The sequence below is a fragment of the Spongiibacter thalassae genome (assembly GCF_012272835.1).
Taxonomy (GTDB): Bacteria; Pseudomonadota; Gammaproteobacteria; order Pseudomonadales; family Spongiibacteraceae; genus Spongiibacter; species Spongiibacter thalassae.
In genome coordinates this window covers 228,611-286,281 of the sequence record NZ_JAAWWK010000002.1, presented here as the reverse complement: position 1 = coordinate 286,281, position 57,671 = coordinate 228,611, and the positions used below count along the sequence as shown (strand labels likewise).

Below are 57,671 nucleotides of genomic sequence, written 5' to 3'. Positions count from 1 at the left end.
TTTGGCAGGAGCGTTGGAGGGTGTCACCGTCGCCGAGAAACTATGGACGGTCTACCTGTTCAACGGTGCTGCCCAGGGCTTTTTTATCGCCTTTGTTATTCTGCTGGACTCAATGCTGTCCGACACCGCCGATGAACATGAACTCGCCACAGGTAGACGCGAGGAAGGGTTGTTTTTCGCCGCCCGATCCTTCGCCACCAAGGCCAGTTATGGTCTGGGCAGTTTTTTCGCGGGCATTGCCCTGGATCTCATCAGTTTTCCACGGGGCGCCGCACCGAATGAGATCGCCACAGAGTCAATAGTACGCCTGGCTGTTGTCGCTGGCCCACTCCTGACCTGCCTGTTCGTTTTTGTGCTGATTATTATTCGCCGCTACCCACTCGACGCAGCCCGTCACCGGGAAATTGCGGTAGCGTTGGAGCGCTAAGTAAGCGCTGGCCTCATGGGAGCCAGCGTGTTCCAATAAGTTATATCTCTCTAACCTTTAATAATAAGGAGAATACCCTCATGAGCATGCGTTTCGCCTATTGCGACCGTACTGTCGAAGCCTTGACCTCACCCGGGCACAGCAATCTGATCGATATCTTCGATGAGGCGGTGTCACAGTTTGCCGGCCGCGTCGCGTTCAGTGCACTTGGCCAGGATATGACCTACGCGGAATTGGAACAACAGAGCCGCAGCTTTGCCGCCTGGCTGCGCAATGAAGGGGGCTTGCAAGCCGGTGATCGCGTGGCGATACAACTACCGAACCTTATGCAGTACCCCGTAGCAGCCTGGGGCATACTCCGCGCCGGTCTGATCCTGGTGAATACCAACCCGCTGTACACCGAGCGGGAGCTTGAACATCAACTGAACGACTCCGGCGCCCGCGCCATCGTAATGCTCAGTGAGTTTCTCCCCAAAGCCGAAAAGGTGTTGCCTGATACCCCGGTCGAAACCCTCATTATCACCAATATTTTCGATATGATGGAGGCCCAACCGGCCCCCGATACGGCCCTGACAAACACGCTGCGGGTAGTTACTTTTCCAGAGACTCTCCACGCCGGCGGCGACACGCCCCTGTCAAGCGATGGCGCTGACATGACGGATATTGCCGTGTTGCAATACACCGGAGGCACTACAGGTGTCGCCAAAGGTGCGATGTTGACCCACGGTAATTTCTACACCTATGTGCGTCAGGCAGAAGCCATGCGAGCTGACGACGCGGGCTTCGATCCTGAGGCTATTGAAGTGCTGATTGCCCCGCTGCCGATCTACCATATATTCGGCTTTACCCTTTATCTGATCGGCAATTTCTCCAATGGTGGCCAGTCGATCTTGATCCCCGACCCACGCAACCTCGACGGCATGATGGATACCATGAAATCCTGCCGCTTTTCCGGGTTCGCCGCAGTCAACACCATGCTGGTCGGCATGCTGCAAAACCCGAAGTTCGATGAGATCGACTGGAGCCATAACCGGGGCACCATTGTTGGCGGCGCCGCCCTGGTCCCCGAGGTCGCCCGGGAGTGGTCCGCCCGCACTGGAACACCGCTGTTCGAGGGTTACGGTCTGTCGGAAACCACCGCAGTTGTCAGTATCAATACCCAGCGCAACTGCCGCCTCGGCACAGTGGGCAAGGCCCAGATCGGCGAGGAAGTGAAAATCGTCGACCCCGATGGCAACGAACTACCCGACGGCGAAGCCGGTGAGCTGGTCGTGCGCGGCGGTCAGGTCATGCGCGGCTACTGGAATCGCCCTGAAGCGACAGATGAAGCCATTGATGACGAAGGCTTTTTCCGCACCGGCGATATCGCCCTGCGCGAACCGGACGGTTTTTTCCGCATTGTTGACCGGCTCAAGGATATGATTATCGTCTCCGGATTCAACGTTTACCCCAATGAAGTAGAAAATGTCGTCTACGAGCACCCCGATATTGTCGAGGCGGCGGTGATTGGCAAACCGGATACAAAAAGCGGCGAGGCCGTCGCGCTCTACGCGGTGAGCACCAACCCCGACCTGACAGCAGCGGCCCTTCAGGACTTCTGTCGCCAGCATCTCACTGGATACAAAGTTCCTAAAAGCGTGACCTTTGTCGATGAGTTACCCAAGTCCGCAGTGGGAAAAATTCTGCGACGGGCGCTGCGCGACCAGCCCCCCGCAAGCTGAGTTGCCATAGCAGTGCACTAACTCTCGGTGAAACCGTCGCGAACACGCTACACTGTGGCCATCATTTTGATTCGGGATATTCCATGAAGGCCCTTCGCGTCAGCCTAGCCTGCTATTTGTTCGCCGTTATTGCGGCCACCCCGGCCTATAGCGCCCAGGACCGTTTTTCCAACGCTCATAGACAAATGCAACGCTATTTCGAGCATGAACCGGCGTTTGCCACCCACAAGGCGATGTGGCTACGCCATAACCGGCTGTTGCTCAGCGCTGATATTGAACGGGTGAAACCGAAGAAACTTGCCAAAACCGCGTGCGGCCTGTTGCTGCGCAACGGCTTCACTGGAATGGATCTGGCTGTGGCGGTCAGCGATCACCGCGAACTGCTGCGCGGCAACCGCTTCGACGCGGTTAAAGAGCTTTACTGTGAGCGCTAGCATACCGCCCACTGGCCGCTCAGAACGGCCAGATCAGCGGCACAATGAGCAAGGTCACTATTCCCACCAACAGGGTTAATGGCAGGCCCATTTTCAGGAAGTCAGAAAAGCGGTAATTGCCCGGGCCATACACCATTAAATTGGTTTGGTAACCGATCGGTGTAGCGAAACTCGCCGAGGCCGCCATCATCAACACCACAGCAAAGGGCAGTAGGCTAACACCGAGTTGCTGGCTCGCCGCCAGACAAATCGGGAATACGATCACGGCAGCGGCAAGATTGGAAATAACCGCCGAAAACAATGCCGTTACGACGAACACCGCGCCAAGGGTGGCCAATGGCGACCCCTCCGCCAACCCCACAATACCACGGGCAATGACTTCCGCTGCGCCGGTTTTCTCCAGCGCACTACCCAGTGCAATCGACGCGGCGATCACCAGCAATACCTGCCAGTCCACGCTGCGGCGGGCTTCACTGGCACGAATGCAGCGCAGGGCGATCATCAAACCCGCAGCAACACAGGCGGCTTTGAGCATTGACAGCCACCCCACAGCTACCACCAACACCATGCCGAGCATAATCAATGAAGCGCGGCCGCGATGCTCATGGCGAACCGGACGAGAGTTTTCAATTTCGCTCACCAACAGAAAATCCCGGGAATAGCGCTGATTGGCGACGAAGTTCTCGTGAGCCTCCAATAGCAGCGTATCGCCGGCCTCCAGTTCGATATCACCGAGACGACCCTTGATCTGGGAGCCATTGCGAGATACCGCGATCACCGCCGCGCCGTATGTGTTACGAAAACGCATATCGCGTATGCGACGACCCAACTGGGGAAAACTGTGAGAGACGACTACCTCCACCAGGCAACGACTTAAATTGCCTCCATCCAGCTTGAACACCTGTTTTTCAGCCAGTTTCAGGCCGTGGATATTTTTCAGATCGACCACTGAGCGCACATCCCCGGCAAACACCAGTTGGTCGCTGCCACGCAGGGTTTCAGAGGGCGACACCGCCGTGATAATCCGACCCTCGCGAATAATCTCGATCAAAAACATGCCCGGCAATTGGCGCAAGCCTGCGCCCTCGATCGACTGACCGACAATCGGGCTGCCCGGCTCGACATACATTTCAACGATGTATTGCCGGGTATCGCCAAAGCGGGCGTCTTTCCCCCCATTGTGAGGTAAGAGGTATTTGGCAAAGAGCATCACAAACGCAATCACCAACAGGGTGCACGGCACCCCCACCCAGGCGAGGTCAAACATGCCCAGGGTGTCTTCGGGGGCGTACTGTATCAGCATGCCGTTGACCACCAGGTTGGTACTGGTACCCACCAATGTACAGGTGCCGCCCACAATGGCTGCATAACTCAGGGGGATCATTAACTGCGACGGCGACAGCTTGTTGCGCTTGGCCCAATCCCTGACCGCGGGGATCAGCATCGCCACCACCGGCGTGTTGTTGAGAATGCTGCTGAAGGCCGCCACCGGCGCCATCAATCTAAACTGGGCACTGACTGCCGACCGCGGACGCCCCAATACATTCTGCGAAATCCAGCTAACTACTCCGGTTTCCGACAGGGCCTGGGCGACAATAAACAGCACGCCAACCGTTGCCATACCCTCGTTGGACATGCCCGCCAGCGCCTCGGCCGGTGTCAGCACGCCCGCTAACATCAGCAAAATCACCCCGCCGAACAACACCATATCGGCGGGACGATTGGTAAACACCAGCGCGGATAGACAGGTCGTGATCACCGCTATGGTTAACCACGCTTCCGGGGTAAACATGTCTATTTCGCAAGCCCCCGGTAAAAGCTGTCAAATTTTGCGCAAAAATGTTCCAGGCTGTCGCCGGGCAAATCATTGATACCCGCCGCTGCCGCGCGACCGCCACCTGTAGGGAACTGACGGCAAAATTCATCGGCCCCCTGCTTGTTGTTTAAAGGTGCCCGCACACTCACCAGATACTCACCATTGGCCTTCTCGGTGAGCACAGCGTGGGCTCGGTCAGGATTGCCGTTGGCCAAGTCGTTGCTGTACACTCCACTCACCCGCCGCGCCCAGCGTTCATTGGGCAGCACATAAACAGCACAGTTGTCATTGCTGTGCACCGGGGGCAGTGCCGCCGCTGCACGCATGTCGTTGTGATAGCCCGCTTCCAATTGCTCAAAGGTTTCTGTAGCCCCTTCCATAAACGCCGAGGGTGTGGAATAGGGACGCATGGCTTCAAACAGTTTTATCGGCTCAAAGTGCAGGTCTTCAAGGGTAGCGCCATAGCCGTTGTAGTTAAGGTAGATACCCAGGTTTTCCAGCCGGTTTAATTCATCGGTTTTCAGATCGAGGGATTTCGCAACGGTGATGGCACTCTGCCGCAGGTTGTCGCCAAAAGCGCCCACGACTGCCCATTCAGCAAACACCCCGCGCAAATGGCCATTCACCAACAGGCTGGTACATACATCAGCAGAAGTGTTGATATGGGTAGTCAGGGCCGGATGGTCGGGAATTTCACCGGCAAAGTGGTGATCCACATAAAACACCTCAGCCCCCGCCGCCAGCGCCGCCGCCAGGCCGTCGCGATTTTTATCCAGCGAGACGTCGAGCACGGTAACCTTATCGCCTTTGGCGGCCTTTACCCTGTTCAGCAGGGCAATATCCCGCTTTACGCCACTGACCAGCACACTGTCCTGAGGCTCAGCATTGCGTAATTGAAGCAGAGCACACAGGCCATCTGCGTCGCCGTTAAATACATCGATTACTGCCATAGTGTTCTTCCTTGTTTAATCAGTGAGCGCTGGTATTCCGTTAATTCAAGACGACGGCAATAGCTCAGCGTTGATATTTTTCAGACTGGCCGCGGGGTTTTCGGCCCGGGTAATGGGGCGGCCTATCACCAGATAGTTACTCCCGAGGGAAACCGCCTCGGCAGGCGTTGCGATACGCTGTTGATCGTCTGTGTTGCTATCCGCAGGCCGTATACCCGGTGTTACCAGTAAGAACGCCTTACCCCGGGCGCTACGCAACAGGGGCGCTTCCTGGGCAGAACACACTACCCCGTCCATTCCACAGTCCTCTGCCAATGCGGCGAGCATCTCAACCTGCTCCTGGGCAGATCGCGCAATACCCACACCGGCGAGGTCATTATTGTTCATGGAGGTTAATACCGTCACTGCAATCAGCAGCGGTGCCTTGTCTCCATAGGGTGCCAAGGCCGCCCGCGCAGCCTGCATCATCGCCGCGCCGCCGCTGGCATGTACATTGACCATCCACACCCCAAGCTCCGCCGCCGCCCGCACAGCAGCGGCGACGGTGTTGGGAATGTCGTGGAATTTCAGATCAAGAAAGACCTCAAACCCCCGCTGGTGTAACCGCTCAACCACCTGGGGGCCAAACAGGGTGAACAATTCCTTGCCGACCTTCAGGCGACATTCCGCCGGGTCCAACTGGCCAACCAGCGCGTCGAGTTCATCAAGGGTATTTACGTCTAGCGCAACAATTACAGGAGAATTTACAGTCATGGGGGATAATCAATCGCCTTGGGTACCACGTATGGGTGCAATAGTACCCCACTGCTCGCAGCTGGGACACAGCCAGTGCAGCTTACGACCGGAAAATCCACAACGACGACAGCGGTATTGGGGGGTTTCTTTCAGTATCAGTTTCAGCGCTGGAGCCAGCACCTCGCTGGACTCGGAGCCTTCACTGGCAAGCAGGGCTGTAAGTATGCCCAGATTGGGGCGCTGCCTGGCCGCCTCAAGCAAGTAGCGCCGCGCTTCCGCATCGCCAGAAGATTCCCTCAGAAGCCGGGCAACCTCAATATGCAGCGCGGCGCTGCCGGTCACATTCGCCAACTGCTGTAGCGCCACCTGGTAGGCATCAGCGTCAGACATACGCAGAAAGGCTTCGCGAAATATCGGCAACACTTCTGCAGCATAGGCCGACTGAGACTCTGCAAGGCGATGCAATAAATTCAGACTGTACTGGGGCTGCTCCCGAAGCGACAATCGCGCCATCATCAGGCAGGCACGGACGTTGTCCTTGTCCATTTGCCGGGCATGCTGCAATTCCTTGCGCGCTTCACTTTCCCGGCCATTGGACAGGGCCTGCTCCGCCAGCTCGCAGTGGTAATGACTCAACGCCGTCGCGACCGCCTGCTGAGCCTCATCGAACTTGGCTTTTAGCAGCCAACCCGGTTTGGGCAGACGCCGTCGGGCCACCGCCACGGCGCGAAGCCAGTCCCGCTCGGCCTGATAAATATGCTGCAGCTGTTCCAGCGCCTCCTTAGCCCAACTTTCAGATTCCTCTGCCAGGTCACGCAGCAGTCGCTCAGCCCGATCTAACAGGCCTGCTGAGATATAGTCCTTGGCGAGTTCCAGATGTACCTGATGCAATTTGTCCTGCGGCAGCGTAGGCCGCGACAGCAGGTTCTGATGAATCCTTGTTGCCGCCTCCAACTCACCCTTGCTCCGCATCAGGTTTGCAAGCGACAAGTGGGTAGGCAGGGAGTCTTCACTGACCGGAATAGCGTCGATAAATTGATCCACAGCGGTACCGGGCTGTTCGCTGAGCAGAAAACGCAGACCACGGTAGTAGGAGGCCTCTTCCTGATCGACCTGATCCGGCTTTTCCGAGCGAGAGTAGCGCCCCAACAGCCAACCGATAATGACCGCCAAAAGTAAAAACAGATATGGCAGCAAGCCGCTGTCCATCAATTTAAACACTTACCCCCGTTTTTCCGTGGCGGCTTTCCGGGCGGACTGCTCCAGACTGCGCCGCAGCGCGATGCGGGAGGCTTGCAGGCGCAAAATCACCAGTGTCGAAGACAGCAGTCCGAGGCAACCGCCAAGAAAAAATGACAATAGAATCCAGGTGGATATGCGCTGTTCCGGCAGATCCGTAACGAGAATACTCAGCGGCACCGTGGCCGTATTTTCCATGCTGAACAACAATCCTATTACGATTACCGCAATTACCAGCAACAGAGCCAGCAGAGACTTAAGCAGACGCATTTATTAGTATTTCCATCAAAAAAAAACGGTATAGCCAAAGACCATACCGTTTCTTAATAATTAAGGCCAGCATATTAGGCTAGCCGGAGTTCAGGCTTAAATTCACCCGCTCTCTCAGCTCTTTGCCCGGCTTGAAATGGGGCACGTACTTCCCTGGGAGCTCTACTGTTTCACCGGTTTTGGGATTGCGCCCCATACGCGGCTCACGGTAGTGAAGAGAAAAACTGCCAAACCCACGGATTTCAATGCGGCTGCCGGTCGCCAGGACCTGAGACATATGCTCGATCATGGTCTTCACCGCCAGCTCTATATCCTTATGAGATAACTGTGGCTGCCGCTCTGCGATCAGCTCGATTAACTCCGATTTGGTCATTGCTTAATCCCGTCATTCCCGACATCAAGCCTAGCTTAGCACTTTTTTGCTTATAAGCCAGTAGCTTACGGGTATTCTCTGAGAGAATACCCGTAGCAAGGAGTATTAGTCCTTGTTTTCCATCTGAGCTTTGATCAGGTCACCGATTGTCGCAGGAGCTGCGGCTTCGACTTCCTTCTCGCGCAGTGCTTTCACCGCTTCTTTCTCGTCTTCCATGTCTTTCGCTTTGATAGACAGGGTCAGAGCGCGGTTCTTGCGGTCTACACTGATCACTTTAACTTCAACGGAATCGCCTTCTTTCAGCACATTGCGCGCATCTTCAACGCGGTCACGGCTGATTTCAGAAGCCTTCAACACACCTTCAACTTCGTCAGCCAGGGTGATGATCGCTGCTTTCGCATCTACTTCTTTAACCACACCGGTTACGATGCTACCGCGATCGTTAACGGCCACGTAGTCAGAGAAGGGATCTTCTTCCAGCTGTTTGATGCCCAGAGAAATACGCTCGCGCTCGGGATCGATGGACAGGATAACTGTCTCGATTTCGTCGCCTTTCTTGAACTTGCGCACGGCCTCTTCGCCGGTTTCGTTCCAGGAGATGTCAGACAGGTGAACCAGACCGTCGATGTTGCCTTCCAGACCGATGAAGATACCGAAGTCAGTAATAGACTTGATCGCACCGCTGATACGGTCGCCCTTCGAGTACTGTGAACCGAAGGCATCCCATGGGTTTTGCTGACACTGCTTGATACCCAGAGAGATACGACGACGCTCTTCGTCGATGTCCAGAATCATCACTTCCACTTCGTCGCCAACATTAACGACTTTGGATGGGTGGATGTTTTTGTTGGTCCAATCCATTTCGGAAACGTGAACCAGACCTTCAACACCCTCTTCGATTTCAGCAAAGCAGCCGTAGTCGGTCAGGTTGGTGACTTTCGCTTTCACGCGGCTGTTTTCCGGGTAACGGGTTTTGATAGCAACCCAGGGATCTTCGCCCAGCTGCTTCAGACCCAGTGACACACGGTTGCGCTCGCGGTCGAACTTCAGAATGCGCACGTCGATCTCGTCGCCAACATTCACGATCTCGCCGGGGTGCTTGATACGCTTCCACGCCATATCGGTGATGTGCAGCAGACCGTCGATACCACCCAGGTCAACAAACGCGCCGTAGTCGGTCAGGTTCTTAACGATACCTTTAACGACCATACCTTCCTGCAGCGACTCGAGCAGCGCTTCGCGCTCTTCGCTGTTAACGCTCTCAAGTACCGCGCGACGGGAAACGACAACGTTGTTGCGCTTCTGGTCCAGCTTGATAACTTTGAATTCGAGTTCTTTGCCTTCCAGGTGAGCAGTGTCACGAACCGGACGAACGTCAACCAGCGAGCCGGGCAGGAACGCGCGGATGCTGTTGATATCGACGGTGAAACCACCCTTGACCTTGCCATTGATAATACCGGTCACTGTTTCTTCTGCTTCGTGAGCAGCTTCCAGTGCGGTCCAGGCCTCGGCACGCTTTGCTTTCTCGCGTGACAGACGGGTTTCGCCGAAGCCGTCTTCAACGGATTCGAGGGCAACCTGTACTTCGTCACCAATTTGCAGAGAGAATTCGCCGCCTTCAGCGACAAACTGATCGCGGGGGATAACCCCTTCCGACTTCAGACCGGCGTGGACAGTTACCCAGTCGCTGTCGATGTCGATAACTACACCGGTCACAATGGAACCCGGCTTCATATCGATCGTTTTTAAACTTTCTTCAAACAGTTCAGCAAAGCTTTCGCTCATTAGTCATTACCTGAAATTAAATGTGGCAAAGCCACCATATCGCCGCATCACCAGCTAACGCGGGTCAGTTTTTTAAAGTCAATCTACAGGCTAGCTGGTATAACACCTGCAGAAAAACCCTTAGAAAATCAATTAGCTGCCAGGTTATTACCGGGCAGAAACAGCAATGCGGGCGCTGACTTCATCCAGCACCCGGGCAAACACCTGGTCGATATCCAAACCACTGCTATCGACAACAATCGCATCGTCGGCAGGCTTCAGTGGCGCGTGCTCGCGCTCTGAATCACGCCTGTCACGCAGCTGGATCTCTTCCAAAAGGGTCGCGAGGTTAACATCATTGCCCTTTTCTTTCAACTGCTTGTAGCGGCGCTGGGCCCGCTCCTCAGCGCTGGCGGTCAGATAGACCTTCACCGGCGCCTCTGGGAAAACCACCGTCCCCATGTCACGGCCATCGGCAATCAACCCCGGTGCACAGGCAAAATCCCGCTGACGCTGCAGCAACGCCTGGCGCACCGCCGGCAGTACCGCAACCCGCGACGCCAGATTGCCGGTGGTTTCAGTTCGCAACTCCCCGCTGACATCATCACCCTCAAGGATCACTCGACTGGGCTGACCCTGTTCACCGGGTAAAAACTCAACATCCAGCGCACTGGCCAGCGCGGCGACTGCCGCCTCATCCTCCAGCGACACTCCGTGTCGATCCGCCGCCATTCCCGTCAGCCGGTAGAGGGCACCGCTGTCCAGCAGATGCCATCCCAGTTTCAGCGCGAGCATTTGACACAGTGTGCCCTTGCCCGAACCACTGGGGCCGTCAATGGTCACCACCGGTGCGTTCACGACACCACCTCAATATTCATTCCGACCTGCTGTGCCAGCTCGACAAAATTAGGGAACGACGTAGCCACGTTATCACAGTCTTCTATATGTATTGTGTCAGTGGCGCGCAGCGAGGCCACCGCAAAGGACATGGCAATGCGGTGGTCGTGATGGCTATTGATGCGCCCACCGCCAATGGGACCACCGTCGATAATAATACCGTCCGGGGTCGCTTCGGCCTTAACGCCGAGACTCACCAGACCGTCGGCCATAACCTGGATCCGGTCGCTCTCCTTTACCCGCAGTTCTTCTGCACCGCGCAGCACCGTGCGGCCGTCAGCACAGGCCGCCGCCACAAATAGCACCGGGAATTCGTCGATGGCCAGGGGCACCTGATCTTCAGGAATATCTATCCCCTTGAGTTGGGCGTGGCGCACGCGGATGTCTGCCACCGGCTCACCACCAACCTCACGGTCGTTGAACACGGTCAGGTCCCCCCCCATCGCACGCAGAATATTGACGACACCGACACGGGTCGGGTTCATGCCCACGTGTTCAAGCACCAGATCAGCACCGGGGGTAATACTCGCCGCGACCATAAAGAAGGCAGCGGAAGAAATATCCGCGGGAACGTCGATGTGCACACCAGTCAAACGTCCGCCACCCTGCAAGCGTGCGGTGGCGCCCTCGACCGCTACCGGATAGGAGAATCCGCGCAGCATTCGCTCACTGTGGTCCCGGGTCGGAGCAGGCTCGGTGGTACTGGTTTCACCCTCGGCGTACAACCCGGCGAGCAATACACAGGATTTCACCTGGGCACTGGCCATCGGCAGTTGATAATGAATGCCCTTGAGCTTCTGCCCACCGCGAATACGCATCGGCGGACGACCACCCTCGGCGGTTTCCACCACAGCACCCATTTCACGCAGCGGCTTGGCAACCCGTTCCATCGGGCGTTTGCTCAGGGATACATCACCCGTCAGGGTGACATCAAAGGCCTGACCGGCCAACAGTCCCGCCAGCAAACGCATGGATGTACCGGAGTTCCCCATGTACAGGTCACCAGCGGGCGCCTGCAAACCGTCACGACCGACCCCGTGAATGACCACGCGGCCTTTTTCCGGGCCGTCGATCTGCACACCCATCGCCTGAAAGGCCTTCAGGGTCGACAAGGCGTCTTCCCCCTCCAGAAAACCGTCCACCGTCGTGACGCCGTCGGCTATTGCACCAAACATGATCGACCGGTGGGAAATAGACTTATCCCCCGGCACACGAATGGCGCCAGATACCTGGCCACCCGCTTTAGCTAGAAATTCCACAATTCAATACTCGTAATTAGTCCGGTTTTCGCGTGGCGAGATACTGGCCCAGAAAGTGCTCATCACGGGCCGATTTAGCGCGTTCAAAGACCTGTTTGATCGCCGCGCCGTCGCCGTCAGCGATGCATTTTCGCACATATTCAAGGTGGGTAGAAAAATCGTCCAGACCCGACAGAATCGCATCCTGATTGGCCAGCACAATATCGTGCCACATGGTGGGGTCGCTGGAGGCAATGCGGGTAAAGTCCCGAAATCCTCCCGCTGCAAAACGAAATATATCCTTTGCCGAGCCATTGGCCGCCAGAGCGTCGACCAGGGTATAGGCCAGCACATGGGGCAAATGACTGGTCGCCGCCAGCACCGCATCGTGTTCGGCAACAGGCATATCAACCACTTCCGCCCCGGCACACTGCCACATGTCCCGAACCAACTGCACTGCTGCAGGGTCGTTCTGGGGTAAGGGCGTAAGAATCACTCGATGGTCTTTAAACAACTCGGCCCGGGCCGCTTCAACACCGCTCTGCTCAGAGCCGGCAATCGGATGGCCCAGAACCATACGCGGCGGCACCTGACCAAACACCCGCTCCGCCGCCTGCTGAATATTGCCTTTCACACTGGCGACATCAGTCACTACCATATGATCATCAAGCAGGGGTTGCAGGTCGGCAAGAATTTGTTCGGCAATCAACGTCGGCGTGGCCACCAGCACCACATCAGCCCCTTTTACCGCCTCGGCAAGGTCCAGACTCCAGTGGTCGATAACCCCCAGTTCAAGACCTTTTTCCAGAGAAGCGCTGCGGCGACCAGTAGCCCACACCTGATCAACCGCCGAGGCGGCTTTCAAGGCTTTGGCCAGTGAGCCTCCCATCAGGCCGAGGCCAATAATTGTCAGCTTGCCAATTTTCACGCCGTGCCCACACCCTCTGCCAATACGTGTTTCAATGCCGTCAGGCAACGGGCATTGTCCTCGGCAAGACCAATCGAAATACGCAGATGGTCCGGCATACCGTAAACGCCAATCGGTCGCACAATCACGCCTTTATGAAGCAAAGCCTGATAATAAGGCAGCGCCGCGCCGGGCATTTGCACGGTGATAAAATTGCCAGCCGAGGGAATAAAGGCCAGGCCCAATTCCGCCAACCCCTTTGTGAACTGCGCCATACCCGCCTCGTTCACTTCTCGACTGCGGGCCAGGTAGGCCATGTCGGTATAGGCCGCTACCGCAGCGGCCATCGCCGGCACGCTGACGTTAAATGGTGCTCTCACTCGATTCAGCAGGTCAGCGATTTGCGGGTGACTCACCGCATAACCCACCCGCAAGCCCGCCAAACCAAAGGCTTTGGAGAAAGTACGCGTCACTACCAGATTGGGGTAGTCCGACAGCAGTGCAACACCATCGGGGTAGGCGTCGTCGCCGACGTATTCGGCATAGGCTTCGTCCAGCACCACCACCACCCGCTCGGGCACAGCAGCCATAAATTGTCGCAACGCCTCTTCACCCAGGCAGGTGCCAGTGGGATTATTCGGATTCGCGATAAACACCAGGCGGGTAGACTCATCCACCGCCGCGGCCATAGCTGGAAGGTCGTGCCCCCAGTCTTTCGCCGGAACCACCTTGGCGGTGGCCCCCACAGCCTGAGTGGCAATCGGATAGACGATAAAGCCATACTGGGAAAACACCGCACTGCTGTGTTCATCCAGAAAAACCCGCGCCAGCAGGTCGAGAATATCGTTGGAGCCGTTCCCCAGGGTAATCTGCGCCGGCGACACCGCCAGCCCGGCAGACAGACAGGCCTTGAGTTCAAAGCCCCCCGCGTCGGGATACAGGTGCAGATCTTCCGCCGCATTGCGGTAGGCTCGCAGGGCAGATGCCGGCGGCCCAAGGGGGTTTTCATTGCTGGCCAGTTTGACCACATTGCGCAAGCCCAGCTCGCGCTCCAACTCTTCAATCGGCTTACCCGGCTGATAGGGCTGCAAACCCTGTATGCCCCTGTTCGCCAGGGCGATAAAATCGCAACTCATGTTTTCACTCACAGAGCAGCCTTGGGGTAGGAACCAAGGATCTTGCACATCACGGTTTGCTGGGAAATATTATCAAGAATAGCCGCAATTTCCGGGTCGTCCTGGTGACCTTCGAATTCAATAAAGAAGACATAGGTCCAGGTTTCCGTGCGCGACGGCCGAGTATCAATACGTGTCAGCATGATATTGGACTGCTGGAAAGGCTCCAGCAGCTTGAACAGTGCCCCCGGGCGGTTATGGGCAGATACCACGATGGAAGTTTTGTCTTTGCCACTGGCGGACACATTTTCGCGACCAATGACCAAAAACCGGGTGGTGTTATCCGGCTGGTCTTCAATACCGCTGGCCAGTGCCATCAAACCGTATTTCTGTGCCGCCAGGTCGCTGGCAATCGCCGCGGTACCCGCTTCCTTCGCGGCAATACGCGCCGCTTCGCCGTTGCTGCTGACTGCCACGCGCTCAATGTTGGGGAAATTGGCATCCAACCATAAACGGCTTTGTGCCAGCGCCTGCTGGTGGGCACAGATACGCGTGATGTCCGCTTCGCCACCCTGGGCGACCAGCAAGTTCAGCCGCACCCTCAGCTCCACTTCACCGCAGATTTTCAACGACGAGTTCACAAAGGCATCGAGGGTGTGGGATACCATTCCCTCGGTAGAATTTTCCACCGGCACCACGCCATAGTGGCATTGTCCTGACTCAACCTGGGAGAACACCGCGTCGATGGTAGTCATGGGTACACTGATAACCGCGTGACCAAAGTGCTTGATCGCCGCTGCCTGGGTATAGGTTCCCTCTGGCCCCAGATACGCCACTTCCATAGGCTTTTCCAGCGCCAGACAGGCCGACATGATTTCGCGGAAAATATAGGCGACGGTGTCGTCCGCCAAGGGGCCGGTATTAGCGGCTTTCACTCGCTCCAACACCTGGGCCTCGCGCTCAGGGCGGTAAAACAACAGCTGCTGGGCACTGCTGCTGTCAGTACCGGATTCGAACTGCTGCGCCGCCTCAAACTCCCGCTGCTTTACTATCGCAACCTGCTGCGCACAGCGGGCACGTTCATTCAGCAACTGGTGGATTTGACTGTCTATCCGGTCGATATCCCGGCGCAGACTCCCCAGGTCGATGTCTTTATCCGAAGCCATTGTCTCAGCCGTTTTCCCGAGCGAAATCTTTCATATAGTCGATCAGTGCATCCACCGCTTCTTCCGGCACAGCGTTATAGACACTGGCACGCATACCGCCCACAGAGCGGTGCCCCTTGAGGTTCAGCAAGCCGGCGTCATCAGCGCCTTGCAGGAAGGCCTTGTCGAGCTTGGCATCGGCCAGAACAAAGGGAATATTCATCAGTGAACGGCTGGCCACCTCAACCGGGTTGCTGTAGAAGCCACTGCCGTCGATATAGGCATACAGTTTTTCCGCCTTGCGACGATTTATCACTTCCATCGACTGTAGGCCACCCTGGGCCTTGAGCCACTTGAACACCAGACCCGACAGATACCAGGCCATGGTGGGCGGCGTGTTGTACATGGAGTCGTTTTCAGCCGCCGTCTGGTAGTTGAGCATGGTCGGCGTGATCGCTCGGGCCTTGCCCAGCAGATCCTTGCGTACCACCACAATGGTCAGTCCCGCAGGGCCGATATTCTTCTGTGCCCCGGCATAAATCAAACCGAATTTATCGACATCAATGGGTCGCGACAAAATCGTTGATGACATATCCGCCACCAGCGGCGCCCTGGACTCGGGTGTCCAGAAATACTCTACCCCACCGATAGTCTCGTTGGGGGTGTAATGAAGGTAGGCCGCATTGTCACTGAGCTGCCAGCTGTCGAAGGCTGGAATAGTGGTGAAGTTGGTGTCCTCTGAACTGGCCGCGACATTGACCTTGGCGTAGCGCGAAGCTTCCTTAATGGCTTTTTTCGACCACTGCCCGGTATTGACGTAATCCACCACCGAGTTTTCCTCGGCCAGGTTCAGCGGAATCGCCGCGAACTGGCTGCTGGCGCCGCCCTGTAAAAACAGCACTGCATAGTCGTCGGAAATACCCAGCAACTCGCGGAAATCCGCCTCTGCCTCGGTTGCAATAGAGACCATCTCGTCCGAGCGGTGGCTCATTTCCATCACCGACAGACCGCGACCACGCCAGTCCATCAATTCTTCTTTTGCCTGACGCAGCACCGCTTCAGGCATTGCCGCTGGACCCGCACAAAAATTATAACAACGTGCCATAGTGCACCACTGCTCCACTGAAAATGTAAAAGAAATCTATTGCCGCCGATTACTCGGCGGCGGGGTTCTCATCGCTGGCGTCGGCCTGTTCACCACCCTCAACCGGGGGAACACTTACCTCGCTGGCATCAGCCTCGACATCAGGATCGTCGCCCTCGTCACTGTCGATCTTGATGTCCTGCTCGGCAACACGCTGCACGCCAACCAGATGCTCGTCTTCACGCAGACGAATCACCCTCACGCCCTGGGTATTACGACTGAGTAGAGACACCTCGTCGGTGCGGGTGCGCACCAATGTACCCTGGTCGGAAATCAGCATCAGGTCGTCACCGTCGAACACCTGTACCGCACCCACCAGCTCACCGTTGCGCTCGCTCATGGTCATGGCGATAACACCGCGGTTACCCCGCCCCTTACAGGGGAAGTCCTCAACATTGGTACGCTTGCCGTAGCCGTTTTCCGACACCGTGAGTACGCGACCACCCTCTTTGGGGATAATCATCGCGATCACCTGCTGCCCTTCGTCCATACGCACACCGCGCACGCCCCGAGCAGTACGGCCCATCGCCCGCACATCGCCCTCGGCGAAGCGAGCCGCCTTGCCACCGCTGGTTAACAACATTACGTCATTGTTGCCATCGGTAATCGAAGTACCGATCAACACATCCCCTTCATCGAGGTCCAGTGCAATCAAACCCACACTGCGGGGCCGTGAAAAAGCCTCCAGCGGGGTCTTTTTCACCGTACCCTGTTTGGTAGCCATAAAAATGAAATAGCCTTCGGTGTAATCGTGCACCGGCAGAATCGAGGTGATACGTTCTTCCTCTCCCAGGGGCAGCAGGTTCACCATCGGGCGACCCCGTGAATTGCGCCCGGCAACCGGAATTTGATACACCTTCAGCCAATACACCTTGCCGATATTGCTGAAACACAAAATCGTGTCGTGGGTATTGGCCACCAGCAGGTGTTCAACAAAGTCTTCTTCCTTGACTGCGGTGGCAGACTTGCCCATGCCGCCACGGCGCTGGGCGGCATAGGTATCCAGGGGTTGCGACTTGGCGTAGCCACCGTGGGAAATCGTCACCACCCGCTCTTCTTCGGGAATCAGGTCTTCGTGGTTCAGATCGAGCTGGGACGCCACAATTTCGGTGCGACGCTCATCACCATACTCTGCTACGACCTGCTTCAATTCCTCACGGATCACATTAAGCAGCACTTCCGGGTCAGCCAGAATGCCCAGGTACTCGGCAATCTCGGCGAGTTTTTCCTGGTACTCACCAAGCAGCTTCTCGTGTTCCAGGCCAGTCAGCTTCTGCAGACGCAGTTCCAGTATTGCCTGTACCTGCGCCGCTGACAGCCAGTATTGTCCATCGCGCACACCAAACTGTGGCTCCAGGCCGTCGGGGCGGCAGGCGTCTTCACCGGCACGCTCGAGCATGGCGCTGACATCACCCAGCTTCCACCCCCGCGAGATCAGGTTTTCGCGGGCTTCCTGGGTGGTGGCAGAGGCCTTGATGGTGGCGATGACCTCGTCGATATTGGAGATGGCAACCGCCAAGCCTTCCAACACGTGACCGCGCTCCCGCGCCTTGCGCAGCAAGTAAACGGTACGGCGAGTTACCACCTCACGGCGGTGACGAATAAAGTATTCCAGCAGCTCTTTCAGATTGAGAATGCGCGGCTGATTGTCAACCAGCGCTACCACATTGATGCCAAAGACGTTCTGCAGCTGGGTTTGGGCGTAAAGGTTGTTCAACACCACTTCGCCGCTTTCACCGCGTTTCATTTCTATAACGACACGCAAGCCGTCCTTGTCAGACTCATCGCGCAGTTCGGAAATACCCTCGATTTTCTTTTCTTTCACCAGCTCGGCGATCTTTTCGATCAGCCGTGCCTTGTTCACCTGATAGGGCAGCTCGGAAATAATAATGGTGTCTTTGTTGGTCTTCTCGTTGCTGATGACCTCGGCGCGGGCGCGCACATAAATTCGACCGCGACCGGTCTTGTAGGCCTCGACGATACCAGCGCGACCATTGATGATCGCCGCCGTAGGAAAGTCCGGGCCCGGGATATACTCCATCAGCTCTTCGACGGTCAGCTCGCTGTTATCCAGCAGTGCCAAACAGCCGTTGACTACCTCAGTGAGGTTGTGGGGCGGAATATTGGTCGCCATACCAACGGCGATACCCGAAGAGCCATTTATCAGCAGGCTGGGCACCTTGGTGGGCAGTACAGCAGGAATTTGCTCGGTGCCATCGTAGTTAGGCACCCAGTCGACGGTCTCTTTATCCAGGTCCGCGAGCATCTCGTGGGAGATCTTGCGCATACGGATTTCGGTGTAACGCATCGCTGCCGCGTTATCGCCGTCAATGGAGCCGAAGTTACCCTGTCCGTCTACCAACATGTAACGCAGCGAGAACGGCTGGGCCATACGAACGATGGTGTCGTATACCGCCGAGTCTCCGTGGGGGTGGTATTTACCAATCACGTCGCCGACAACACGGGCAGATTTCTTGTAGGACTTGTTCCAGTCGTTGCCCAATTCGCTCATCGCGAAAAGCACCCGGCGATGCACTGGCTTGAGGCCATCGCGCACATCGGGCAAGGCGCGCCCAACGATAACGCTCATCGCGTAGTCGAGGTAGGACTGTTTCAGCTCGTCCTCAATATTTACCGGCAGAATCTCGTTAATCTTGTCAGCCATGTAGCGGATGTATCCTTATTGTCAGCAGCCCCAATTGATTCCAGTGTCCGATTTCATGTACCCATTGTCTGGCACAAACCCGACACGCAGCACGGACCGCAGCCTCACTGCTTTCCCAGCCCGTTTGAGTCACCCGAAAACGCGCGACCCAAGCCGGAAACAAAACGTCGATATTAGCATATTACACATCGCCATAGACAGCTCAAAGACGCCGAAAATCAAGGCACTACCCCGCACAGAGACGGAATTGCGCCCCCGGTAAATCCCAAGGGACAACAAGAACAGGTATACTTCGCAATTTTCAACAGGAAGCTGCCAATCATGGGCCCTGCCAACCCGACGAAATGTGACCTTTTGATCTTCGCCCGCTGGATTTTGCCAGTCAGCGATGGCTTTCCGGTGCTGGAAAATCACGCGCTGGCGGTCAGCGATGGTGTTATCAGCGGCATCATGCCCGCCGAGGAAGCGCGGCACATCACCGCCGACGAAAGCCTGTGGCTCGACGAGCAGGTACTGATGCCCGGGCTTATCAATGCCCACGGTCACGGCGCCATGAGCCTGTTTCGCGGCCTCGCCGACGACTACCCCCTGCACGAGTGGCTGAACGAGCATATCTGGCCGGCGGAAGGTCAGTGGGTGAACGAAGAATTTGTGCGTGACGGCAGCGCTCTGGCCATCGCCGAAATGCTGCGCGGAGGCACCACCTGCTTCAGCGATATGTATTTTTTTCCCGAGATCTGCGCCGATGTTGTGCGCCGCGCCGGCATCCGCGCCCAACTCGCCTTCCCCATTTTCGATTTCCCCTGCGCCTGGGGCAGCGGTCCCGACGACTATTTCCGCAAGGGCTTGGCACTGCGCGACACCTACAAGCACAACGACCTGATCAGCATTGGTTTTGGCCCCCACGCCCCCTATACCGTGGGCGATACCGCACTCAGTAAAACCGCGGTATTTGCCGAAGAACTCGACTGCACCATTCAGATCCACCTGCATGAGACCGCTCAGGAAATCGCCGATGCCGTCAAACAGACCGGCCTGCGCCCCATTGAACGCCTCGCCAAGCTCGGCCTGCTCGGCCCCCGTACTCAATGCGTCCACCTGGCCAATATGAGCGACAATGACATTGCGGTACTCGCCGAGCACGGCAGCCACGCTGTGCATTGCCCCGAGTCCAACCTGAAGCTGGCCAGCGGCTTTTCACCGGTAGAAAAAATGCGCCAGGCTGGAATAAACGTTGCGCTGGGCACCGATGGCGCCGCCAGCAACAACGACCTGGATATGTTCGGCGAATTGCGCACCGCGGCTCTGCTGGGCAAGGCGGTTAGCGGCGACGCCACCGCCATTCCCGATTACTACGCACTGGAAATGGCGACGATCAACGGCGCCCGCGCCCTGGGTATCGACCACCTCACCGGCAGCCTGGAGGTCGGCAAGCAGGCTGACCTGATCAGCATCGACCTGTCTGACCTGGCGCAACAGCCCGTTTACCGACCAACGTCCCAGCTCGTGTACAGCAATATCAGCCACCGGGTGTGTCACAGCTGGATCAAGGGGCGGCGAATGCTGGATAATGGCCAACTGACTACCCTGGACAGCCAGGAAATCGCCGACAAAGCCCGACACTGGCGCTCTAAAATCAGCGGAGAAAAGTAATGCAATCCACTCGTAACCACGCCAATGTCGATCCGGCAGAAATCGCCAAATTCGAAGAACTCGCCCACCGCTGGTGGGATCGCAACAGCGAATTCAAACCCCTGCACGACATCAACCCCCTGCGGGTGAACTACATCGACGAGCGCTCGCCGGTCGCAGAATGCAGGGTCGTAGACGTGGGCTGCGGCGGCGGCATTCTGTCAGAGGCCATGGCCATGCGCGGTGCCCGGGTCACCGGCATCGACATGGGTGAAGCCCCCCTGAACGTCGCCCGCCTGCACCAACTGGAGTCCGGCGCCAAGGTCGATTATTTTCAGACGACAGCAGAAGAACTGGCCGAGGATAAGGCCGGGTATTACGACATTGTCACCTGTCTGGAAATGCTCGAGCACGTGCCGAACCCGGCGTCGGTCATTCGCGCCTGTGCCAAACTGTGCAAGCCAGGTGGCGACATTTACTTTTCTACCATCAACCGCAACCCCAAGGCCTTTGCCCTGAGTATTGTCGGTGCAGAATACATTCTCGGTTTGCTGCCCAAGGGCACCCACGAATACAGCAAGTTTATTCGCCCCTCGGAACTGGCCGACTGGATTCGCGAATCCAATTTGCAACTCCAGCACATTACCGGACTGACCTATAACCCTCTGTTCAAGACCTACCGACTGAACGAGCGCGATGTCGACGTCAACTACATGGTTCATGTGAAGAAGCCCGTCGAATGCTGAAGGCCGTATTGTTTGACCTCGACGGCACTCTGCTCGACACTGCCACCGACTTCACTCGAGTACTGAACGGCCTGCTCAACGAGCACCAGCGCCCCTTGCAGCACTACGAAGCCGTGCGGCGTCGCGTGTCCGACGGTGCTCGCGCAGTGGTCAACCTCGGCTTTGGCATCGACCCGGATCACCCCGATTTCGCCGCGCTGCTGGCCGCGTTTCTCGACCGCTATGAAACCCAGATCGCGGTAGAAACCACGTTATTCCCCGGTATGGATGCACAGCTGCGCAAGCTGGAAGCCCAGGGACTGAAGTGGGGCATTGTCACCAACAAGCCCTCGCGTTTCACCGAACCACTGCTGCGCGCACTGGACCTCGACGGGCGTTGCGGCAGCGCGATTTGCCCCGATCACGTCACCCATCGCAAACCCGACCCCGAGCCCATTTACCTTGCCTGCAAGGAACTTGGCGTGAACCCGAAGGAAGCGGTTTACGTCGGCGACCACCGCCGTGACATCGACGCCGGACGCAACGCGGGCATGGCCACCATTGCCTGTGCCTTTGGTTATATTTCCGAGGGTGAGTCAGTTGAAGACTGGCTGCCCGACTATATTATTCACCATGCTGACGAGCTGGAAACCGTTCTGGCTCAGCATCGAAAAAAACTTGAGGAAGCACCGTGCCCCTGACTCTGCCCGCTGAATTTGACGCCACCGCCAACTGCCTGCAAGACAAGATCATCCTCGTGACCGGGGCCGGCGATGGCATCGGTCGTGCCGCGGCGCTCAGCTTTGCCAGCCACGGCGCAACTGTCGTACTCCTTGGCCGAACGATCGAAAAACTGGAGGCGGTCTACGATGAAATCGAGGCGGCGGGTCATCCCCAGGCGGCGATCTACCCCCTGCACCTGCGCGGTGCCAGTCAGCACGACTACGAGGAGCTGGCGGCAACTATCGAGCGGGAGTTTGGTCGCCTCGACGGCCTGCTGCACAATGCCAGCGTACTGGGCCAGCGCCGCAGCCTGGCACAAACCACCCAGGACAGCTGGGAAGAGGTGCTCCACGTCAACCTGACCGCGCAATTTATGCTGACCCAGGCACTATTGCCGATGCTGGCCACCGCCGAGCACGGCTCGCTGCTGTTCACCTCGTCTAGCGTTGGCCGTCAGGGCCGAGCGTTCTGGGGAGCTTATTCGGTCTCTAAATTCGGCACCGAAGCGATGATGCAGATTTTGGCTGATGAAGAATTTGAACTGAACGGTACACGGGTAAACAGCATCAACCCTGGCGCGACAAATACCACCATGCGACGCACCGCCTACCCGGGCGAGAACCCGGCCAACAATCCGGACCCAGAGGCGATTATGCCGCTATATCTGTACTTGATGAGCGATGCCAGCCGCACAGTAAACGGCCAGCAGTTCGACGCGCAACCCAAATAATCGCGGGATCAGCCGCGCAACACGCTCTGCATCTGTTCGATCTGCTGCAAATAGGCCTCGTCGTCATCACCGGGTGTAGTGGCCATACCCAGTCGTTTAAACGCGCTCACCGTCTGCCAATCCACCGCCCCGAGCGGGTGCTCGGTTCCGTGGTAGGCCTGCAGGTTGGCCACGGTGACCAGGTCCGCATAATCCGCCTCTGCAACCTCACGCCCGAATTGCAAGTGAGCCTCGGGCACCGCCACAAGCTCCGGCGGAAACCCCCAGGATGCCAGCACCTTGGTTCCCACCATCGGACTGAGGCAAATCAATATTTTATCCAGCAGCGCGGGATTATCACGCAAAAAGCCGCGATTCGCCGCATAGGACAGTATCGGCAGCGTGCCGATCTGGTGTGAAATTCCCGCCAGTGTGGCCTGATCTGGCTTGAGATGCTTATGCTGTGCCGCGAGGGTGTGGCAAATTGCAGCCACATCGGCGCAGTGTACCCAGATGGACCGCATCCGCTTGTTCAGGGATTCTGTTGTCGATAAAAATATCTGCTGCATCGCCAGGCTGGTCACCAGCGACGCGGTATAACTCATCCCTATTCGACCAATGGCCGACTTCACATCGACGGTGGGCTCTCGCCCCCTCACCGTTGCGCTGTTGGCAACTCGAATCAAACGCGCCGCAATCGACGTATCATTTTCAATAATGGCCGCCAACACAGAAATATCCACATCGGGGTCTGACGCAGCCGCGCGTATTTCCAGCGCGACCTCCGGCAAGGTTGGCAGGGACAATGTGTCTTCTTCTATGGCGGTAAACAGGTCATCCCTGACCCGCTCCAATATCAGGCTAGTCTCACTCACATTTCTATCCAGACAAAAAGATTAATCGAGCTTAGCAGAATTTGCGCCGCCGCCCATCAGCGTTCTCACTTAATCGCCGCGGCAAGTGCATCCTCTGCGCTACAAACATAACCCTGCTGAGTCATCGCCTCGGCCAGGGCAGTCAGTAACAGAGTGATATTTTCGCTTCGAGCGCTATAGCCCATCAGGCCGATCCGCCAGACTTTTCCGGCAAAGTCGCCGAGGCCGGCACCAATTTCAAGATTGTGCTCGGCAAGCAGGTATTGGCGCACTTTGGCGTCATCAACCCCGTCGGGAATGTAGACACTGTTCAACTGCGGCAGGCGACTGCCGGCGTCGACCACAAAGTGTACACCCAGTGCCTCCAGCCCCGCTGCCAGCGAGGCATGCATCGCCGCATGACGTTGCCAGGCGTTTTCGAGTCCTTCTTCCTGCAGCATCACCAGAGATTCGTGCAGGCCGTACAAGGCATTCACCGGTGCGGTGTGGTGGTAGGCACGCTTGCCGCCTTCACCCCAGTAGCCCAGGATCAGATTCATATCCAGGAACCAGCTCTGCACCGGGTGCTTGCGCGCCTTGATTGCTGCAACCGCTGCATCGCTGAAGCTGACCGGGGACAGACCCGGCGTACAGGACAGGCATTTTTGGCTTCCCGAATAAATAGCATCAATGCCCCAGTCATCGACACGCAGCTCGACACCGCCGAGGGAGGTCACCGCATCAACAATCGTCAAACACTCATATTTCTTCGCCAGTGCACACAGCGCCTGCGCATCGCTGAGGGCGCCGGTGGAGGTCTCGGCGTGGACAAAGGCCAGAATCTTCGCATCGCGGTGTTGTTCGAGCACCGTTTCAACCTGAGCGAGGTCAACCGGCTGGCCCCAGGCACAATCGACGGTGACCGCGGTAGCCCCGATACGAGTGACGTTCTCGCACATGCGCTTGCCAAATACGCCGTTAACACACACGACAACCTTGTCGCCCGGCTCAACCAGATTCACAAAGCAGGCTTCCATACCCGCTGAACCCGGCGCGGAAATTGGCAGGGTCAACTCGTTTTCGGTATTGAAGGCGTATTTCAGCAGCTGCTTGAGTTCGTCCATCATGCCCACAAACAAAGGGTCCAAGTGACCCAGTGTAGGCCTCGCCAACGCCGCCAATATACGCGGATGAACATCGGAGGGGCCGGGACCCATCAGGGTACGAACGGGAGGCATGAAGGAAGAAATCGTCATTAGGTATCGTCCTGTAGTGATTTGCGGTGGCGCGTCGCGCCATTCAGGGGCGACATTGTAAGGCAACACGGCTGCCGCTTCACGACTTAGATCTGCTCGGTGACAACTCTGGCCCCGCAACCCTGCGTTTGCTCCCCCCACCACCACGGCTCATCTGTATACTGATCTCACTGAACACCCGGTCTTCTCCGAGATCGGCGACGGCGTATTCGACAAAGACCATCATCGCGCGCACATCGGCCATTGCCCGGTGGCTTTGTTCACGGTGGTAGCCGATCATCATGCACAGCGCATCGAGACCGTGCCGGGGCCAGTCGGGATACAGCGCTCTGGCGAGTTTCAAGGTACACAGGCGCTTGGGCCGATAGTGCAAACCGCAGCGCGTAAAGGCGGCACGTAAGAACCCGGCGTCGAAACGGGCATTGTGGGCGACCAGTACTGCGCCCTCCAACCGTCGCAGCAGATCCTCTGCAAGGCGCTCAAAATCCGGCGCACCGGCCAATAAGGCCGCATCAATGCCGGTAAGCTGCTGTATAAAGCGTGGCACTTCGCAGTGGGGCTGCACCAGCGACTCCCAGGCGAGTTCGTTGCCGCCGCGCACGGTCACCACCGCGATTTCGGTGATCCGATCATCCGCGGCGCGTGCCCCGGTGGTTTCAAGGTCAACGTAAGCCAGATTCAATTCACTTAACATGGCGCTCCCGGAAAGACGGCCCAACTGGCGCGAACACACCGCACTGTGTATGGTTGAGGTCATCACTTTGACCCCAATTTGCCCCACGCCCCTGCGAGGCAGCCAGATACCGTGAACAACTTCCGCTAAAATGCCGTGAGACTCAAGCGCTTTTTATCATCGGCCCACCGGTGCCTCAAGGTACCCCTATTGGCGTGTCTGTGCGCCCTGAGCGCCTGCGCCGACCGCTCTGACACCGCCGAACAGTGGGACAACTACACCGCGGCATTATCCCGTGTGCTGGACCGCTCAGCCTCCGCAAAGGATAACAAAGAGTTTCCACACCTCCCCCCTCAGCGAGACCTTACCGCCGGTGTCGAGATACCCACCAGCCAGATCAATCTGCTGGAGTTTTTACGCCTCCGCGAGTGCCGCCTCGCCCAGGTTCTGGCCGAGCGCAACAGCATACTGGGGAAGCACGCCGACGCGAGTGCACGATTGCTGTTCAACTTGCACTTTCTGTCCAATGTAGAGAGCTGTATCGCGCAACTCCACCCGGAAACCGACCGAGCCCTGATTACCGCACTGCGCGCCGCTCAGGCGCAGAAACAGCGCTTTTTGCCCCATGCTCTGTACCTGGCCTTGCTCGCGGGGCCCGAGTTTCGCAGTCTGTGGCAACGCCCACGGGGGGAAATTGACTACCCCACCCGGCACGACGATGTGGCGGTAACGGCGCTGAATCGCTGGGGGTCACTTCAAGAGCAGTGGCTGGCCCACGCCGACACACCATCACCACCTGCCCACTGGCAGGTCGATGACGAGGAAATATATGCATTGCTGGCTACGATCCAGCTGGGGATGGGCGGCGCTCTGCTGGCGTTCACCGCGAACAGCATGGCTGGCCTTGACGCGAGCATCGATCTGCTACAACAGCGCCTCGAAGGCAGGCCGCTATGCCTGACGGGGCGCCCAACCGCCGCCGCGAGGCAGTTTCAAGGCTTGCTGCAACAGCGGTTTGTCGGAGAGATACAGCGCGACGCCAGCCTGGCCAACCGCCACCAATATGCGCTGACAACCGTCACCGAGAAGATAGAACAACAGATTTTCGACGCGATGACGACGCGAGGGCAGGTGCCCCCCAGGGCCTATTTGCAGTGGCGGGCCACACGCCGCAGCGCGCTGGCCCAACACCTCAACCTCCAGCGAAAGCATGTCGCGGCCGCCAGTGCACTATTGGAGCAATGTGGACTCGGGCCGTTTAACAGGAATTGAATCTCCGCTGATCCGATCATGGATAGCAGACCCCGGATCAGAGTCGCAACTGAAAGTCCTTGCCGTTTTGGGGCCGGCCGACAAATTGACTCAAACTGCGAAACAGCGGGCTCCCTGGCGGCGGACTGATTTGAATATTGCCGCTGGCGCGCCCGGTTACCGCCAGTTGCACCACACCGCGTACCTGGGCCGGATTATCACCATCGACGGTAACCACCAGCTGTTGTTTATTACAACCCAGATCGATACCCACCGGAGCGATACTGTCGATACCATCAATATCGCCACTGATACTCTCAAGTACCGCATCCCCGGTAACGGTTTCACAACCATCCCGCTCAAGCACTGCGCGACTGATAGCGCCACTAAAACGGCCGTCAAAGCCCATCGTCGGCAGGCCGACAGCATCGAGCAAAGGCGCGAAGCTGCCACTGGCCTGCAGATCGAAGATACGCAACTTCGAGGTGCCCACAAATCCGATATCGGCTTTGGCTTGCAGGGGCTGTTCAACACTCAGGGACAACGCTCGCCCAGCGAGCAGGCCCAGGGGGCGTAGCTGCCAGTCTATACCGGACACCGCAACGCCATTGTAGGCCGCCTGCTCCAGCCGACCCCGCCAGAGGCTACCGGATACCGTACCCAGCTCCAGGCCGGCAACGCGACCATCAACTGCCGTAGTCAGTAACCACGCGGGCGCTTTAACCAGCAGACAAACGATAAAAAACAGCAACAATGCCGCAATCGCGACAAACTTCTTCACACTTCGCCTCCCAGCGATAAACGCAACGAGACATTACCAGGCACGTCCAGCAGATTCATCGACAGCGACTGCAGGGCAATACCGGAGGCGAGTAATGCATCAATAAACTGTACCGCGTTGTTGTAGTCGCAACGCGCCACCCAGACACTGTAGCGGCCGCCACTTTGCGGTTCGATACGACTGATATTGATCGAGTACTGACGTGCGGCGCTGGTAATTTGCTGCTGGGGGGAACCGGTAAACGCCAGCCGCTGCCCGCTGCCCTGAGCCGCGCGTATCTGCGCCGCCGCATTCTGCATCCAGATGTAGGACTGCTGACGCTGCTCAAGCCGTTCCGCCGCCGCGCGGCGCCCATCCAGCAGGGGCTGCCAGATCAACAGATAAACCAGCAGTGGAATTCCGACCAAGATCCCGGCGGCAAGGATTTGCTGTTCACGCTCGGAGCGGCCATTAAACATCGCGCTTAAGGATTTCATCACTGTGCTTTCTCCCGAAGCTCTAACTGGCCGGAAATGCCGTTGTCGAGTTGGCCAAAAGCGCCGCGGTTCACATCGAAACCCGCACCGGCCAGCCGCGCAACCCACAGGTCGATGGCGTCATAACTCGGTGCCGCCACCGAGAGTTTCATTTCCCGCTGATCGAATTGCAATTGCAGAATTTTTATCCCCTCTGCCCCTTTACTGGCTCCGACGAGACGGTCAAGCCAGGGCATAAAGCGACTGTCATCGCCACCGCCTTGCAAGGCATTCAACTGGCTGCGCATCTGGCTACGCGCATTGACCACCCTGGCTCCCGGAAACGTCTCCCGGTAAATATCCGCCATGGCATTGTCGTAGGCCTCAGCCTGGTTGCGATCGCGAATAATGCCGATGCCAAGATCCAACCAGTGAATTAACAACACCGCCAACATCAATATCAACGGCCACTTCAGCCGACGGCTCTCGCCGCTGCGCTCCGCCTTGATAACATAGTCACCGCTAAGCAGATTCACCGACCATGGCGCAAACGACTCTGCCAGAATGTTCAGGCGATGCTGAAAATACCGGGGAGCATTGGCGGCGAATTCGGGTAGTGCCGCGTCCTGGGCACAATACCAATGCACGGCTTCGCTATTTACCGCGGCCAACTGCCACCATACCGAGAAACCCGCCTGCCCCATGGCCACCGCTGCGCCGGGCAGGTGGGCCGCAGCCCGCTCGCCGTCAAGTACCGCAACGTTTTCCGGCAATACGGCGTAGTCCGGCAACAGCCCAGCGACCTTAAGACCACTTCCCCGTAATTCGTTGTACCAGCGATCCATGTGGCTGCGATCAACAATCAGCACATCATTATCAGCGCCGGCACTGAGCACGCCGTGGGCGATATGTACACTGTCCAGGTCGCTGCACAGGCGCTCTTCCATTTGGTAGGGCAATGCCGCCTGACCGACGCGCCCGCCCTTGGGCAGACTCACCTGATGCCAACTGACCAATTCTCCAGGCACCAGCGCATAGCACGACAGCGCCCCCCACTGCTCAGCTAATTCAGACAAATGGTCGGCACTTTCCAGTTCACCCTGTTCCACTGCGCACTGGCGGACGGTATTCCACAGCAGCCAGGACACACTTCCACCGGGCTCGGCACTCAGCTCGACAAATAATCGATCGCTCAAAAAATTTCTCCATATTCCCGCCCGTAAGCGACAATTTTGCCATTTTGCAGCACAAATCGGCTATAGATGCGCAGCTGGCGCTGCTCGTAAAACACATCGGCCAGGCCGAGAAAATAGCGTGAATTCACCCCAAGCAAGGGTAACAGCTTAGCCGGAATCGCTTGTTCCCCGGGCAGAGACAGTGCGGTAACAAAGTCCGCCACCTCCCCCCAGCCTCGCTCCGGACGGGTTTCAATAATCGCCCGCACCGTTTCCACATCCAGCACATTGCCGATTGCGGCCGCGAGCAGCGGCGCATCCTCCACCGTCAGGGTGTTGATATTGATCGCGGTATTCACCTCGGGCAAGGCACACAGCAAGGGCAGCAAACGCTCCCGCTCCTCCGCCTCAAATTCGGCAAACAGCGACATTTCGCTGAGGGACTCAATGGGCCGGTTGGGCGGCACGTAGGGATAGTCAGCACTGTTGTAACTCAGGTCCTCTGCGCCGTACACCCCCTCCGGAGTAAAGTCCTCGTCGATCCAGTCGCGCAATCTGCCGACAATAAACGCCACCCGCTGTACATCCAGCTCAAGATTTTCGAACAGATGCTCCAGCAACAGCTCCGAGCCGGTCTTTTCCGGCAGCTCCCCATCGGGATTGTCCGCCAAATACAAATTGTTCACATTGAAACAGGCTTGCTGATCCTCGATCAGCCCGGCAATCGAGCCGCCATCCACCGGAAACACAATATCTTTACGGGCCCAGTTCTGATGCAGGGCAATCACCGACTCACCGGCAACGTCCTCGAGGGCCATTGCAGCAATACGCTCACCGCCGAGTGCGTACCAAAAGGCCTGGTCCATCATCCGTTGGTTGAACAGGCGCTGGCTATTAAAGCGCACCCCTTCCACCAGATTCACCGACAGCACCAGCATGATCGATACCATCAGCAGCACGGTCAGCAATGCCGCACCGCGCTGACGGCCAGGGGGCCTCGCCTGCCCCACCCTCACTGGGCCAACTCCGGCAACAGAACATTCATCTTAATATCGGGCCACGGCCCGACATCCATGACCACCCGCAATCCCGCTGGCTGTACCGCGTTCAACTGGGTACTGGGCGGCCAGAAATTGGTCCAGCGGGCGCCGTCGTAAAACTCCACCACAAAGCGATCGACATCCTCCAGCAGGATTTGCTTCTGCCAGTCGGTGTTACCGGTGGGATCGGCCACCGCCGCGCTATAGCGAATCAGTTCGCCATCCTCGCGAAGATAGCGCACCCGCTCCAACCGGCTACCCAGATTTTGCCCGGGAAGAATGCGACGGCCACCGTGAACAAATTGCATTTCGCTGTTTTCGCCAACCTGCTCGGCAACAATACGCGCCGCCATAGGGTCGCCATACTCATCGCGGCCCACCCTCGGGGTCAACTGCTCCAGGTCCCGGCGCATGATATGCAGGGCCAGTGCAACCCGCTCAAGTTTATATTGCCGTTCGCCAACGATTTGCTGGTTGCTGAGGGCGCCATTGAGCATGATGCTGGCCAACGCCCCGAGCAGGGCCATAATGCCAATGGCAATCAGCAGTTCGACAAGGGTGAATCCGTGTTGATCGCGCGCAGATGCAGACATATCCCCTCTACTTTTGCAGAAACGCGCTGCGGCTGGCGAGGGTGTCGCCGTCACCGGCGAGCTGGATACTGATATCCACCCGCTGCATTGATGGATGAGGTGTATCCGAGACGACCCGGGTCCAGGTAAAGTCGAAGCCCGCCAGGGTTTCCGCACCGGCATTGTGATTGCCGTAGCCCTCGCGCAAGATATCGATCAGCAGGTTATTCGCCAGCAAGTCGGCAAACTGGCGTTTTTCCAGTTCTCCGGTGCTGACTGTGGCTTCGCTCAGGCTTTTACTCAAGGCAACCGCGGCGGTGGCAAATATCATCAGTGCCACCATGATCTCCAGTAAGGTGAAGCCCCGCTGTCCTCCACCCCTCATTGCGACACCCGCAGGCTATCGGAAAATTCAACAGACTCGCCATCATTGGTGTACAGCCGCCACACAAAGGGTGTCACCTGACCATCGCCAAGAAACAGAATTTGCGGGGTCATCAAGCGTTTGCCGTCGGTGTCGTCCACCGTTTTCAGCGGCTCACCGGACAGGGAAATATCAGAACGCACATTGCTATCGGTTTCGATGGAGCGGGCCAGCACACCCACGGTAATCGGCGACCAGCCCTCCGCCGTCAACAGGTGAAAGCTGCCGCTGCTGCCGGTCCACAGCAGGCCGATACTGCGCCCGCTGAATACCGCCTCGGAACGGGCATTGCGCAGAGCAACCACCAGCTTCGCGCGAGTTTCATTCAACAGGGCATCGCCGCCTTTATCCGGCAGAGTGAGCACAGCAACGCCACTCAGCAGGCCGATGATGAAGATCACCACCATCAGCTCAAGCAGCGAAAAGCCGGCGTGTTTACTCCTGCCAGTTGACGATATCACTGGCCAGTCCCTCTCCACCTTCTTCGCCATCGGCACCGGTAGAGTACAGGTCATAGGGGCCGTGCTCGCCGGGCTGAATGTAAAGATAGGGATTGCCCCAGGGGTCATCCGGCAAGCGTTTTATATAACCGTTGCTGCGGTAGTTTTTCGGCTGGGGGCTGGTTTCGGGGCGTCGCACCAGCGCCGGTAATCCCTGGTCGGTGGTCGGGTAAACATGGTTGTCCAGCTTGTACATATCCAGAGCCTGCTCAAGCACCGAAATATCCGCCCGGGCTTTTTCCACCATCGCACGGTCCTGGTTCTGCAAGACATTGGGAGCAACCACTGCCACCAACAGCCCGAGGATGACGATCACCACCATAATTTCCAACAGGGTAAAACCCTGCTGATTGCCACTGTTCAGCTTGCGCGATACCACGTAGACCTCCTAGAACTGGGTAAGATTATTCAATTGTAATATGGGCAGCATGATTGCCAGAATGATAGACAGCACCACCAGCCCGAGAGCCACAATCAACAGTGGCTCAAACAGACTGACAAACATTTGCACCCGCGCCTGAAGCTCCCGTTCCAGGTTGGTCGCGGCGCGCTGCACCATGTCCTCCAGCTCACCGCTGGACTCACCACTGGAAATCATATACACCGCCATCGGCGGCAATTCGGCTTCATCTTGCAGGCAGCGACTGAAGCTCTTGCCCTCGCGCACTTGCTCACGCACGCGGTCCATACTCTGTTTCAGATGCTCGTTGCTCAAGGTACCGCAGGATACCTTAAGGGTTTCCAGAAACGGCACCCCCGAGGACAACAAAATAGCCAGTGTGCGCAGCATTCTGGCGGCATCCAGCTCCAACATCAGCAGCCCCCAAAGGGGAATTTTCAACACTGCCCGGTGGGCCTGCAAGCGACGCTGGGGATCGGTCATCCACCACTTCGCCCCGGCGATGAAACCGACGATCAGCGCCACCACCCAGTACCAGTAGCTGCCGATCCCGTCACTGACGGTAATTAATATACGGGTGAGCAAGGGCAGGGCCTGATCGTAGTGATCAAACTGGGCAGTCACCTTGGGTACAACGTAGGTCATCAAGGCCACAATAACGCCAATGGCCACCACACAGAGCACGATGGGATAGAGGGCCGCCTGAACAATCACGCCACGCAGCTTTTGGCTGTCTTCGGTGTACTCGGCAAGCTGGTTCAGCACCTGGGCCAGGTCGCCGGACTTCTCACCGGAACTCACCAACGCCCGAAATACCGAGTTAAAAATATGCGGGTGGTCATTCAGACCATCGGCCAACGAGTGCCCCTCGAGCACCCGTGAGCGCAGCTCGAGAATCACCCGCTTCAAATAGGCTTTGCGGGTATGCTTGGCGGTGGCCGCCAGAGACTCCTCAACCGGAATACCCGCCTGAATCAAGGTAGCAAGGTGACGCACAAACAGGGCGAGGTCGGCGATACCCACGCTTTGGGTAGTCAAGCTCAGCCCCGCGCCTTTCCCCTTGTCGCGGCTCTGCTTGACCTCCACCGGAAACAATTGCTGGTCGCGCAGCATCTGCCGGGCAATCCGCGCCGAATCCGCCTCGATGATGCCGCGTTTGTTCGCCCCCGCGCCATCCAGAGCCTTGTACTCAAACGCCGGCATCGACACCCTCACGCACGCTGCGCAGCAGTTCATCAACGCTGGTCTGGCCCTCAAGCACCAAACGCCGCCCCTCGGACATCAGGGTATCCATACGGTCGCCACAGTAGCGCAGAATTTCCTGCTCACCGGCGCGGTTGTGGATTTTTTCCCCCAGCTCCCGATCGATAACCAGTAACTCGTAAACCCCTTGCCGGCCGCGATAGCCGGTGTGCTGACAGGCCTCGCAACCCGCGGCGTTAAACGCGCCATGACCTTCGATAGACGGATCGCCAAGCAGTCGTGCCTCGGCCTTGTCCAGCTTGATGGGTTCGCGGCAGTCGTGACAGAGCTTGCGCACCAGTCGCTGGGCGAGTACCCCTTTCAAACTGGAGGCAATCAGATAGGGTTCGACGCCGATATCCACCAGACGGGTAATCGCCCCCACCGCGGTATTGGTATGCAGGGTAGACAACACCATATGGCCTGTTAAAGAGGCCTGGACGGCAATTTCCGCCGTTTCCTGATCGCGGATTTCACCGAGCATCACCACATCCGGATCCTGACGCAGAATGGCGCGCAGCCCCCGTGCGAAGGTCATGCCCACCTTGGTGTGCACCTGGGTCTGGCCGATTCCTTCAATATCGTATTCCACCGGATCTTCTACGGTGAGGATATTGCGTTTGCGGTCGTTCAGGGCCATCAGCCCGGCGTAAAGGGTGGTGGTTTTACCGGAACCCGTGGGGCCAGTGACCAGAATGATACCGTTGGGCTGGTGCAGTAAATCGGTAAGACGGGTCAGCGTGGCCGCGGGCATACCAAGATGCTTGAGATCAATACGCGCCGCCTGCTTGTCGAGCAGACGCATAACCACCCGTTCACCGTAGTTCGACGGAATGGTCGATACTCGAACATCCACCGAGCGGCCGGCGATGCGCAGGGACACCCGGCCATCCTGGGGTACTCGTTTTTCGGCTATATCCAACCGCGACATCACCTTTATCCGCGACACCAGCAGCGGTGCCAAACGGCGATTGGGGGTCAGCACTTCCTGAAGAATGCCATCAACCCGCAGCCGTACTGACATGGTTTTTTCATAGGTTTCGATATGAATATCCGAGGCATCCCGCTTCAGTGCTTCACCGAACAGGGCGTTGATCAAGCGAATAACCGGGGCGTCGTCCTGGGCGTCGAGCAGGTCCTGGGACTCGGGGATTTCCTCCGCGAGACGGTCGAGATCGACCTCATCGGTAATATCTCCCATCGCCGACATCGCGTCGCCCTGCTGGCGCTGGAAGGTTTGGTTGATACGCTCCTGCAACTCCGCTTCATCACAGAGCTGTATATCAAAGGGCCGCGCCAGTACCCGCTGAACCTCTGCCACCGCTGCCGGTGGTGTTGCGGCACAACACAGCAATGTGAGCTGGTGCTGCTCCCCTTCTTCAACCAGCAAGCGATTGTTCCGGGCGAAGGCATAAGTCAATGGACGGGACATCTCAGCCAAAGACCCTGCAGCTGTCTGAGGCGGCGTTAAAGCCGCTGCAATCCTGTTGGTACCAGCTCAGGTTGGGCTTGAGCGTTTCCTCACCTGCGCTATCAGCATTGTCACCGGGACCCGTCGCGGCCGTGTCGGCTCCTTGATCGAGGTTATTCATTGATTGCGGCCCGGCTGGCGGGGGCGAGGCCTGCTCCGCTTCCCGCTCCAGCTTTTCTACCTCTTTTTCGCGCGCTTTTTCCGCCGGGGCCATCGGTGGTGGTACCCGTTTTTTCGGCAATAGATTCGGTGGCGACGGATCCATTCCCGTCCACTCTGGCAATACCGCCAGTTCAGTGAAGGGGAAGAGGTTGATTCCCGCCTCGGCCTTGGCCAGCTGCTCGGCGCGAATGTAGTTGTATTTGCGGCCACTCAGTTCAGACAGCGTCGCCTGGTCGCGAACAATGGTCGGGCGAATAAACACCATCAGATTGCGCTTGGTGGTACTGGAATTATCCGCGCGGAACAGCCGTCCAAGGATGGGAATATCACCCAACAATGGCACCTTGGCACTCTGTTCATTAACCTGGTCGTCAATCAATCCGCCGAGCACAATGGTCGCGCCGTCGTTCACCAATACTGCGGTTTTGATGGTGCGCTTGTTGGTAATAATATCCGCCGCACTGGTCGCGGGGCTCAGGGAAGACACCTCTTGCTCAATGCCCAACTGCACCGCGTCACCGTCGTTAATCTGCGGCGTTACGATCAGCTTGATACCCACTTCCTGCCGTTCAATGGTCTGAAACGGATTGTTGTTAGTGGAGCTTGCGGTCGAGCCGGTAATGACCGGAATTTCCTGACCGACCAGAATCGACGCTTCTTCGTTGTCCAGGGTCAGCAAACTCGGTGTCGACAAGATATTGGATTCGCTGTCGTTGGCAATGGCCGACAGCAGTGTGGCAAAACTGAAGCCATCGGTGATTTTACCCACGCCAATGGCGGCGCCCCGCAACCCTGACGCTGCGGCGATAGCCGTGTCACCACCGGCCAGCAGGCTGATTATACCGGGGGTGCCGGAGGTGCCGGAGGCGCCGCCGCCAAAGTTGATTGCCCCGGCTGGTGTACTACCGTCATCGGCGCCACGGAACAGCCACTGCACGCCCAGTTCCTTGGCCTTGTTGTCGGTTACTTCAATAATAATGGCCTCAACCAGCACCTGGGCGCGGCGGATGTCGAGATCCCGAATCACCTTTTCCAGATCGTTGATAATGTGGGGACTGCCCGACATCACAATGGAATTGGTCTGTTCGTGGGCTTCAATATTGATAAGGGAAGACCCGGCACCTGCGGCTTTTCCGGCATTCTGGTCTTCCTTCAGAATGGTTTCGCTGATGCTTTTCAGTACCGGTGCCAGATCCTTGGCCTTGGCGTATTTCAGATACTGCACGCGAATATTCGACTGACTGCTGACCTCGCTGTCGAGGTCGGCGACCAGTTGACGCAGATAGCTGCGCGCTTCGTCGTCGCCGAACAATATCAGTGTATTGGTACGGGGGTCTGCGGCGACAACCGGCTTCGACGCACCGCGCTTACGGGTCTGCTGAGACAGGACTTTGTTCAGCACCCGCTCAACCTCCTCGGCGGAGGAGTTGCGCAGCACCACGGTTTCCATTAGCTGAGAGTCTACTGAATTGACCGAGTCGATAATCGCCATTAAACGGCGAACGTTGGACTCCCGGTCGGTAATCAGTACGATGTTGGCATCGGCATAGCTGGTTATCACGCCGACCTTGTTATCGACCAGTGGCCGCAGGGATTTCACCAGTTCGTCGGCATCGGCATTTTCGACCTGGGCGATCCGCGTGATAATCGATTCGCTGCGCCCCAGCGAGGAGCGACTGCCCTGCACTTCAATACCTTCAATTTTGGCCGCCTGATTGGGAATAACCTTTAACAGCCCATCACCGACCTCGACCGCGGAGTAACCCTCAACCCCCAGTTGCAGCAGAAATATCTGATACAGCTCGTCGGCGTCGAGCTTGCGGTGGCTCTGCACACTCACCTTGCCCTTCACCCGACTGTCAACCACGATGGTCTTGCCGGTCAGCTTGGCGACAGTGTCGATAAATTCGCCAATGTCTACATTTTGCATATCCAGCGCAAAACGCTCGGCCAGGGCGATTGTCGATGCCCCCATACACAGTGTCAGGAGCAGAACGAACCTTGGGAGTATTGTCTTCATATATCCAGTCTTTTACTCAGAATCGTGCCATTGCGTTGCACCAGCAACTCGAAGGAATTGGTGTCTTCCAGCATTTTCATCAGTTCAGTTGGCGCCATTTCCGCCAATGATTGACCGTTTACCGACAGAATGACATCGCCGGCGGTCAATTCCATGACCTCAAACAGGCGGGGATCGCGCCCGGGTCTGATGGCGTAGCCAATCACCGTACTGCCCTCAGTCACCGGGCTAACCGCGAAAAATCGCGCCAATCGGAGTGGGCTGTTCTGTACGGCTTCCCGAGGGTCACCGATCAGCTCGGTAATTTCCGGCCGATCCAGGCGAATTACGTCGTCGTCACCCCGTTCAACATTCGAGGCAGTGCCGGTGGCGGTCAGCCCTGCGCTGACACGGCGCTCATCCAGCTCAATTTTTTCCTGCTTGCGATTGTTTTCAATAATGATGTGATCGTCCAGCACCGCCAACAGCTTCACCGCGCCGGGGACCTCGATCTTTTCGCCAATGCCATAGGCCTTGGTGGTACTGCCATGACGGAGCACGGCCACCCCGCTGTCGCCGGTGCCAGCGATCAGCCCAAGCACCTTGATTTTAAGTGTGCTGCGGCGCACATCCTGCTGGATGGCCACATCCGGCCCCACCACCTTGGGTGGCACGCCGAACAGTGGCACCGCCAGCAGTGACTGCACATTGTAGGACGGCCCGCTTGCGGTAGGCGTCGCCGCGCCCGCCGGATTTGAAACCGACGCCAGCTGCGGTCCACGCCACAGCGCAGCGACGTTCCAGAACAAACCGGAAAGCAGATAAAGCGCGAGAAGCAGCAGAAGTGCAGAGACCACTTTAACAGAGCGCGGACTCAGGGCGTGTTTGAGAAGTGCTGATCTATCCACCTGGTTGTAAAACCCCTATCAGCCCCTTTGAGCGCCGCATAGTAGAGAAAATATATGACATTTTTCTTACCAAAAAACTTCCGTGTGACAATTTAACGTCTTGCTGTAACGCTTTGGTTAAACATTCTGGCCAAGCCTGATTTATTGCCCTGCGAAAGTCGCGGACAGCGTGGCGCTTAAAGCTCGCTGCACGGCCTGCCCACGGCAAGCAGTGCATGGCGTTCAGATGTTATTTAAACACGCAGCTTTTGGTGTAGTCAGACAGTTCGTTCGCCGTCCAGTCGCCTTTGGGCTTTTCACTCATTGCTTTACACCACGCTTCGCTGCCCACTTCCGGCGCGCAGGCAGCCGTAACCAGAATAGCCGTCAGCAGTAATAAGCCTTTGATTTTGTTCATAAGGTCCTCAGCTATACCCATAGACTCTGATCGAAAGAGGCCTAGTGTAACAGAGGCACAGTGAATTTGGTGCGGTGTCAATACGCAAAGTTGGCGCAAGCCCGGCGTTGGCGACCAATAGCGCTTGCGGCCTCAGCCGCGCGGCTGAGGGGACGAAGGCGGGAAGAAGGGATTCAGGCCTCAATCATATCGAAATCAAACTTACTGATACCGCAGTCCGGGCATTCCCAGTCTTCGGGCACATCCTCCCAGCGTGTCCCCGCCGCAATACCCTCATCGGGCAAGCCCTCGGCCTCATCATAAATAAAGCCGCAAATTACACACTCCCAACGCTTGTAGTCACTCATTTGTCGCTGTACCTCCGTATTCTGGTCCTTTCGCCACCGCTGGTGTCGCCCGAAATGTCACTGTGCCCTCTGACCAGGCCCCTGTCTCTCACCCAAGTGGGGGAGCAACGCCGCCGGAAGCTGCCTTATAGGGACATCAGCACAACCCGATAGCGGCCGTCTTTTTCCAGCGTAACAGCGAGCTGACGGGTTTCGCCAAGCCGGGTGTAAAGATCGCTGAGCGCTTCGGCTTCGGACAGCGCCACCCCGTTCACCGCGTGAATTCGGTCGCCGTGGTGCAGGGGCAAGGTATCGAAAACCCGCGGATCGTCTCCGGGAAAGATAAAATAACGCCGCTCGCCACTGCTCTGTTTGTTCATTTTTATCTCAACCTGGCCGCGCAATGACAGCGGCGCGTCGAACAAGCGCTGATGATATTCCCGCACCAGCCGGGTCACCGCCGGATCACCGCGTAGATCCTGAACCCCCACTACCGGTACACCCTCACCCCGACCCAGGCTGAGCTCCTTGACTACAGCGCTGTCCAGGACGCCGCCTTCACCATAGGGCGACAGCAGGCCAAAGGCCCCGCAGATATCCAGCAATACTGCCGCCGAATACATTTTATACAGCGACACACAGGGAGGAATCAGGGTGTCGCCCTCGACGGCCACCACCCGCCGACCGTCGACCTCAAGTACTGCCTCGTGCCGACCGTCCTGCTCGCGAATGCCGTAAAAGGTAATAGCCCTGCCCCGAACCGGGTCGGCGCCAAACCACTGCGCATCATCGGTGGCGAAGATTTCAGCTTCTTCTTTTTTCACCTCCGTCGACGGCCCGAGGCAAACAAACGCCGCAACGATCAAGCCGACCAGTACAGCCGCTATAACCCCCCATTTAACCACTGCCCGCTTAACGACAGGGGCGCTATTATTTGACATCTACACTGACCTGTTACCGAAACCCACGATGAATACTGCCTATTGAACCAATGACACGGTACAATCCCGCCATATTGGCGCCGAATTCTATCACTATTGCCCTGCAACCGAATGCTCGGCAACCAATGCCGCGCAAATCAGCCCGTCGCCAAAGCGCTTATTTCACCGAATTGCCCACTATGAAGATTCACCTCGCCCCGATGGAAGGGGTTGTCAATGCCCGCATGCGCAAGCTGCTTACCTCTCTTGGGGGGATAGACCGCTGCGTGACCGAATTCGTTCGCGTCACCAGCCAGCTACTGCCGGAGAAATCGTTTTATCGCCTTTGCCCGGAGCTGCACAACGGCGGCATGACCGATACCGGCGTGCCAGTGTATGTGCAGTTGCTCGGTAGCGAACCCCAAGTGATGGCCGACAATGCCGCCCGCGCCTGTGAACTGGGCGCTCCCGGCATCGACATCAACTTTGGCTGCCCGGCAAAGTGCGTCAATCGCCACCGCGGCGGCTCGGTGTTACTGGACGAAGCTGACTTGATTTACGATATTGTCAGCGCCATACGCGCCGCCTGCCCCGGCGAGATTCCCGTGACGGCAAAAATTCGTCTGGGCTACCGCGACAGATTGAACTTCCTCAATGTGGTCAGTGCGGTAGACGCCGCCCGCGCCAGTGAGCTCACCGTGCATGCCCGCACCCGCGACGACGGCTACACCCCGCCGGCATTCTGGGATCAAATCGCGCCAGCAAGAGCACAGTTTGCCATTCCGATTATCGCCAATGGCGAGGTCTGGAGCCCGGAGGATTATTGGCGGTGTCGGGAGGACAGTCACTGCGAGGATGTAATGATCGGCCGCGGCCTGCTGACACGGCCCGACCTGGCATTGCATATCAAACACCTGCAACGCCAGCAGGCTTATACCGCCAAGCCCTGGGCAGAAATTTTCCCTCTGCTACTCAGCTTGTTTGAAGACAGTCTCATCAGCTGCGCGCCGCGCCATGTCGGCGGCCCCAGCAAGCAGTGGTTAGGCTATCTTCGCACTTACTACCCCGAGGCACAGCAGCTGTTTGAACGGGTCAAACGACTAAAACAGCCCGAAGACTTGCAAGCGGCCTTCAATCAGCACCTGCCACTGGCGGCCTAGCTTCGATTCAGGCGTCGAGTTTCTTTTCGAGATAATTCAACTCGTCCGCGGCCCCATCATCGGTTTGGGAGAGCACGAACTTTTCCACCTTGCCGCCGACCAGTGGAATTTTGGCTTTGCAGCGGTGGTCTACCGTGTAGACACAAGCTGAGTCGTCCCCGGTCAGCGACATCTCCGCGGTAATGGTCACCGGCTGGCCTTTGATATCGATCTGCATTCTCCCCACCCAGCCGTCGGCAGTTTCCTTCCAGTTTTCGGTGAACATCAGCGATTGCTTGGGGTTAAATATTTTCTTCAGCACCGATGGCGGATCCCGCGACACAACGCGGTTCATCACCACGGTGGCGACGCCCTCGTCCTCGGTGACATCACACTCTGCGCTGTGCTCCCCCAGGGCCAGACACCGCTCTACCCTAAAGTCCGGGTCGCACATCAAAGCCCACACTGTGGCCAGGGGTTGATTAAATTTCCGAGTGACCGCCATATCTGCTCCTTATGCGCGCTAGCGCTTATCGTTATTTGTCTCTGTATTCACTGTAGCCGTATTTACCGAGCCCTGCAGCAGCACAAACTGCTTGTACAACACCATGCCAGTCAGCATCGCCAGGGCAAAAATGACAAATTGCCCAATGCCGGTCAGCATCGCGACCAGAGCCGGCGCCGGGCACAGGCCACTAATCCCCCAACCCACACCAAACAACACCGCGCCGCCAACCAGTTTGCGATCGATATCGGACTTCTGCGGCAGTGAAAATGTCTCGGCGAAGCGCGGCTTTTGCGCGCTGAATATCAGCCGGTAACCCGGCGTCACCACCAACAACGCCGCACCCATTACCAGCGCCAGGCTCGGGTCCCAGGTGCCGAAAATATCGAGAAAATTCTGCACCTTTGCGGGATTGGCCATTCCCGACACCGCGATACCCAGGCCGAATAAAATACCGGACAGCAATACATAGAAATACTTCACAGTGTTTCCCCCAGCAGATGTCTCAGCACAAATACGGTAACGATCCCACTACTCATAAATATCAGCGTTGCCACAATCGAGCGCGGAGAAAACCGAGAAATACCGCACACACCATGCCCCGAGGTGCAGCCTGAGCCCATCGCCGTGCCCACACCAACCACCAGACCCGCGACCACCAGCAAGCCGGTTGACGTAACCGGTTGCACACCGTCGAGAGAGCCAAACAGAAGAGCGGCGAGCCCGCCACCCAACATCAAGCCAAGCAGGAAAACCAGGCGCCAATTGCGCTCGCTTGAGGCCTCCATAGCGGCACCGGAAACGATACCGGATATCCCCGCAATGCGGCCCATTGACCACATCAACAATAGTGCCGAGGCACCAATAAGCAGACCCCCCAGGGTCGATAGCACGGGAGTAAATTCAGTAGCCATAATACGCTCTCCTTATATCTTGCCGGCGCAGTATTATGCATACGAGACATAAGCGCAATCCACCTTTCGGGGGTTCAAAAACGACTCTGCCCGCGACAGCGGGCAGAGTTGGAGTGATGCAACCAAGATATACCGGAAGAGCCGTCAGGCGCGGCGGCTGCGCGGCATCTCTGCCCCCAGGTGATGGTGAGCCTTGCCCAGACGCTGCATTTCCTCAGCCTCGTACGCCTCCAGTATCTCTGCGAGTTTACGGCTGATCTTGGTACTGCGACGGATCATTTCAACCTTCGGCCAGGTCGCCAGCTCCCCTTCATGGATCAAGTTGAGCAGCTCTTTTTCATTGAGCTCTGTCAGCAGCTTTCGTGGATCAAAAAACCGGTAGCGGGGAATGATATTCACGTCGCCGGTGTATTTTTGCCGTGTAATTGCATTGGTCAGATTGGCCATGCGGCGAATCCGCGGTGAATTCTTGAAATAGCGCTGGATCAGCGTGTTACTGGCATCGATCCAGTCCTTCATCCCGCGCATAACCACTCCCTGCAGGGATTTGGCCACACCGAATTGCACGGCCTTGTTGTCCTGCAACAACCACAGCACCAACGGATTGGTCTGGCTGACGATAAAGTGGTTAACACCGTAGAGGCGTGCCAGGCGCTTGGCAGGAAGATCATCGCTGACCGAACCGTCAATCCACCGACGGGTCGCCAGATAAGGCTGAGGGTGGCCGTGTACGTTTTTGGCTTCGAGCATGACTGGCGGAAATATCCCAGGCACGGCACAGGAAGCCAGTACTGCCTTGCGAATGTAAACATTGGGTGAGGCCACCGCATTGAGTAGCCGCGAGGTCTGGTGTACATCCGAGGGTGACACTGAAATATTGATATGACGACCGGTTTTTTCAAAAGCTTCCTGGAAGGTCATATCGGGCACAAGCTGGGCGATCTTTTCCTTGAGCAAGCGGTGGTTGATCCGCGGCGTCGTCTCGGACAGCCCGTTGTTGACCAGATCCACCTCCATGCCCAACTCCTTGATCAAATTTTCCGGATCAAGGAAATACCCCAGCTCTTCGTCGGTGCGAGTGCCCAGCACCGCGGCAATCAGCGAACCGGCGCTCGCCCCGGAAATGACATCGGGCAACACACCTTCCGCGATCAAGGTGCGTACCACACCGACGTGGAAGTTACCCAGCACCGCTCCGCCACTGAGCATCAATGCCGACTTGCCGTAGCACTTGTTGGCACGGCGGAAAAAATCCAGCCGCTCGACAAACCCCGGGGTGTCGCAGTCCAGCCGCGCAAGATGGTCCAGCGCATCGACAATGGCGTCGATATAATCTTCTATCAGCTGCTTGGTGCCGAACTTCGAGCGGGTATACAGCACTGGCTGCCCCATGCCCCCCATATTGCCGTGTATACCCTCGTTAAGGGTAAACAGCAGGCCGATATTGTCGTTGTTCTCGCGAAAATAACGCAAACGCTCGAGCCGTGAGCGAATCGAAGCGTAGTCGTATAGGCTGGTTTTATCGATCTTTTTCCAGTGTTCTCGCCCCGAACAGCGGTCATGATCCCGCGCCAGCTCGGCCCATTGCTGGTAGCTTTGCGCCTCTGACATCTGCTTTTCGAGTTTTTTCAAAGTTGAAGACATGATCATCCTTACGTCGCCCTAGTTGTTCGACTTCTGCAAACACCGTAGCAAGTCGTTGCGCAAACAGCCATAGGTGTTTATACACGACCGCTATTTAATGGCCTGCATCGCGGCTTCTTTCATCTTTCGCTGGGAAAAATGTCCCATGTTCTCGTTCCAGAAGGTCATATCGCGGCGCTGCGGGCACGCCTTACCAAGGGTATACAACAAGCCCAACAGGCTTTTCAAGTGGCTGCCAATGACCGGTTTACCGTTATTGAGCACCGCCACCGACAGGTCGCGCTGAGGATCCGCCCAGCACAAAATATTGGAAAAACCCAGATGGCCAAAGGCATAGGGCGTGTTCAAGCCATACAAACCGACGCGTCGCCCCCCCAGCATTGTGCCCGCACTGTAGCGCATGGGTAACATAAGACTCTTGTCCAACTGGGGCGGCGTCGCCTCCTGAGCCAAATGAAAGACCGTGAGTGGCGACAATATTTGCTTACCCTGCCACTGCCCCTGCTGCAATAACATCTGAAAAAAGCGCCCAGCTTCCTCAGCCGTCGCATACAGGTTGGCGGAAGGAATTTCAGCATCGAGGAACTGCGGGGAATTTGAAACGCGCACCACATTCTCAACATCGCTGCCCAGCACCTTGCGCAAATGCCGTCCCAGCAGCGAGTAATTCGGCAGCCCGGTGGTGAAGTTCTGCGCCACCTGGGGCTGATCCTCCGCCGCCAGACCGTAGCGAAAATAGCGCATCCCCATGGGCTGGCGTATCACCTGATCAAGGTATTCATTGACCCCCAAACCGGTACACACCCGAATCAGCTCGGCCATAATCGCGCCGCCGGTCAGGGCGTGATAGGCGACAATTCGGCCGTCGTTATCCAGCGAGGCCTGACGGCAAATCAGCTGCACCGTGGCATCATGGTCGAACACCGTCGCCGTTGGCGTGCCCTCAGGTACTCCGGGCACACCGGCTCGGTGACTCAGTAGTTGATATACCGACAGGTTCGCCTTGCCATTCTGTGCGAAAGCCGGAATGTAGTAGCTGACCGGGTTCAACAGGTCGATCAGACCATCTTCGGCCATTTTGTGCACCAGCACGGCAATGACCACCTTGGACGCGGAAAACAGGCAAACCGGGGTATCCAACTCGGCCATCACCGGCCCGGCACCCTCTGTGCCCCGGGCTTGCCCGATACTGCGATGGAGCACAATATCGCCCTTATAGCGCATGCACATACTGACCATTGGGTGCATACCGCTATCGTGCATACCCGCTGCCTTTGCCCAGATTTCCTCGACATCGCTGCGATCCAGTCCAGAGGGTGGAGCGACTTCACCTTCCCCGACCCTCAGACTAGCGGCACCGGCAAAACGTAGATCCGGCGCACGCATCAAGCCGCGATTGATTATTTTTTGTCCAAACTTCAACACGTTAAGCAGTTCCCCACAGGCCAGCCCGCAGCACCAGATAGCTACAGGGTATTAACCTTTTATAACACGCGCACAACCACGGCACCATAGTGCAAGCGACAACCCGCGTGCACAGCGGAAAATCAGGGCAAAATCAGCGACGATAGCGGGAGTTATTCGGCAGAATGCCGATCGACAAGCACTTCACTCAAGGGCTCCGGGCGACCATAGAGATAGCCCTGGGAAAAATCGACGCCGACATCCTTGAGACGCTCAACGACGGCCTCACGCTCAACGAATTCGGCGATGGTCTTCTTGCCCAGCACATGGCTGATATCGTTGATAGAACGCACCATGGCCTCGTGAACCGGGTTTTTGTCCATATCGTGCACAAACAAGCCGTCGATTTTTACAAAATCGACCGGCAGTTCCTGCAAGTAACCGAAGGAGGACATACCTGTGCCAAAGTCATCGAGGGCGAAGCGTCCGCCAAGTTCGTGAACTCTGGAGATGAAACGTGTCATCGGCTCGAAATTGGTGACCGCCACCGTTTCAGTAATTTCGAAACAGATGGTATTCGGGTTCACGTAGCTGCGACGCAATTGGCGGTAGACAAATTCCAGAAATGAATCCTGACAGAGCGACTGACCGGAGATATTCAATGAAAATAGAACGTTCTCATCTTTTAAATGGGGATTTGACTGCAGGAATTCGAAAAACGCCTTGATCACCCAGCGGTCAATTTGCGGCATCAAGCCGAAACGTTCAGCCGCGGGCATAAACTGGCCCGGGCGCAGCAGCTCACCCATGTAACGCATACGTACCAGAATTTCATAGAACGCACTGGGCGCCTTGCCTTCCGTATCGTGTAAGACGCAAATACGCTCGCGAACCAGCACAAAATCGTCATTGGACAGGGCCTGATTGATCCGATGTACCCAGTCCATTTCATTGTGCAAACGACTGAGTTTTTTATCCTGGGTGTCGTAGACATGAACCCGGCCACGGCCATTCTCCTTGGCCGAATACATCGCCACGTCGGCCTGACTCATCACCGTCTGCCGCTCCAGGGTGTGCTGATCAATTTGCACTACCCCGATGCTGATCGACACCCGGTGAGAAATACCACTCCAGATAAAATTCATCCGTTTGACGGCTTTGACCAGCCGCGTCGCGGTCGATCTCGCCTCAAAGGTATCGACATTACTCAGCAGCACGCCAAACTCGTCACCGCCCAGACGACATAGCATGTCACCGGTAAACAGCTCGTTGTTCAGCCGTTCGGCAACCATCTTGATCAAATTGTCGCCCGCGCCATGACCGCTGGTGTCGTTAATCAACTTGAACTGGTCAATGTCGATATACAATAACGCGTGGGTACGCGAACTGGTCGCCGCGTCGTCAACCAAATTATCCACGCGGCGCTCAAACTCTCGCCGCCCCATCAGGTCCGTCAAGTGATCCAGATGGCTTTCAACCGCCACCGGCGGGCTCAGTTCCGGTGCCATCACAAATACGGAATAGCCCATATGGGCCCCCGACTCGTCGTGCACATGCTGAACCGCAAGTGAGCGAGAGGTATCTTTATCGTCGGCCACCGCAAGGGAGATCGCTGTGACTTCGCCGTTGTCGGCCAGTTCTTTCAATGTCGACAGGCTGAGTGCACCGCCACTGCTAGTCCGCAGTGGAATAGCCGATAACAGCGGCAGGTCGAGAAGTTGGTGGCTGGACCCGAGAACGCGTTCCGCTAGCGGGTTGAGGTACGAGAGGCGCCAGTCATTGTCAACGCCCAGTATAATCTGTTGGATACTACCCAGAACCCATTCAGCGCGCATGCAATACTCCGCAGCCGTTGGGCTATTCGCTCAATGGAATAGTGAAATAAAAGGTCGAACCGCGACCCAACTCTGACTCCAGCCAGATTTTACCGCCGTGCCAACGGACGATTTTTTCGCAAATCGCCAGACCAACCCCCGACTCCTGGGAAACGCCTTCTGAGCGTTCTCGGTGGAACAGGTTGAACAAACCGCTGTGCTGCTCCGGGCAAATACCCACCCCGGTATCCGTCACTGAAAACAACCAGTTGCGCTCGTGGGTGATCGCATTGATATATATCTCTGGCGCATGACCTTCGGTAAAGCGGATAGCGTTGAGAATAAGGTTCTGAAATAACTGCACCAGCTGGCGGCGGCAGGCAAAAACCGTTGGCAAGGTTTCGCAGTGAAGATTGGCATGACTGCTCTGGAACTCAGCATCGAGATTGGCCAATACGTCATTGATAACGGTGTTGCAGTCGACATTTTCACGGCTTTCGTTGAACCGCCCCGCCGAGGTCAATGCCACCAATTTGTTCAACGCCGATTGCATGGCGTCAATATTCGTCCGCAGCTCCCCCACATCTTCTGCAACCTCGCGCGGCAAGTCAGCGCCAGATTTACTGATCTTTCGTATCAGCGCTGCCGCGTCATTCAGCGGAACTTGCAGATCCCGCGCTGACAAATGGGACAGCTGCTCAATTTCGTTCACCAAGCCAATCAATTGATGGCGGCTGCGGGCCAGCGCGATCAAGTCGCGATAGGAGGCCAGCGCGGTATATATCACCGAGAATAGCCGGTCTTGAGTCAATTCCGTTTTCGCACGGTAGTCGTTGATATCGTAAACTTTCAACACACGCCGCTCGGGTGCAAGCCCAGGCTGACCGGTGCGCAAAACAATACGCACGAAATGATTGCCCAGCTCCTGACGGATAAACTGCGCCACCTCAAGCCCCGCGCTGTCGGTCTCCATTACAACATCAAGAAGAATGATCGCAATATCGGGGTTTTCGCGAATCATGGTTCGCGCCTCAGCCCCCGAATAAGCACTCAGAAATTCCAGGTGACGACCACCGAAGCTGAAATCGTGCAACGCCAGGCGAGTAACAACGTGGATTTCCTCCTCGTCGTCAACGATTAATACTTTCCATGCCTTCTTTGACACTGACGCGGTATGGCCACCAGGCAATGTATTTTCACTTGCCAACATCAGGCGATCATCTCTAGACACATAATTATCCTGCATTATCGGGTTTACCCCATTTGCAGCTTATCCATAAGCTTGGCGTTTTCATGAGCAATGGCGACGTTTTTAACAAACAGCTCAATCATCTCGGTGTCTGGCACCGAGAAATTGTCTCGGGCCGTGACGTACAGTACCTGCTCGTTACCCGACGCCGTACGGTAATAACTGGCCCAGTAGTTCGGGCCGTATACGCTGTTTTTGCCTGCCATGGCTTCTGCGAGCCGCTCACGGGCGTCATCTTCTTCAATTTCGGCTAATGTCAGTGCTTGTTGCTGCCCTAGCCGTCTAAAAACCCCCGTCGCCGCAAGCACTCTCAAACGAGAATCCTTACTATCCGCAACAAACCCTGACGCCTGCACCAGCATCGCATCGTTATTGAGGTATAGCAATGCTATAAGCTGATCGAGCACACCGCTACAAAATGCTTCCAGGCTTCTCCGCTCAAATATTTCCGCCGACGCGTTGATCACTCGCAACAGGCCTTTCCGGTTCTCATCCAGCGCTATCAGGTCCCGGTAGGACTTCAGCCCAGTGTACACGGTAGAAAATAATTTCTGCCGTGTCAGTTCGGTCTTTTCCTTATAGTCATTGATATCGTAACGGGTTATAACCTCGTGCTCGGGGGCCTGCCCCGCCTGTCCTGTACGCAATACGATGCGAACCAGCTTGTTACCCAGTTCCTCACGAATATATTTAGCCAAATCCAGGCCAGCACTGTCAGACTCCATCACCACATCAAGTAAAATCATGGCAACATCAGGGTGCTGCTCGAGAACCCGGCGCGCCTCCGCCGCAGAGTAGGCGCTGATAATCATCAGGCCACGACCCGCCAGTTCAAAATCATCAAGAGCCAGACTGGTAACGGCGTGCACGACTTTTTCGTCATCAACAACAAGGAGCTTCCATGGCGCCAGGCCAGAACTCCGTTTCTGGGCAACATCGTCGGCCAGCATCAACTGGTCGCTCTGTGTATTATCTGGCTCCGACATACTCCTCCTCTTCTCCCAAGTCTTTCGGGAATCTCACAATAATTTCCACGCCGTCGCCGGGCTGACTCGACAGCTCGATTTCACCCGCCAATTGCTGAGTGACCAGATTATAGACAATATGCATCCCCAGACCGCTGCCCCCCTGGGCGCGACCTGTCGTAAAGAAGGGATCAAACACCTTGTCAAGATTCTCCGGCGGAATCCCGCAACCGTTGTCCCGGTAAACCATTTCCACGCTGTCGCCGATGCTTCTCAGGCTCAAATGCAGCTCGCCATGGGCACCAACATCAAAGCCGTGATTCACAGAATTCATAACGAAATTGGTGATAATCTGCGACAAGGCCCCAGGGTAAGTATTTACCATCAGACCGTCTTCACAGTCAAAGACGCACTTGATATTGGTGTGTTTCAACTGGGGATACAAGCTGCGCAGCACTTCCTCGCAATGCCCCTTCAGACTAAAGCGCCGAACATCGCCCTGCTCCTGGTCGACAGCCACGCGCTTGAAACTGCGCACCAACTCCGCCGCCCGCGCCAAGTTACCCAGCACCAGTTCCGCGGTTTCCATGGTGGTTTCAAGGTAGGATTTCAGCCCTGAATTTGTCAGCTGGCCCGAATTGTATTTTTCCAGCACATCCCGGGCCTGACCCAGCATCGACGAGGCCGCCGTCACCCCGACCCCCACTGGCGTGTTAATTTCGTGGGCGACGCCCGCCACCAGACCACCCAATGAGGCCATTTTCTCGGTAACGATCAATCGGTCTTTAGCGGCGTTCAGCCGCCATAACGCCGTACTTAATTCAGCATTACTGATATCAACTTCCCGCACCCGCAATTCCAGCTCGCGCTGAGCGGAAATCAATTCCTTTTCCCGGTTGGCAACGGTTTCTATCATACTGTTCAAATCATCTGACAGCTCGTTCAACTCCCGGTAGCCCACCGCGGGCACGTGCAACTGATAGTCCCCACTGCGCTGTATTTCCCGCAGCACATCCTGAACCCGTTGAAGAGGGGTAATAAGGCGGCTCGCCAGTCGAGCGGAAGCCCACACCAGAAACCCGATAGAAAGACAGGTCGCAGCCAGGAGAATAAAAATATTACCCGACTCGAACAGGCGGCCTATTTCACCAACCAGCTTGATCGCCAGCACCCCCTGACCCGACTCACCGTAGGAAAATGCTCGGCTGATAAATTGATTCTCGCCATTCATCACCGCGACGGCTGAATTCGTCGGGCACTCACGTGACCAAGGCCCGCGATGTATCAATTGTCGCTCGCCACGTCCACCGGCGGTGACATACAGGCAGACCGCGTCGTAGGCTGGCATCCGCCACAAGGACTCCAGCAAGCCATTGATTTGAGAGGGGCTGGCGATCAAATGCTGTGCAATTTCAGCGGTGACCAAGGGCAGACCTATCGACTGGGCGCGCTCCCGGTGGCGTTCCTCGATACCGTTGAGTTGCCACCACAGCACGCCACCGAGCACGAGCAGCAGCATTAGGCCAGCCAGTATCACAAACCGGCGTAAATCGGCGCGAAAAGAAAGGGTATCAGGCAAAGAAAACACCACCGGCTGCCGAATCTATCCCTGTTTGTGTGTGCTCACCCATTGCGAATCACCTTTATCGACACGTATGTAGTTCTTAGGCATCAATATAGAGCATATCGACGCTGCGTCTCGCCGGTTATTGTGTCATCTACTTACCAAAGCCATACCCAACGGATCGTAACACGATGGATATGGATTATCCGGCCTCCCATCAAGTCCGGCGATCGCCCCTCAGCCGAATAAGTCGACGCGGTCATCACGGAAGATATCGGCACCCGGTGCCAGCAATTCTACATAGCGGTCGAAATACAAAAACTGCTTGAGTAGCATGGTAAATGACCGGGGAAAACGAATCCCGTAGTTTCGCGCAATACCGCCGAGGTCACTGAGCATATCGTTAATGCCGTCGCCGTTATTATTCGCCAGCACCCGCGCAGGATCCATGGCATTCATGCTGTCAAATAGTCGGCGGATATCGTTACTCAACGCATTGACATCGACCTTGTCGCGGGTAATTCCCACCGCCACCATCGATTCGGCCATTTGCCGATAATCCTGACTGCTCACTGCGCTGAACAAGCCGAACATCGCCTGCCAGGCCTCGGGCTGAATGCGCCCCACCATGCCAAAGTCAATAAACCCTACGCGGCCGTCGTCGAGCAGCATCAAGTTGCCACTGTGCAGGTCCGCATGGAAAAACGCGCACTGGGTCAAACTGGCAAACCAGGTGTTCAGCGCATTAAACAGGCTATCGGTCGCGTTTTGCGCCGAATTTGCCGTCATAGCGGTATCTGTGAGTGCCCGCCCGTAAAATCGCTCCATGGTCAACACTCGGTCCCCGGAGGCCTTGGGGTAAGGTTTGGGCGCCAATACCTTGTCATTGCCCGAGTTGGCCAGAAATTGACGGAAATCAGTGAGATTTTGCGCCTCTTTGCGAAAATCACATTCATCGATCATCGACTGATACATTTCGGCGACCAGACCCGCAACAGCGTCGCGGTCAGTGTTGGGCATAATCAGCTCAAGCACGCGGGTCAGCAGATAGACGGCGTTCAGGTCAGTCGTCAAAATCGCCCGCACGCCGGGTTTTTGTACTTTTATCACCACGTCTTCGCCGGTCAGCAGGCGCGCCGAATGCACCTGTGCGATCGACGCCGATGCCAGCGCCTTTTCATCAACCGACGCAAACACCTCTCCCAGGGGACGACCAAGGTCTTCCTCGATAATGGCGCGAATTTTGCCGAACGGCAACGCCGGCGTCTGATCGAGACAGGCCTGGAATTCATCGACATATTCCTTGGGGAAAATCGACGGCGAACTGGCAATAAACTGACCGAACTTGATATAGGTGGCGCCGAGTGCTTCAAACAGCTCACGCACTTCCGCCGGCGTGGGTTGTCGCATTTTCAGCAGGCATTTCAGCGCCCGGGGACTAACCGCCGCGATGGTTTGCGCCATTCTCAGTGAGCCGCGCACACCCAGTTCAGCCAGGCTAACGTTTCTCCCGGCCGATAAATCCTGACCCAAACCCTTTCTACCGATGACTGGCATGAAAACTCCTTGGCATACAACCGATACCCAGCATTATCCTTGATCCCACGGGCAGCGACCAGCGCTACCCGCGAATCAGCAGGACTTATACAACGATTCAGCGCGAGCTCGCATTACATTTCTGTAAACCAACACCCAAGCCTTGCACCGACCCAATAGTTACAGTTCAATAACCTAAATTCCACGATTCGAGAACAGCCATGCTGGATACCCGGATACACGCCCCTGAAGCCCCTGTCGATGGCAACCAAGCAACCGACACGGTGTGCCGGAAAATCGACGACCGCCACTACCGCATTAATGGCCAGGATATTACCTTGCCGGTAACCGTGGGCGATGCCGCCATGCTGATGAATTTGTTCACCGTCGATAGCAAGGCCGCCCAGGCGTTGATTGCCGACACCGGTTTCAAGGTTGTGGAACTGTGGCCGGGCAAGGCCCTGCTGCAATTGCTGGCGGTGGATTACCGGCAAAACGATCTGGGGGATTACAACGAAGCCGCCATTGTTTTTCCGGCGACCACCCCGGGGGAGCGCTCCCCCCTCCCCTTGGTGGGAGCACTGCCGCGAATCCTGCGCGGACAGCTCGGCAACTACGTCTACCGCATGCCCGTGAACCAGGGTTTCACCACCCATGCCGGCCGCTATATCTGGGGCTTCCCGAAATGGCAGTGCGACGTGGACGTGCAATTTGGCAAGGCTGACGCCACCGCCCGCTTCAGCGACGAAAACATGACGGTATTCGAACTTCACGCCCGCTGCGGGGGCAAGGCCAGCGCCAAGGCCCAGCAAGCCCCGTCACTGGCTATCAGAAACCAACGGGCATGGAAAACGGTAGGCACCACCGAGGGCGAAGGTCTGACCTTCAGGCTGGGGGGCAAAGCTCCGGTCATTGGCGACAGCCACCCACTGGCGCTGGCACTGCGTGCATTAGGCTTGCCCAAAAAACCCCTGTGCACCATTGCCATCCGTCAGGCGCGAATGTCCTTTGAAGGCCCTGAGTCGGTGCCCATAGGCAGTGCCTTTAGCCAATAAGCCCCTGCCGATCAGTCTCAACCCGGCATGGAGGGAATATCGGTCAGCGCACTCAACATACCGCTTTGCGCGATACCGTCGAACAAAAACTGCATCGCGAGGGCACAAAGCAGCACGCCAAACACCCGGCTGATCATGTGCATACCCGTTACCCCCAAGGCGCTCTGCAAGCGGCTCGCCAATAACAGCGACACCAGAGTCAGAGCCAGCACCAACAGCAAACTGACAATCACCGCGCCCTGCTCAAGTATATTGCCTTCGGCATGGGCCATAAGCAGGATCACCGCACCGATGGCCCCCGGCCCTGCAATAAGTGGCGTAGCCAGGGGAAACACGGCAATATCCGCGCGCTCCACCGCCTCGCGATTTTCCTCCCTGGTGGTGGAGGTTGCGCCCCCGCTCTTGGCAGACACCATTTCAATACCAATCAACAGGAGCAACACCCCGCCCGCAGCGCGCAGCGCCGCCAGGGAAATACCCAACAGAGTCAGAATCCAGTCGCCCAGCAGGGCAAACAACAACAGGATGATCCCCGCAGCCATCACCCCTCGAAGGGCGGTATTGCGCCGCTCGCGGTCGGTTAAATCACCACTGAGAATGGCGAACATCGCCGCGACGTCGATTGGCCCGATCGTCGCAAAAAACGTCGTCAAGGCAACACTGAATGCCTCCAGCAGGGCAGAGTCAGCCATTTCAAGCTCCGCGGCTGATGGCAGCAATCGCCCGCGCCGCTTCGGCAATCAGCGCCGGCCCACGATAAATAAACCCGGTGTATACCTGCACCAGGTCGGCCCCCGCGGCGATTTTTTCTGCGGCGACCTCGCCACTGTCGATTCCGCCCACACCAATAATCGGCAGCGCCCCCGCCAGTTCATCCTTCAAAATCGCGATGACCCGGGTTGACGACTCACGCACCGGGCGTCCACTCAATCCACCCATTTCATCACCGTGGGGCAGGTGCTTGACCGCGTCCCGGGCAATGGTTGTGTTCGTGGCAATGACGCCATCAATGCCCGCTTCAACCAGCGCCCTCGCAACATCTCTGATATCGTCTTCTGCCATATCCGGGGCAATTTTTACCGCCAACGGAATATAGCGACCATGCTGTTCTGCCAGACTTCCCTGTTCGGCTTTCAATGCCTTGAGCAGCTCCCGTAACGGCTCACCGAATTGCAGGTCGCGCAGCCCCGGTGTATTCGGCGACGACAGATTCACCGTGACATAACTGGCGATGCCGTAGACTTTGCGCAGGCAGTGCAGGTAGTCGTCCACCGCCTGTTCCGCCGGGGTGTCCTTGTTTTTGCCAATATTGATCCCCAGCACACCGCTAAAGGTGCTTGCCTCAACCGCGCTGACCAGGGCGTCTACGCCGTCGTTGTTAAAACCCATACGATTAATAATTGCGCCCGCTTCCGGAAGACGGAACAACCTCGGCAATGGGTTGCCGGGCTGGGCCCGTGGCGTAACCGTACCGACCTCTATAAAGCCAAACCCCAGAGCGGCCAGGGCATCGATATGGCTGGCGTTCTTGTCCAACCCCGCGGCCAGTCCCACCGGATTGGGAAATTCAATGCCCATCACTGTACGCGGGTCGCGGGCTGGCCGCGCAGCGAACAGCCCCACCAAACCAAGACGCTGAGCCGCACTCAGGGCGCGCAGTGAAAATGTGTGGGCGCGCTCCGCTGACAGGCAGAACAACAGAGGACGTAGTAGTGAATACATGATGTCAACTTCTATGGGATTGGAGGACAGGATAACGAATACCTGAACGGGACTAAAGCCCGCCGGCTCGGCCAGGCAGGCTTAGAATAGAACAATTATAGCGGGGACAGCCCACCCGGCCAAAACACTGCGCATCAGCGGCTGGCCACAGCGTTTACGCCGAGGTGTGCAGGCCACACTCGCGATTTTCAGCGACCTTGGTTGGGTCAAAGTAGTGCTTACAGGTGGGCAGCTCATGCTGATCCATATACCGCTGCACATCTGCCTCTGACCAATAAAAAATCGGCGCGACCTTCAAAATGCCACGACCGTCCCAGGACAGTACATCAAGGCTTTGCCGAAATGCGGTCTCTTCCTTGCGAATGCCGCTGATCCAGATTTTGGGCTTGATGTCGGCAATGGCGCGGTTGAAGGGTTCCAGTTTCACCTGGCGAGTAAACTCCGCATGCAGCTCTGCATTGTCGTCGGGGTGAGGTATTCCCCCCATCAGGGCGTTGCGCCGCTCTGCGGTCATCTCGGGAATATACACCTTGAGGTTGGGCTTAAGCAGTTTGATTAATTTCTCTGCCACCCGATAGGTGTCCGGCACGTTGTAGCCACTATCGGCCCACACAATAGGCAATTCCGGCGCACAATCCGTCACCAGCTTGAGCATCACCGCCGCATTCTGGGAAAAGCTGGTCGATGCCATTGCCGGCTCGCCCAGCGACACCGCCCAGCGAATAATGTCTTCCGCCGACTTGTCGCGCAGCTCGGCGTTTAATGCGTCCAGATCCAGTTCCATGATGTGCTTCAAATTGCAGTTGAGGGCGGCAACTTTAGCACACCCGCCCATAAAAACAATAAAAATCCATTAAAATCAGCTAGTTATAACAAAGCCATCTATAGTTATAACAAAATGAATTTTAATTCCCCTCAGCCCCCTGGAGACTTTTCGACACTACTTCGTAGACATCACTGGACAACTCCGGCTCGGCCAGAATACGCCGCAGCTCCGCCTTCATTGCGGTTTGCGCGGCGGGCAGATATTTCTGCCACTTGGTCAGCGGGGTTAACAGGCGTGAGGCGATCTGGGGATTGCGTCGATTTAACTCGATGACCTGGTCAGCCAGATAGGCGTAGCCGGAGCCATCCTCAGCGTGGAAATTCACCGCATTTTGCCCACAGAATGCCCCGATCAGCGCACGCACCTTGTTGGGGTTGCCAATATCAAAGGCCGGATGAGACATCAGCTCCTTCACCCGCCCCAGGGTACCCGGCAAGCGACAGGTCGCCTGCACCTGAAACCACTGGTTTATCACCAGCGGCTCGTGCTGCCAATCCTGATAAAACCGCTGCAGGGCCTCGCCTTTATAGGGTTCAGCCGCGTTGACAATGGCTACCAATGCCGCGAGCCGGTCGGTCATATTGCCACTGCGCTCAAACTGGCGTCGCGCCAGCGCGTAGACCTCGCCGTCTTCACACAGCATCAGATAGGCCAGGGCAGTATTTTTCAAACTGCGACGGGCGATTTGCTCAGCGTTGGCCGCATATTCTTCTTCAACATCGCATCGACCGTAGCAGGCCTCCAGCTCCGAACGCAGGGCGTGGGCCAATCCTTTGCGCACCGCTTCACGGGCGCGATAGATTGCCTGAACATCCACCGGAGAAATCAGTTCCGCGAGATAGGCCTCCGAGGGCAACTGCAGCATCAGTGCGACCATCGCCGGATCCAGCGACTCATCCAGCAACAGGCTGCGACAGGCTGCGACAAAATCTTCGGCCACCACAGCGGCCTGGCCGGACTCCTGCGCTGAGATAGCACTCAGAATTTCTGCCAGCCCCAATTGCTGACTGGCGTCCCAGCGACAGAATCCATCGCTGTCTTTCGCCATCAGGGTCAACAGCTCATCGCGGCGGTAGTCAAAATGCAGGCGCACCGGCGCCGAAAATCCACGCAGCAAACTGGGCACGGGGCGCTCGGGTATATCGGTAAAGACAAACGCCTGAGTGTCCTCGGTGACCGCAAGCACCCTTTCGGTATTATCGGCAGCGTCCGGATCGGCCTTGTGGCCCTGCAAATTCAGGCGCAGCTGTCCCGCCTCGCCCAGTAGAGCCACCTTCAAGGGAATATGGAATGGCAATTTTTCCGCCTGCCCGGGGGTAGCGGGGCAACTTTGCTTGACTGTCAGCGTATAGGTTTGCGCCGCCTCGTCGTACTCACCGGACACCGCCAGCCGCGGCGTACCTGCCTGGGAGTACCAGCGACGGAATTGCTGCAGGTCTACACCATTGGCCTCTTCCATCGCCCGCACGAAATCTTCGCAGGTCACCGCCTGGCCGTCGTGACGCTCGAAGTACAGGTCGCTGCCCCGGCGAAAACCCTCCGCTCCCAGCAGGGTGTGGATCATCCGCACCACTTCCGCGCCCTTCTCGTAGATGGTCACGGTGTAGAAGTTGGAGATTTCTATAAAGGAATCCGGCCGCACCGGATGGGCCATCGGCCCGGCATCCTCGGCAAACTGGGCGGTGCGCAGCAGGGTGACATCCTCTACCCGTTTGACGGTGGGCGAACCCATATCCGCCGAAAATTCCGCATCGCGGAATACGGTAAAGCCCTCTTTCAGGCTCAGCTGGAACCAGTCTCGACAGGTGACACGGTTACCCGACCAGTTGTGGAAATATTCGTGGGCGACAACACCCTCGACCCGCTGGAAGCCGGCATCGGTAGTGGTTTCCGGCTTGG

56 protein-coding genes (2 of these 56 running past the window's edge) are annotated in these 57,671 nt (G+C 57.1%); 10 read left to right on the top strand and 46 right to left on the bottom strand.

The window, feature by feature from the left end:
* The 3 genes from HCU74_RS05520 to HCU74_RS05510 all read left to right on the top strand — a co-directional run.
* Positions 1-427: the 3' portion of an MFS transporter gene (locus HCU74_RS05520; RefSeq protein WP_168449423.1), read on the top strand. Its footprint begins 974 nt before the window's first position; only the last 427 of its 1,401 coding nucleotides appear in the window; the start codon falls outside the window, past its left edge; it ends in the stop codon at positions 425-427.
* A gap of 80 nt (positions 428-507) precedes the next feature.
* Entirely contained in the window at positions 508-2,148 is a 1,641-nt protein-coding gene (locus HCU74_RS05515; protein ID WP_168449422.1) for an AMP-binding protein, read from the top strand.
* A gap of 83 nt (positions 2,149-2,231) precedes the next feature.
* Positions 2,232-2,582: a hypothetical protein gene (locus HCU74_RS05510; RefSeq protein WP_168449421.1), complete on the top strand. Its 351-nt coding sequence runs from the start codon at positions 2,232-2,234 to the stop codon at positions 2,580-2,582.
* A gap of 19 nt (positions 2,583-2,601) precedes the next feature.
* Here HCU74_RS05510 and HCU74_RS05505 read toward each other — a convergent pair whose 3' ends face one another.
* The 14 genes from HCU74_RS05505 to gyrA all read right to left on the bottom strand — a co-directional run bounded on the left by HCU74_RS05505 (position 2,602) and on the right by gyrA (position 18,840).
* The gene (locus HCU74_RS05505; protein ID WP_168449420.1) at positions 2,602-4,374 is read right to left on the bottom strand and encodes an SLC13 family permease; all 1,773 of its coding nucleotides are present in this window, start codon (positions 4,372-4,374) and stop codon (positions 2,602-2,604) included.
* 2 nt (positions 4,375-4,376) lie between these two features.
* Positions 4,377-5,348 (bottom strand): DHH family phosphoesterase, encoded by a 972-nt coding sequence (locus HCU74_RS05500; protein ID WP_168449419.1) that lies wholly within the window; start codon positions 5,346-5,348, stop codon positions 4,377-4,379.
* A 45-nt stretch (positions 5,349-5,393) separates the two neighbouring features.
* Positions 5,394-6,101: an orotidine-5'-phosphate decarboxylase gene (gene pyrF, locus HCU74_RS05495; protein WP_168449418.1), complete on the bottom strand. Its 708-nt coding sequence runs from the start codon at positions 6,099-6,101 to the stop codon at positions 5,394-5,396.
* 9 nt (positions 6,102-6,110) lie between these two features.
* Positions 6,111-7,304 (bottom strand): lipopolysaccharide assembly protein LapB, encoded by a 1,194-nt coding sequence (locus HCU74_RS05490; RefSeq protein ID WP_168449417.1) that lies wholly within the window; start codon positions 7,302-7,304, stop codon positions 6,111-6,113.
* Positions 7,305-7,592: a LapA family protein gene (locus HCU74_RS05485; protein ID WP_168449416.1), complete on the bottom strand. Its 288-nt coding sequence runs from the start codon at positions 7,590-7,592 to the stop codon at positions 7,305-7,307. It lies immediately after the preceding gene.
* A 79-nt stretch (positions 7,593-7,671) separates the two neighbouring features.
* Entirely contained in the window at positions 7,672-7,965 is a 294-nt protein-coding gene (locus HCU74_RS05480; protein ID WP_168449415.1) for an integration host factor subunit beta, read from the bottom strand.
* A 105-nt stretch (positions 7,966-8,070) separates the two neighbouring features.
* The gene (rpsA, locus tag HCU74_RS05475; protein WP_168449414.1) at positions 8,071-9,750 is read right to left on the bottom strand and encodes a 30S ribosomal protein S1; all 1,680 of its coding nucleotides are present in this window, start codon (positions 9,748-9,750) and stop codon (positions 8,071-8,073) included.
* Positions 9,751-9,897: 147 nt separating this feature from the next.
* A complete protein-coding gene (cmk, locus tag HCU74_RS05470; protein WP_168449413.1) occupies positions 9,898-10,587 on the bottom strand; it encodes a (d)CMP kinase in 690 nt (229 codons plus the stop codon).
* The gene (gene aroA, locus HCU74_RS19755) at positions 10,584-11,885 is read right to left on the bottom strand and encodes a 3-phosphoshikimate 1-carboxyvinyltransferase (RefSeq protein ID WP_345889656.1); all 1,302 of its coding nucleotides are present in this window, start codon (positions 11,883-11,885) and stop codon (positions 10,584-10,586) included. Before aroA ends, cmk begins: the two co-directional genes overlap by 4 nt.
* Before the next feature lie 16 nt (positions 11,886-11,901).
* A complete protein-coding gene (locus HCU74_RS19750; protein WP_345889655.1) occupies positions 11,902-12,792 on the bottom strand; it encodes a prephenate dehydrogenase/arogenate dehydrogenase family protein in 891 nt (296 codons plus the stop codon).
* On the bottom strand, positions 12,789-13,919 hold the full coding sequence (hisC, locus tag HCU74_RS05460; protein WP_345889654.1) for a histidinol-phosphate transaminase: 1,131 nt from the start codon (positions 13,917-13,919) through the stop codon (positions 12,789-12,791). The genes HCU74_RS19750 and hisC overlap by 4 nt, the downstream gene beginning before the upstream one ends.
* Positions 13,916-15,052, bottom strand: coding sequence for a prephenate dehydratase (pheA, locus tag HCU74_RS05455; protein ID WP_168449412.1), 1,137 nt, complete (start codon positions 15,050-15,052; stop codon positions 13,916-13,918). The genes hisC and pheA overlap by 4 nt, the downstream gene beginning before the upstream one ends.
* Positions 15,053-15,056: 4 nt before the next feature.
* Positions 15,057-16,136, bottom strand: coding sequence for a 3-phosphoserine/phosphohydroxythreonine transaminase (gene serC, locus HCU74_RS05450; RefSeq protein ID WP_168449411.1), 1,080 nt, complete (start codon positions 16,134-16,136; stop codon positions 15,057-15,059).
* Positions 16,137-16,185: 49 nt separating this feature from the next.
* Positions 16,186-18,840, bottom strand: coding sequence for a DNA gyrase subunit A (gene gyrA / locus HCU74_RS05445; protein WP_168449410.1), 2,655 nt, complete (start codon positions 18,838-18,840; stop codon positions 16,186-16,188).
* A gap of 321 nt (positions 18,841-19,161) precedes the next feature.
* On the opposite strand from gyrA, the gene HCU74_RS05440 reads away from it, so the two are divergent.
* From HCU74_RS05440 to HCU74_RS05425, 4 genes are read left to right on the top strand one after another with little or no spacing between them, the layout of a single operon-like run.
* Complete coding sequence (locus HCU74_RS05440; RefSeq protein ID WP_168449409.1) at positions 19,162-20,493, top strand: TRZ/ATZ family hydrolase; 1,332 nt, start codon at positions 19,162-19,164, stop codon at positions 20,491-20,493.
* Positions 20,493-21,218, top strand: a complete 726-nt coding sequence (gene ubiG, locus HCU74_RS05435; protein WP_168449408.1) for a bifunctional 2-polyprenyl-6-hydroxyphenol methylase/3-demethylubiquinol 3-O-methyltransferase UbiG — start codon at positions 20,493-20,495, stop codon at positions 21,216-21,218. The genes HCU74_RS05440 and ubiG overlap by 1 nt, the downstream gene beginning before the upstream one ends.
* Positions 21,212-21,898 (top strand): HAD-IA family hydrolase, encoded by a 687-nt coding sequence (locus HCU74_RS05430; protein ID WP_168449407.1) that lies wholly within the window; start codon positions 21,212-21,214, stop codon positions 21,896-21,898. The genes ubiG and HCU74_RS05430 overlap by 7 nt, the downstream gene beginning before the upstream one ends.
* Positions 21,889-22,650, top strand: coding sequence for a YciK family oxidoreductase (locus tag HCU74_RS05425; protein WP_168449406.1), 762 nt, complete (start codon positions 21,889-21,891; stop codon positions 22,648-22,650). The genes HCU74_RS05430 and HCU74_RS05425 overlap by 10 nt, the downstream gene beginning before the upstream one ends.
* An 8-nt stretch (positions 22,651-22,658) precedes the next feature.
* Here the strand turns inward: HCU74_RS05425 and HCU74_RS05420 are convergent, their stop codons facing one another.
* The 3 genes from HCU74_RS05420 to HCU74_RS05410 all read right to left on the bottom strand — a co-directional run bounded on the left by HCU74_RS05420 (position 22,659) and on the right by HCU74_RS05410 (position 25,496).
* Positions 22,659-23,504 carry an HDOD domain-containing protein gene (locus HCU74_RS05420; RefSeq protein WP_168449405.1) on the bottom strand — a complete coding sequence of 282 codons (846 nt, stop codon included), beginning with the start codon at positions 23,502-23,504 and terminating at the stop codon, positions 22,659-22,661.
* 65 nt (positions 23,505-23,569) lie between these two features.
* Positions 23,570-24,739, bottom strand: coding sequence for a pyridoxal-phosphate-dependent aminotransferase family protein (locus HCU74_RS05415; protein WP_168449404.1), 1,170 nt, complete (start codon positions 24,737-24,739; stop codon positions 23,570-23,572).
* Between the two features lie 79 nt (positions 24,740-24,818).
* Positions 24,819-25,496, bottom strand: coding sequence for a 3'-5' exonuclease (locus HCU74_RS05410; RefSeq protein ID WP_168449403.1), 678 nt, complete (start codon positions 25,494-25,496; stop codon positions 24,819-24,821).
* Between the two features lie 126 nt (positions 25,497-25,622).
* On the opposite strand from HCU74_RS05410, the gene HCU74_RS05405 reads away from it, so the two are divergent.
* Positions 25,623-26,684, top strand: a complete 1,062-nt coding sequence (locus tag HCU74_RS05405) for a DUF3080 family protein (protein ID WP_168449402.1) — start codon at positions 25,623-25,625, stop codon at positions 26,682-26,684.
* Positions 26,685-26,721: 37 nt separating this feature from the next.
* On the opposite strand, the gene gspN is transcribed toward HCU74_RS05405, so the two are convergent.
* From gspN to HCU74_RS05330, 15 genes are all read right to left on the bottom strand, one after another.
* Entirely contained in the window at positions 26,722-27,444 is a 723-nt protein-coding gene (gene gspN / locus HCU74_RS05400; RefSeq protein ID WP_168449401.1) for a type II secretion system protein N, read from the bottom strand.
* Positions 27,441-27,920: a type II secretion system protein GspM gene (gene gspM, locus HCU74_RS05395; RefSeq protein ID WP_168449400.1), complete on the bottom strand. Its 480-nt coding sequence runs from the start codon at positions 27,918-27,920 to the stop codon at positions 27,441-27,443. The genes gspN and gspM overlap by 4 nt, the downstream gene beginning before the upstream one ends.
* Positions 27,920-29,095 (bottom strand): type II secretion system protein GspL, encoded by a 1,176-nt coding sequence (gene gspL / locus HCU74_RS05390; protein WP_168449399.1) that lies wholly within the window; start codon positions 29,093-29,095, stop codon positions 27,920-27,922. The genes gspM and gspL overlap by 1 nt, the downstream gene beginning before the upstream one ends.
* Complete coding sequence (gene gspK, locus HCU74_RS05385) at positions 29,092-30,090, bottom strand: type II secretion system minor pseudopilin GspK (protein ID WP_168449398.1); 999 nt, start codon at positions 30,088-30,090, stop codon at positions 29,092-29,094. The genes gspL and gspK overlap by 4 nt, the downstream gene beginning before the upstream one ends.
* Positions 30,087-30,707, bottom strand: coding sequence for a type II secretion system minor pseudopilin GspJ (gene gspJ, locus HCU74_RS05380; RefSeq protein ID WP_168449397.1), 621 nt, complete (start codon positions 30,705-30,707; stop codon positions 30,087-30,089). Before gspJ ends, gspK begins: the two co-directional genes overlap by 4 nt.
* Positions 30,708-30,714: 7 nt before the next feature.
* Positions 30,715-31,071, bottom strand: coding sequence for a type II secretion system minor pseudopilin GspI (gspI, locus tag HCU74_RS05375; protein ID WP_168449396.1), 357 nt, complete (start codon positions 31,069-31,071; stop codon positions 30,715-30,717).
* Entirely contained in the window at positions 31,068-31,571 is a 504-nt protein-coding gene (gene gspH / locus HCU74_RS05370; RefSeq protein ID WP_168449395.1) for a type II secretion system minor pseudopilin GspH, read from the bottom strand. Before gspH ends, gspI begins: the two co-directional genes overlap by 4 nt.
* Complete coding sequence (gspG, locus tag HCU74_RS05365; protein ID WP_168449394.1) at positions 31,546-31,989, bottom strand: type II secretion system major pseudopilin GspG; 444 nt, start codon at positions 31,987-31,989, stop codon at positions 31,546-31,548. Before gspG ends, gspH begins: the two co-directional genes overlap by 26 nt.
* Before the next feature lie 9 nt (positions 31,990-31,998).
* Positions 31,999-33,213, bottom strand: a complete 1,215-nt coding sequence (gene gspF / locus HCU74_RS05360; protein ID WP_168449393.1) for a type II secretion system inner membrane protein GspF — start codon at positions 33,211-33,213, stop codon at positions 31,999-32,001.
* Positions 33,200-34,684, bottom strand: coding sequence for a type II secretion system ATPase GspE (gene gspE, locus HCU74_RS05355; RefSeq protein ID WP_168449392.1), 1,485 nt, complete (start codon positions 34,682-34,684; stop codon positions 33,200-33,202). The genes gspF and gspE overlap by 14 nt, the downstream gene beginning before the upstream one ends.
* Position 34,685: 1 nt before the next feature.
* Positions 34,686-36,905, bottom strand: coding sequence for a type II secretion system secretin GspD (gspD, locus tag HCU74_RS05350; RefSeq protein ID WP_168449391.1), 2,220 nt, complete (start codon positions 36,903-36,905; stop codon positions 34,686-34,688).
* The gene (locus HCU74_RS05345; RefSeq protein WP_168449390.1) at positions 36,902-37,792 is read right to left on the bottom strand and encodes a type II secretion system protein N; all 891 of its coding nucleotides are present in this window, start codon (positions 37,790-37,792) and stop codon (positions 36,902-36,904) included. The genes gspD and HCU74_RS05345 overlap by 4 nt, the downstream gene beginning before the upstream one ends.
* A gap of 229 nt (positions 37,793-38,021) precedes the next feature.
* Positions 38,022-38,189, bottom strand: coding sequence for a DUF3012 domain-containing protein (locus HCU74_RS05340; protein WP_246864472.1), 168 nt, complete (start codon positions 38,187-38,189; stop codon positions 38,022-38,024).
* 173 nt (positions 38,190-38,362) lie between these two features.
* Entirely contained in the window at positions 38,363-38,536 is a 174-nt protein-coding gene (locus tag HCU74_RS05335; RefSeq protein ID WP_168449388.1) for a rubredoxin, read from the bottom strand.
* A 125-nt stretch (positions 38,537-38,661) separates the two neighbouring features.
* Positions 38,662-39,456, bottom strand: a complete 795-nt coding sequence (locus tag HCU74_RS05330) for a hypothetical protein (RefSeq protein WP_168449387.1) — start codon at positions 39,454-39,456, stop codon at positions 38,662-38,664.
* A 125-nt stretch (positions 39,457-39,581) separates the two neighbouring features.
* Between HCU74_RS05330 and HCU74_RS05325 the strand changes: the two genes are divergently transcribed.
* Complete coding sequence (locus tag HCU74_RS05325) at positions 39,582-40,595, top strand: tRNA dihydrouridine synthase (RefSeq protein ID WP_428480333.1); 1,014 nt, start codon at positions 39,582-39,584, stop codon at positions 40,593-40,595.
* A 7-nt stretch (positions 40,596-40,602) separates the two neighbouring features.
* Here HCU74_RS05325 and HCU74_RS05320 read toward each other — a convergent pair whose 3' ends face one another.
* The 10 genes from HCU74_RS05320 to HCU74_RS05275 all read right to left on the bottom strand — a co-directional run bounded on the left by HCU74_RS05320 (position 40,603) and on the right by HCU74_RS05275 (position 52,190).
* Complete coding sequence (locus HCU74_RS05320) at positions 40,603-41,079, bottom strand: DUF2505 domain-containing protein (protein ID WP_168449386.1); 477 nt, start codon at positions 41,077-41,079, stop codon at positions 40,603-40,605.
* Between the two features lie 18 nt (positions 41,080-41,097).
* Positions 41,098-41,562 carry a DUF6691 family protein gene (locus HCU74_RS05315; RefSeq protein ID WP_168449385.1) on the bottom strand — a complete coding sequence of 155 codons (465 nt, stop codon included), beginning with the start codon at positions 41,560-41,562 and terminating at the stop codon, positions 41,098-41,100.
* The gene (locus tag HCU74_RS05310; RefSeq protein WP_168449384.1) at positions 41,559-41,993 is read right to left on the bottom strand and encodes a YeeE/YedE family protein; all 435 of its coding nucleotides are present in this window, start codon (positions 41,991-41,993) and stop codon (positions 41,559-41,561) included. The genes HCU74_RS05315 and HCU74_RS05310 overlap by 4 nt, the downstream gene beginning before the upstream one ends.
* Before the next feature lie 144 nt (positions 41,994-42,137).
* Positions 42,138-43,637, bottom strand: coding sequence for a DUF3336 domain-containing protein (locus HCU74_RS05305; protein ID WP_246864471.1), 1,500 nt, complete (start codon positions 43,635-43,637; stop codon positions 42,138-42,140).
* 90 nt (positions 43,638-43,727) lie between these two features.
* Positions 43,728-45,062, bottom strand: coding sequence for a serine hydrolase (locus HCU74_RS05300; protein WP_168449383.1), 1,335 nt, complete (start codon positions 45,060-45,062; stop codon positions 43,728-43,730).
* A 152-nt stretch (positions 45,063-45,214) separates the two neighbouring features.
* Positions 45,215-46,876 carry a putative bifunctional diguanylate cyclase/phosphodiesterase gene (locus HCU74_RS05295; protein WP_168449382.1) on the bottom strand — a complete coding sequence of 554 codons (1,662 nt, stop codon included), beginning with the start codon at positions 46,874-46,876 and terminating at the stop codon, positions 45,215-45,217.
* A gap of 22 nt (positions 46,877-46,898) precedes the next feature.
* Positions 46,899-48,086: an ATP-binding protein gene (locus HCU74_RS20295; protein ID WP_168449381.1), complete on the bottom strand. Its 1,188-nt coding sequence runs from the start codon at positions 48,084-48,086 to the stop codon at positions 46,899-46,901.
* A 23-nt stretch (positions 48,087-48,109) separates the two neighbouring features.
* A complete protein-coding gene (locus HCU74_RS05285) occupies positions 48,110-49,090 on the bottom strand; it encodes a DUF3369 domain-containing protein (RefSeq protein ID WP_168449380.1) in 981 nt (326 codons plus the stop codon).
* Entirely contained in the window at positions 49,074-50,648 is a 1,575-nt protein-coding gene (locus HCU74_RS05280; protein ID WP_168449379.1) for a sensor histidine kinase, read from the bottom strand. The genes HCU74_RS05285 and HCU74_RS05280 overlap by 17 nt, the downstream gene beginning before the upstream one ends.
* A gap of 222 nt (positions 50,649-50,870) precedes the next feature.
* Positions 50,871-52,190 carry an ABC1 kinase family protein gene (locus HCU74_RS05275; RefSeq protein WP_168449378.1) on the bottom strand — a complete coding sequence of 440 codons (1,320 nt, stop codon included), beginning with the start codon at positions 52,188-52,190 and terminating at the stop codon, positions 50,871-50,873.
* A 200-nt stretch (positions 52,191-52,390) separates the two neighbouring features.
* Between HCU74_RS05275 and HCU74_RS05270 the strand changes: the two genes are divergently transcribed.
* Entirely contained in the window at positions 52,391-53,224 is an 834-nt protein-coding gene (locus HCU74_RS05270) for an acetoacetate decarboxylase family protein (RefSeq protein WP_168449377.1), read from the top strand.
* A 17-nt stretch (positions 53,225-53,241) separates the two neighbouring features.
* On the opposite strand, the gene HCU74_RS05265 is transcribed toward HCU74_RS05270, so the two are convergent.
* The 4 genes from HCU74_RS05265 to pepN all read right to left on the bottom strand — a co-directional run.
* A complete protein-coding gene (locus HCU74_RS05265) occupies positions 53,242-53,916 on the bottom strand; it encodes a MarC family protein (RefSeq protein WP_246864470.1) in 675 nt (224 codons plus the stop codon).
* 1 nt (position 53,917) lies between these two features.
* Complete coding sequence (locus HCU74_RS05260; RefSeq protein ID WP_168449376.1) at positions 53,918-54,946, bottom strand: quinone-dependent dihydroorotate dehydrogenase; 1,029 nt, start codon at positions 54,944-54,946, stop codon at positions 53,918-53,920.
* 154 nt (positions 54,947-55,100) lie between these two features.
* The gene (locus tag HCU74_RS05255) at positions 55,101-55,730 is read right to left on the bottom strand and encodes a phosphoadenosine phosphosulfate reductase domain-containing protein (RefSeq protein WP_168449375.1); all 630 of its coding nucleotides are present in this window, start codon (positions 55,728-55,730) and stop codon (positions 55,101-55,103) included.
* Positions 55,731-55,851: 121 nt separating this feature from the next.
* A protein-coding gene (gene pepN / locus HCU74_RS05250) for an aminopeptidase N (protein WP_168449374.1) crosses the window boundary here: on the bottom strand, positions 55,852-57,671 show its 3' portion. 850 nt of this gene lie beyond the right edge of the window; the window shows 1,820 of its 2,670 coding nt (coding positions 851-2,670); its start codon lies beyond the right edge, outside the window — the gene reads right to left on this strand; the stop codon is at positions 55,852-55,854.

Coding starts and splice junctions, on each gene's coding strand:
- HCU74_RS05515 (WP_168449422.1), top strand. CDS start 508: ATGAGCATGCGTTTCGCCTATTGCGACCGTACTGTCGAAGCCTTGACC.
- HCU74_RS05510 (WP_168449421.1), top strand. CDS start 2,232: ATGAAGGCCCTTCGCGTCAGCCTAGCCTGCTATTTGTTCGCCGTTATT.
- HCU74_RS05505 (WP_168449420.1), bottom strand. CDS start 4,374: ATGTTTACCCCGGAAGCGTGGTTAACCATAGCGGTGATCACGACCTGT.
- HCU74_RS05500 (WP_168449419.1), bottom strand. CDS start 5,348: ATGGCAGTAATCGATGTATTTAACGGCGACGCAGATGGCCTGTGTGCT.
- pyrF (WP_168449418.1), bottom strand. CDS start 6,101: ATGACTGTAAATTCTCCTGTAATTGTTGCGCTAGACGTAAATACCCTT.
- HCU74_RS05485 (WP_168449416.1), bottom strand. CDS start 7,592: ATGCGTCTGCTTAAGTCTCTGCTGGCTCTGTTGCTGGTAATTGCGGTA.
- HCU74_RS05480 (WP_168449415.1), bottom strand. CDS start 7,965: ATGACCAAATCGGAGTTAATCGAGCTGATCGCAGAGCGGCAGCCACAG.
- rpsA (WP_168449414.1), bottom strand. CDS start 9,750: ATGAGCGAAAGCTTTGCTGAACTGTTTGAAGAAAGTTTAAAAACGATC.
- pheA (WP_168449412.1), bottom strand. CDS start 15,052: ATGGCTTCGGATAAAGACATCGACCTGGGGAGTCTGCGCCGGGATATC.
- serC (WP_168449411.1), bottom strand. CDS start 16,136: ATGGCACGTTGTTATAATTTTTGTGCGGGTCCAGCGGCAATGCCTGAA.
- gyrA (WP_168449410.1), bottom strand. CDS start 18,840: ATGGCTGACAAGATTAACGAGATTCTGCCGGTAAATATTGAGGACGAG.
- HCU74_RS05440 (WP_168449409.1), top strand. CDS start 19,162: ATGGGCCCTGCCAACCCGACGAAATGTGACCTTTTGATCTTCGCCCGC.
- ubiG (WP_168449408.1), top strand. CDS start 20,493: ATGCAATCCACTCGTAACCACGCCAATGTCGATCCGGCAGAAATCGCC.
- HCU74_RS05430 (WP_168449407.1), top strand. CDS start 21,212: ATGCTGAAGGCCGTATTGTTTGACCTCGACGGCACTCTGCTCGACACT.
- HCU74_RS05415 (WP_168449404.1), bottom strand. CDS start 24,739: ATGACGATTTCTTCCTTCATGCCTCCCGTTCGTACCCTGATGGGTCCC.
- HCU74_RS05410 (WP_168449403.1), bottom strand. CDS start 25,496: ATGACCTCAACCATACACAGTGCGGTGTGTTCGCGCCAGTTGGGCCGT.
- gspM (WP_168449400.1), bottom strand. CDS start 27,920: ATGAAATCCTTAAGCGCGATGTTTAATGGCCGCTCCGAGCGTGAACAG.
- gspJ (WP_168449397.1), bottom strand. CDS start 30,707: ATGTCTGCATCTGCGCGCGATCAACACGGATTCACCCTTGTCGAACTG.
- gspI (WP_168449396.1), bottom strand. CDS start 31,071: ATGAGGGGTGGAGGACAGCGGGGCTTCACCTTACTGGAGATCATGGTG.
- gspF (WP_168449393.1), bottom strand. CDS start 33,213: ATGCCGGCGTTTGAGTACAAGGCTCTGGATGGCGCGGGGGCGAACAAA.
- gspE (WP_168449392.1), bottom strand. CDS start 34,684: ATGTCCCGTCCATTGACTTATGCCTTCGCCCGGAACAATCGCTTGCTG.
- gspD (WP_168449391.1), bottom strand. CDS start 36,905: ATGAAGACAATACTCCCAAGGTTCGTTCTGCTCCTGACACTGTGTATG.
- HCU74_RS05340 (WP_246864472.1), bottom strand. CDS start 38,189: ATGAACAAAATCAAAGGCTTATTACTGCTGACGGCTATTCTGGTTACG.
- HCU74_RS05335 (WP_168449388.1), bottom strand. CDS start 38,536: ATGAGTGACTACAAGCGTTGGGAGTGTGTAATTTGCGGCTTTATTTAT.
- HCU74_RS05330 (WP_168449387.1), bottom strand. CDS start 39,456: ATGTCAAATAATAGCGCCCCTGTCGTTAAGCGGGCAGTGGTTAAATGG.
- HCU74_RS05325 (WP_428480333.1), top strand. CDS start 39,582: ATGCCGCGCAAATCAGCCCGTCGCCAAAGCGCTTATTTCACCGAATTG.
- HCU74_RS05320 (WP_168449386.1), bottom strand. CDS start 41,079: ATGGCGGTCACTCGGAAATTTAATCAACCCCTGGCCACAGTGTGGGCT.
- HCU74_RS05310 (WP_168449384.1), bottom strand. CDS start 41,993: ATGGCTACTGAATTTACTCCCGTGCTATCGACCCTGGGGGGTCTGCTT.
- HCU74_RS05305 (WP_246864471.1), bottom strand. CDS start 43,637: ATGTCTTCAACTTTGAAAAAACTCGAAAAGCAGATGTCAGAGGCGCAA.
- HCU74_RS05295 (WP_168449382.1), bottom strand. CDS start 46,876: ATGCGCGCTGAATGGGTTCTGGGTAGTATCCAACAGATTATACTGGGC.
- HCU74_RS05285 (WP_168449380.1), bottom strand. CDS start 49,090: ATGTCGGAGCCAGATAATACACAGAGCGACCAGTTGATGCTGGCCGAC.
- HCU74_RS05275 (WP_168449378.1), bottom strand. CDS start 52,190: ATGCCAGTCATCGGTAGAAAGGGTTTGGGTCAGGATTTATCGGCCGGG.
- HCU74_RS05270 (WP_168449377.1), top strand. CDS start 52,391: ATGCTGGATACCCGGATACACGCCCCTGAAGCCCCTGTCGATGGCAAC.
- HCU74_RS05265 (WP_246864470.1), bottom strand. CDS start 53,916: ATGGCTGACTCTGCCCTGCTGGAGGCATTCAGTGTTGCCTTGACGACG.
- HCU74_RS05260 (WP_168449376.1), bottom strand. CDS start 54,946: ATGTATTCACTACTACGTCCTCTGTTGTTCTGCCTGTCAGCGGAGCGC.
- HCU74_RS05255 (WP_168449375.1), bottom strand. CDS start 55,730: ATGGAACTGGATCTGGACGCATTAAACGCCGAGCTGCGCGACAAGTCG.